The sequence below is a fragment of the Legionella santicrucis genome (assembly GCF_001468135.1).
Lineage (GTDB): Bacteria > Pseudomonadota > Gammaproteobacteria > Legionellales > Legionellaceae > Legionella > Legionella santicrucis.
The window spans coordinates 1-57,671 of the sequence record NZ_LNYU01000024.1; the positions used below are offsets into that span (position 1 = coordinate 1).

Genomic DNA, 57,671 nt, shown 5'->3' on the forward strand with positions numbered 1-57,671 from the left:
CTGGAAAGGATGGTTCCGTTTACAAGAGCGAGTTGAAGGACTTAGGATAGCTACCAAATTGATGGAGATGTGATCAAGAGACAGCCCACTTACGGGGGCCGCTTTAATCATCCGCAGAGCACATTGACACGTATATGGACTCATCCGTTTTTGCAAGTATACAGTTTGTGAAAAATGAAGTATTCGCGTATGTATATCCGGCCATGGATGAGCAACTTCGTTTTATTTACTCGGACCCTGATGATATTCGCACTCTGTTTCCTCTATCGCACTCTCGAGCAATTCCTTCAAGCCTTGCCTGGACATTTAAATTACTCCCTAGAATCTGAGAGTCGAAAGACAATCGTTGAATACCGGATAAATACTATTATTAATGCGGTGAAATAAATGAATATTGCATGGCTAACTGATGTTCCTCTTAACTTTTTAAAGGCTGAAGCAAAAGATGGTTGTGAAATTCTTCAGGAATTTAGTACAGACACAAATAAGCCTATTTATTTTGTATGAGGCAATCATGACTATTATTTTGGTAGCGTTAATAAATATTCGTGAAAAAGTGCGCGCTTTGTGTGCTCAGATGCCTTAGTTCTCCGTTGTCTACAGTTTATGCACACGTCCCGTAGAGCACAGGCTGGTCCGAAGGACTCGTCCACATATCTATAGACAACAATTGTTTTTTATCTTCTACAATTGCGTTTTGTTTCATATAACGTATGCGTTAAGATCAATAAATTTCCCATTAATAACTTTTTGCATCAATATTTTTATTTAAATATTCTCCATATTCATTTTGAATCTTTTCTTGACTCATATATTTTTGTTTAACAGCACCATTTTCATAAGTGATCTGAACTACGTATTGAGGTGGTAAAGATTCAAGCTCGCGAGACCAATCTACAGTGACAGATGAAATGTCATTTTTCTTTGCTTTTACATTGTCACTTTCATTTTTAAAAAACATACTACACTCCTTTGGCTAATATTCATTGAAAATAATTTCATTTTTGTATGCTATGTACTATTAAATAAATCGATTATTTTTCTTATTTTACAATAAGATAGATACAGGGTAAATTGATTAACAAAGATAGTAGCAACTCTCGCTTAAATCATATCTCTTGTTTTTATGCAGAGATATGATTTAAGTAGGAATTGCTGATTCAGTAGGGGTTTATTTACTACGTAACCTACTCCAAACTTGGGGTGATTGAAATGGATTTCAAAATTGAAGGTGATGCAATAGTTCAACGCAGACAAAGAGTATGGATTGGCTTTCAGCAAACGGTTCAGGCGGATAAAGTATACACTGTCAAAGATATAAAAATTAAAAATAAGTGGGTAAAAGGCATTGAGGCCACCAATGATAAATGGAGGCAGTGGCTCAATTCTATCCCTACGAAACGAAATTAATGTTTTATCAAATATGAGCAGTCTATTACAGGCTTAGAAAAGTAGATTAGGTCGCGGCCCAACATTTGCTCCCAACACCTAAACACATTTCTCCAAAGTTTCTTAATTAAAATATTTATCACATTGTAAAAATCACAAAAGAAAGGTATAACATTCCTCAAAATGGAATGTAAACCAAGTTCAATATAATGCGCTATCGAAGAGTAATAATTCCTGGTGCTACCTATTTTTTTACAGTTAATTTATTAAATAGAAAGAGCAACTTGTTAATTGATCAAATTGATAAATTATGTATTTCTTTTCACAAGGTCCGCACTTTATACACTTTGAAATAGATGAAATAGTGATCCTTCCCGATCATTTCCATATGCTGATGACTTTACCGAAGGAAGATGGAGATTATTCTTTGCGATTGCGATTAATCAAAGGATATTTCTCACAACAAATAGCACCCAAAGAATATGTTAATCCTGTTAGGAAGAAAAAAAGTGAAAGAGGTATATGGCAGCGCAGATTTTGGGAGCATCTTATCCGTGATGCAAAAGATTACGAGCATCATTTCAATTATATTCCTCATAATCTTGTAAAACATAGCTATGTGAAGAAAGCCTCAGATTGGCTCTACTCAAGCATTCATCGTTCGATAAGAACAGGAATTTTGCCTGAAAATCGGGCTTATGGGGATGATTTTAATGAGGAGTCTTTGGAGAGTAAGTTATTGTTGGGTCTCGACCCAATCTACTTGTTGCCAGAGTTTTTTATATTGATGGTGAAATGCCAGCAAAAAGGTTAGGCAATATTAAAAAAAGAATACCTAATACAGATGATTATATTGAACCTTGTATTATTACACCGGATTTCCTGGATGTTTTTCGTCAAATCTAAGTACTCATCAAGGCCAGCATTCTATTGTACCTCTTGTAGAACAAGCTGATTTAAGCATTGTTGACAATATTTCTACGATTTTGATTTTCACTTCTTTTTAAAAATTTTTGTCTCGAAATTTATCAGACTTATCAAAACACATCGAACCTAATCATTTCTAAGAATATAGGTGTTATTGGGTTAAATAAGAACTTAATAATTAATTAATAAACATAGCGTATCATTATAACTCTAATTACATAGCAATTACCTATTGCCTTCACCAAGTGGTGCTCTATGCTTTATCACGAAAATTTAATTGCACTTAATAGCTTGTTTATGAATCCTAAAAAGGGAAAAAGTAAAGGAGTCTGTTATGGTCTTTCATCTAAATATTTAGATGCATTATTTTGTAACGATAGAGATACCCTCTACAAGCGTCTGGAATTAATTGAGCGATATCAAGAAAATCCAGAGGAGTTATTACATAATATTCAAATGGTGTATGATAAAATTAAACAATCAACCCAAAAAAATCCTGTTCTAACTCATGAAGAGCTTGCATGTCTTGAAGTTCGTCCTTTTTTTGAATGCATTACATTACAGCTTCATCCTGATTTTTATCCTGAGATCTATAATCAACATGTAATGCAAAACTACAGTGCAAATCATAAAATTTCAGCGCCCAAACAATTAGAAAGTGCCGGCCCCCAGCTTGTGCATCGCTCTTATCATGCAAAAAATAAACAAGAACTTATTACTTATTTTGAACAACTAAAATTGTTACTCCAATCATGTGAACAAGTGGTTGGCTTTATCATAGAATCTGATGAGCATGCGATTGCTTTAAACTACAATCAACAAAAGGACGTTTGGGAATTATTAAATGCAGATAATTTAATTAAGTCTGACATCACTGGATTTTATCATCAGGAACTAAATAGTATTGAGTTGGCGGAGGTATTGTATCAAGCGCTTAATCCACAGGTTGAACTTGATGAAGAAGAGGAAAGTGAATATGAGCCCTCTGAATTCACGGTTTTTAGTATGAGCTGTTTTGGTTTAAAGTCCGATCCAACCTTAGCATATAAATTCAATGCAATTTGCCCTCTTCCTATTGATAAAAATATATTACGCAGAACAAATGAAGATAATGTATCGATTTTTTTCCTTGCTGCCCAGTCGGGTGATATTGACGCAATGAAAGCAATGCTTCCGAAACTACACGACATTGATGCGGCGCGATATGATGGTGAAACCCCCTTATCAATTGCTGTACAGGAAGGGCACATTGAAGCTGTAAAATTTTTAATTCAAAACGGCGCAGATAAAAGTCATTGTAATGAGAAAGGCGAGTCTATGTTGCATTGCGCAGCAGCGATGGGTCATTCTGACATTATAGAATATTTAATCTCATTAGATTTAGATATTGACGAGGAAGACTCAAATTTTAATACCCCATTAATGAGCGCAATTTACAACAATAAAGAAGAATCTGTTTTAAGTTTATTAAAAAATGGAGCTGATGCTAATGTTCTCGATGGGGATCAATTCTCACCCCTGCTCATTGCTGCACATATTGGCAACCCTGAGATAATAGTCGCATTAATTAATGCTGGTGCAAACGTAAACTATCAAATGGAGGATGGTAGCACCGCACTAGATATAGCATTATCTATGGATAACCTAGAGTCTGCAAAAATTATACGCTTATTTTTATCTATTAAAGAGCAAAACTATACGCTGAATTCTATCGCACAAAAAGCTTATAAGGAGAGGTTGTTAGAAGTTGTCGCAGCTAATTCTTATTTAGTTGATGGACAAGATAAGCCAATAGCTTTTTTTGAAAAAATGTCTCAAAAACAATTATCTGATATTCGTCATCAATCTGATACTGCTCAGAATGAATATGACAAAAGGTATGGTTTAATTAAATTATTTTAACTTGAGCGAGACGCTTCTCATTAAAGATATTTAGGAGAAGTATGCCTCGAGATACGGTGGTGTTTTTTGATTTCGTAAACTTGCTGAGGAAGGGGTGACTGAGCTGTTATAATCCCAGATTCCGCTTCACCTATGTTGTAATGGTTTATTATTGCCTTATGTGTTCAAGTAATCTACTATTTATATAGGCATCCATGCAAGGGGCTTTATAATGAAATGGATTATTTTATTAGGAAATATTATTTTGATGGCAGGATGTTGTTCAATTAAATACACACCGCCCTATACACCGGCAGTTGCATATACGTCGACAGTTACCTACAAACCAGTGGTTACCTATAAACCTGTAGTTACATACAAAGCAGTCGCCGTGACACCTGTTGTTACGTCTGTCGTGACACCTATTGTTACACCTGTTGTTCAACCCGTAGTGGTTTATCCTTACCCTATAACCGCGCCTACTGGAACTGCCATTAACTTTTAATTGATTAAAAATTGTAGCTGGGTGAAGGCAAAGGCCGACACCCAAGCGGATGGCTTGATGATACTTAAGAACTCATGCGTTCGCTGTTATGACTGTCTCTGTAAATTTCCTCAGAAATTTCCCTAGGGGGATTCTAATTTGTTATGTTATTGAAAAATATTAATAAGAGTTAGAGTATTAACTTGCTATTGAAAGCCTATTTCATCACTGTAAGGATACGTCATGTATTTAAAAAGAATTAATACGACCTAATATTTGGTACTACTTACCAATAATGTAGCTATCCATGTTTCAATGGCTTTAATATTAGGCCAATTATTATTGCTTGCTTCGCTTCCTAGAACAGGAGTAAGCAAAATTTAATCCAATCCGATTGATTTTGGTGGGCAGAGATATGCATTTCCTAAGTTTGTGACGTTCGTTTGTTCAGAGCTACCACTCATAAAACCACCCTGACTATTAAAAGAACCACTCATGGATCCAGTAACTCCAGCACGATTGGTGACTAAATGAATGTAGTTTGCGCCTAGTTTTGCTGCTTTATTTTTAAGATCATTCATGGCGCCTTCTTCTAGGTTACGGTTAGAAGTAAAGCTTCCAGTAAAGAAATTGCCTTGATTTCCAACAACTTGTCCTAAGTATTTACATCCTTTGGGCACAGGACTAGGTGAAGCAATAATACGAGCTGTTTGTGGATCAGCGGAAATAGAAGCACAGCTGCTGATCAAAATGGATAGGGCAGTAAGCGACAAAATTTTTTTCATTTTACAACCTTTGTTTTTGTTATGATCAAATTGCGCGCATTCATCTTAGTTTATCTAGGATATAAATTCAATAAGTGTGGGTATGGCAGCGGGATTTTCTTTTATGTTATATAAATAGGCAAAAGACAAGACCTGAGCCCGCAATTTTGGGATTAAATTAACGAAACGAGGCAAAGGCGAATAATAGATTATTTGTTAATCTAAATGCGCTGGAAGTGACTTAATATTTCAATTTTAAACAAATTAATTCTATGGATTATTAGCATATTTTCAGTCAAGAAAATTGGAAATTATCTAGTGATTGATTTTTTCCTGATTTTGCGTTTAATTCGCTTTTGCCTCGTTTCGATAATTTAACCTTACTTTCTCAGAAATAAAGAAGAAGGGATACTACTCTCATCATAACCTTTAATTTTATGTTTTGAGTTTGTCCATGTCTGATCAGATGCACCTTTAAATGGGATATTAATTAAACTCATGTGCTCATTCCACCATTCTTTTCGCACTCGATTAATAAGGAAACCATCATAAATACTTTTTAAAGAGAGATCCGGGTTATCATTTTGTATATTTTTTATATATTTCATCATGCCCTCTTGCAAAGCGGTTGGGCCTGCTGAATCCAAAGTATAGTCCCATCGTTTACTAAAAAACATATTATTGGGACCAAAATATGGGGGATGAAAAGGATATCGTTTTAAATCCATTTTCGTATTATCATTTCGAACAGGAAATTTAAGCATTTTTAATATAAAATCTAGGTCTTGTTTTTCGCTATCTAGTTTTTTATACGATTGTATGGAATGATGGATGGCATCTTCTATAACTGGATGATGAGGAACCGCAGCAATAACATCATTATTCCAAGAAGATATTTCCAGATTATTTTTTATGAAGCCATGGATTTTAATTCCATAAGGTAATAGCTCAGGGCTTAAGACTAAATTTTTAAAACTTAAAAACACGGTATCTACATCTCAGGAAGTATTCCTCCGATCCAAATGAAATGAATAATGGAGGGGGGAGTTACGTTTTTGATATTTATACAATGTTCTGTGTTTTTAGGCTCTTCGGCCATAATTTTTATCCTATTACTCTCTTGGTATACTTGAATATAAAAAATAAATTTATTATTTCAAATAATAACATATTGTTTGTTTATTGATAAAAAGAGGGAGTGGCTAAAAACGGATCATTAAAACAACAATTTTTCGAAAATTTCTATAAGAAAGAGACCATTACTTGATAAAAAGAATACCCCTCCCAATAAATAGGAGGGATCATAGCTATAAAGGGAATATGATATGTGTCATCAAATCCATATTTATGCTTAAATATTTTAACGATGTGATGTTGCATGCTCATGTTCTATGGGTGTTAAAAGTTTATTTATCATCGAATTAGAAATTGGCTAATAAAAGGAAGAAGCAGTATATTGAATAAACCTGACAAAATCATAACCAGGCTAGCGATTGCGCCTTCAATATTTCCTATTTTATGAGCCTGTGCCGTTCCTGCAGAATGGGCTCCCGCTCCAAAAAGAGTACCTCTTGCTAAGGATGAATGACATGATAAGTGCTTTAGTAAAATATCACCAATAATCGCTCCCAATATACCGGTAATAATGACGAATAATGCAGTCAGCTCAGGGGTGCCGCCAATACTGCGTGACGCTTCTAGGGCAAATGGCGTGCTGATAGATCGCGGCAGTAAACTTAATCGTATTTGTCCATCAAGGCCTAAAAGGCTTGCTAATAACCAACTTGATAACAGTGCAGTGACACTTCCAACAATTACACCAATTAGAAGTATTGGCCAATGCTGGCGAATGAGTACATGCTGCTCATAAATAGGGATTGCAAAGGCAACTGTAGCAGGGCCAATGAGTTGCACTAACCATCTTGTCCCACTTAAATAATCTTGATAATTCACATGAAGTAAAAAAACAAGACTTGCGAGAATTAACGGTGCGAAAGTAAGTGGCATGAGCCACCAAAATGGCCATTTATTATATAACTTTTTGGAAATAAAATAGATACTGACCGTTATAATTGACCAGAAAAGTGCTTGTATTGCTGGTTCAGAGAGAATATGACTTGGCATGGTTATTTCTCCAATGATAGCAATAATCAACAACTAAGGCAGTGGTCGACATCACGATTATGGTACTGAGTATAATTACAAATAAAATTTTAAGCCCTAAGATCCCAAGAAACTCTTGATGCTCTAGTATTGCAAGGACCGCTGGAATAAAAAAAAGAAGCATATCCGCAAGGAGTAATTGGGCCCCAATTCTTATACTGTCTAGCTTTAGACGTTTTGTCACTAAGAGCAGTAAAACAATACCCAAACCGAATATTCCTCCAGACACAGGGAGCTTGATAAGTTTCACCACCAGTTCACTAGCAAACCAAAAAATAAAAACCAAGAGTACTTGAAATAAGGAGTTTTGCCGAATCGTTGTTGTCATATGCAAGATCACTTTGATTTTTTATTTTTCAATAAAGTTTACACTTTTGTAGAGTATGAATAAAATGAATTTATTGACTAATAATCATTCTAATTTGGAATAGTTATGGAATTTAAATTGCTTCGTATATTTATAGAGGTTGTGCGTCAAGGTAATTTTTCCAAAGCAGCAGAAATTCTTTTTGCCACTCAGTCCACAGTAAGTAAAGCAGTAAAACAACTTGAGGATGAACTGGGAGTTCCACTTATTGAGCGTTTTAAACGGCATAATGTACCCACTGCAGCAGGTGAAATCGTTTATCGTCGAGGAATTAAACTTCTTGCGGATCGAGATGATCTTCTTAAAGAGCTTGATGAAGTGCGTGGTTTGAAGCAAGGAAAACTTAGGTTAGGTATTTCTCCTGTGGGTAGTTCTACTCTATTTGCCCCACTTTTTGCACGCTACAGCCAGCGTTATCCAGGCATCGAAGTAGAACTTATAGAACATGGCAGTGATAAGCTTGCAGAATGTTTGCGTGCAGGTACTATAGACTTTGCGGGAACTTTACTGCCTATTTCTGAAGAGTTTGATTGTCAGCCAGTACGAAGTGAACCCATTGTTGCGCTCTTGGCGTGTAACCATCCTTTTGCAGCCCGAGATTCCATTTCATTAAAAGAGCTTAAAGATACCCCTTTCATTTTATTTGGTAGTGGTTTTGCGTTACATCGCTTAATTCTGGATGCTTGTAATCGTGCTGGCTTCCAACCAAAAATAGTTGCACAAAGCAGTCAAATTGATTTTATGTTGGAACTGGTGTCCTCGGGACTTGGTGTTGCTTTTCTACCACGAATGATTAGTACTGAGCGACCAAATCCACAGATTCATTCTCTTTTACTCGATGACGATATGCTTCAATGGAATATGGCCATGACATGGCGTCGTAATGCCTATCTTTCAAGTGCGGCGAAGGCTTGGTTGGAGTTGATCCGTGAAGTGGTACTATAACTAATTAATTTAAAAATTCATTCAGCTTAAAATCTGATTGAACCCCATAAAAATAGATTTACAATCTAGCTGTATGTGTTATATCTACTAACTATGTATTGTTATGAAACAACCAATTGGGAGGGGCAGTATATGCAAGCAAAAAAAGAAAAAAATAAGCGAGTTGTATCCAATCCTCCCGTAGAAAAAATAGTAGATTTTACTCATGAGTTCGAGCAATTCATGCAGACCGATCTGGCGCAACAAAATCTCAATAAATCGGCTTCAGCAGTCTATGATCGGATCAAACAGGAGATAACTGATGCAGAAGAAGAATTAAATAAAATAAAAACAAAAAAAGGCAACGTTAAAAAGAAAGCTACTTTAAATGAAACGATCATTAAAAAGAAAAAATGGTTAAGCGATGTAGATGGAGAGGAACGTAAAAACTTCTTGCCCTTCTGGTCTGCTATGTTTCATGGTTATCTGATTGATTTAGTCGTTAATCAAAAAGAACATATTAGAAAACAGGGCATAGTTGTTAAAGCCGCCAGCGAAGAATTTGTAAAACTATTGTCAACAGTCCTCTCCCAAGACATTAAAATAGAAGGAAGAACAGATACGGCTGCCGAGTTAAAAGAATATAAAAGCATTTTTAGTCGGTTTTCTGAGTCAATCAAAACAATCGTTATCGAAGATAAAAAGGAAATTACCTTAAAAAGAATTAGGAAGCTCGTTTTTGGTAATGATTTAACAATTGAGCATGACTGCAATGGTCATGCAATCTATACCCAAATATATAAAGACAAAAAGCAATTGGTTATTACACATTGCAATCGCGGGAATGGTCAAAGATCAACTTATAATTTAGTTTATCGCATTAATATCGCTGGCTTAGATTTAAATAAGTTAAGAACAGCTATTGAAACAATTACTGGATTGGGTGTAGTAAACGGGAATGAAGAGGATTATAAAAAATTTTATGATCAATATGATAAGACACTAAAAGATCTAGGTTTCAGCTTTAGCTGGGGCAAACATGTAAAATCCCAAAAAATAGGTAATTGTGTTTTAGCCAATTTAAAAGGGCTGTTGAAAGAACGATTACCTGACGATGTTTATAAATGGTGCACAACGCAAATGAGGGACCTAAGTACTCTCCAACATTTGATAAATCCTATGCTGGAATCAGGCAAAAATCTAACAAAGAAACAGTTCAATATAGATACTGATGATGAGTTTTTTCACCTTAGACAATTAATCAATTATATTTTTGATAAATCAGTAGAGGGAATAGTCAACGGTTATTTTGGTAATACTAGGAAATCTGAAGCTCTAAAGAAAGCATTCAAGGCGCTCGGAAATTATGAGAATGTTATTAATGAAAATAAAGCGTTGAGTAGGGCGTGTAGGGTTGATATTAAAAATTATATTCATTCAAAAATAGATACATACAAAAAAATATCAACAAATCCTCAAATGCGAAAACCAGAAGTATTTTATCAAATACTATGGAATGAGGCAGAGAACATTGCTTCCGATGATTCAAGTAATAAAAAATTTTTCAAACATTTAATAAAAAAAGCTGCGAGCAATCCTCATTTTTTTAGCGATGTTTATGATTCTTTTAACCGAGAAAAAAAAGAAAACAGCAATATCCAACTTAAATTAGTATTTACTCACGCTATAGAAATCATAACCAATGATACTCTTTTAAATGATCTAGAAAGCATTGCTGTCTACCAAGATTCGTTAAGAAGAATACTTTTAAAAGAATGTGAAAAGGTTCCCTGTGATCAAGAACTCATTGCCTTAGTAACAAAGACTCCTTTGACCAATATAGATCCAACTTTATATATTACTGCTTCTGGAGCTATGAAAGATCGTAAAAACGATAAAAATAAGTATGAAACACTCAAATTATTGTTCGATTCTACTTTAAAAAACAGTGAGTTTTTAGATTTATTTGTTCGAAAAAAGAAGCCTCCAGTTTCCACTTTTTTCAAACAGCAGATCCAATCTCAAGGCAGTTTCGATCTTCCCGCTTTTTTTAAAGTGGCAGCGGAATTTATTATTGATAATACTGCATTACCTTTGACACAAGAAAAATTGCAGCTCCATATAGGTAAAATTTTTCATAATACAATTGAGCGTACCGCTGACACAAATAAAGTAAAAAGATTTTTAGAACTTTTTTGTTATAAACAATTAATTGATTCTAAAAAAATCAATGCAAATAATATAACTTATTGGAAAAATCTACATGTACTTGCTAATCAATGCAAACAAATTAACTATTGCTTTCCTGATGCACTTACAATAGCAGACAGTGTACTTGATAGTTATCATGAATTAAAAACGTTAACTCCTAAACGAGAACCTAAAAAGGAGGAAACATCCCTGATGGAGTTCCTATTTGGTTGGTAAGTCTGAAATCATGGCACTGAGTAATGGCTACTGTGCCCGAATTAGTCATGATTTAGAGGCGGTATTTTAGTATAAACCATCCGCATAATTAATGAGATTTTTTTGAGTAGTCAATTTACTTGAAACTGCTTTCAGTAAAAAGGTATTTTTTTAATGAGTAATGCTGCACCAAAATCATAATAGTGATCCTCTAGGTCACGAGATGCTGATTTGCGATATATGAAAAACTGGCTAAAAACGCATCGAAATCGATATCTAGATGTTTTTGATTTGATAAAAAACGTAATTCTAAGAAAAACATGTCAAAGTAAGGATTTTGCATTGATGGAACTTCTTGCAAAGCCATTGCTTCGATACCATTTATTATCAAGGGCCCTTTTGTATTGAAAGAGGATGCCTGATATAATAAATATTGTCCATATTGTTTTTTATATCACCAGTGCGTGCAATTATGAAAGAAAAAATACCCCAAGATATTATTTTAAAAGAAGAAAATACTGTTGGATCAGATATTATTATTGGTGATGTCCATGGAAATGCGAATTGTTTCAAACAAGATTTAGAATCTCTTTCAAAGACAGATCGCTTGTTTATCGTTGGCGATTTAACAGATAGAGGTCATAACAGTCGAGAAGTGATGAGACAAATATTGAAGCACAAAGAGCAAGTCTTTTCTATTCGTGGTAATCACGAGGATTTATGCTTGGCAACGATAAATTCCTTAGAACGATTAACTCAAGAAAAGAGTAGCTTCATTTTCAATGATACTCATCCATTAAGAGATTATATAAAATCCGGTGAAAAATCTGTGCGTAAACTGGTTCTATTATTGAAAAGTTTGGATGATTCATATGCCTATGAACATGAATATAAAGCTTTGGGAACTACCCTTATTAATGGTGGGAGATGGATGATTCAATTATTTCTAAGCGAATTGGAGAATAAGAGCATTCAATGTCAAGGGGGAACAATTCAATATCAAGAGTCTAGTGAAATAAAATCCATTAAAACATTTATGGAACATTTACCTTACATCATTCATGTTAAAGGAAAAAAGCCATTTAATATTGTCCATGCAGATATGCCCTTTGAGGATGTAGAACTGTATAAACGAATTGCTAATAATAACATGACATTAACAAATAGAGAAAAATCTTACACTACCTGGGCGCGTCAAGATGATCCCAAATTGGAATTGAAGATTAGAACTAAAAAAAGACATAAAGAATCTATCCCATCCTATGTTGGTCATACTCCAATAGTTAAAGAGGAAGAATACGTACCTATAGTGCGTTATGATTCAAATACGGTTAATCTAGATGTAGGCACCTATGCATCTAATGTGAGTCTTGCGGTGAACCATACCAAGGGGTGCTCAGAATATATTGGAAAAAAAGGCAAGTTAAATGAATCTATGTTAGAAAAACAAGAAGAATTAAACCAACATTTACAAAAAAATCCTTATAATCCTTCGTTATATAAACTTGATTCTGTAAAATTATCCGAACACAAAGAGAATAAGCATCCTTCAGTAAAATCCAAACATGAAAAGCAAGTTCCATTTAACTTTGATTCATTTTGGAAACCTCATTATGAGCGAATAAATGAGGATGACAAACAGGATAATTATCTTAATCGGGATGAAGATAATGATTTAAAGCCTAAATAGTAACGTATTGCATGAGTATTCTCGGGTTACCTTGTGACAAAAGGGGTTCATCAGCTGTTAACTAAGTTGTTTGACACTACGATTCTGACTTTTACCTGATTATTTCCTTTGGTTTACCTTCTCAGGTCATCTTTAATGATGTATTTTTATGATCCTCATTTAAGAGCAATTGATAAAACGCTTCATGGAGTGAAACAATGATTCAAAACAAAAAGGCAGTTCAACAATATTCTCAGGAAATCGGCGACCCCGTCAGTTTGGTTTTAAAATGGATTTTATTATTCACTGCTCTTGTATGTTTTTTGGTGCTGATATGGGGTACTTATAAAACGTACCAACTTTCTCCACCTTTACCACAACAATTTGAAACCCAATCAGGTCAAGTGATTATGACAGAAAAGGACATTGTTGCGGGCAAGGCTGGATTTCAGCGTGCTGATTTGATGGATTATGGAAGTCTCTATGGGATGGGATCTTATTTTGGGGAAGATTATACTGCTAAATATTTATTGCGTTTAGGTCGTCTTATTGAAGAAAAAATGGCACAACTCAATTATGGTTTGTCCTTTGTCAGCTTATCCGAAGAGAAGCGCTATTTGGTTCGAAAAAACATGCAGCAAGAGCTTCACAATATTCAACTAAATAGACCCACCTGTATTTTGTCTCAGCCAGTTGCTGATTCAATTTTGCAATTGCAACAGGAAATTGCCTATACTCTATTAAATCATGATGTTCAGTCGGGTTGGACAAAAGCCTATGGTTTAGATAAGCAAAGTGCTTTGCAAACAGCAGATTTCCTTCTTTATTCTTCATTGACTACTATTGCTCATCGGCCTGGTCAAAACAGTTCTTACACCAATAATTGGCCTTATGAACCAAGTATGGGAAATAATCCAACACCAGCTACTTTTTACTGGACCTGGGTTTCTTTTTGCTTTGTTTTCTTAGGTTTTGGCGCTGTTTTATACATTTACCATCGTTATCTTAGCGTGCCTGATGATTCTCCAAAGACACAACTATTTATGGTTTTTAAACCACTTACTTCGAGCCAGCGTAAAGTGGGACAGTATTTTGTGATTGTTGCACTCGTGTTGCTCCTTCAGATTGGTGTAGGGGCCATTATGGCGCATTATTATTCGGAACGTACGAATTTTTATGGTATAGCAATTAATGACTATTTACCCTTTAATTTTCTTCGCGATGTGCACATACAAACCCCTATTGTCTGGATTGCTCTTTCCTGGATTAGTGCGGCAGTGTTTATAGCGCCAATTATTAGTAGGCAAGAACCGAAAGGACAAGGTTTTTTAGTTAGTCTTTTATTTTGGGTCACGCTTTTTATTGTTGGTGGAGCCATTATTGGCGATTACTTAGGGATTATGGGGTATATCAATCAATACTGGTTTTGGATTGGTAATCAGGGACTTTCTTATCTGCAGCTTGGTCGCTTATGGCAAATTGGGTTTTGTCTGGGATTATTTCTTTGGAGTGTGATCGTTTTTCGAGGCATGTGGCCAGATTTAAGCGCTATTAAGAAAGCAACGGTACAATTCTGGACTGGGCATATTCGGCTGGAGCATCTTTTTTGGGCAAGTACGGCGAATGTTGCTGTATTGTATTGTTTTGGGATGATCCCATTAACAGGTATTGAAAAATCATTCACCATTACTGACTTTTGGCGTTGGTGGGTAGTCCATCTTTGGGTCGAACAATCGTTTGAGTTTTTCGCAGCTTGTGCGACTGCTTATCTTTTAATGGGTACAGGTTTGATATCTCGTGTTCTTGCCGAACGAACCATTTACTTTGAAACTATTCTGATTTTTTTAGGTGGGGTTATTGGCACAGGACATCATTGGTATTGGACAGGTACACCTGATATCTGGGTGCCACTCGGTTCGATGTTCTCCTTCATTGAAGTCTTACCTTTAGTGCTTTTGATTATTGATGCGATTGAACATCGGCAATTAATTAAACGTCAAGGTACTTTTACTTATAATTTGGCTTACCTCTACATTTTAGGTGCTTCTTTTTGGAATTTTGTTGGGGCTGGGGTATTTGGCGGTGGGACGTTGAATGCTCCCTTGGTAAATTATTATGAACATGGTACTTTTTTAACACTAAACCATGCTCATACCGCATTGTTCGGCGCTTTTGGTCTGCTTGGCCTGGGTTTAATTTATTTTTGTTTGCGTTATGCTGCAGGTGATCGTTTATCGTGGGGTGATCGGTTGGGCACATGGGCATTTTGGCTTTATAACCTGGGACTTTTATTGTGGATTGTACTCAATTTCTTTCCCATAGGATGGTCACAGCTAATGGATGTCTATGAGCATGGCTTTGCTCATTCAAGAAGCCTTGAGTTTTATAATACAACCATATTGTGGCAATGGTTACGATTTCCTGGGGATGTAGTCTTTGCTCTGGGTGCACTTTTTATGGCTTATGATTTTCTCAGCAAATTGGGACCTTTTTTTCCAAAATTAGAGAGGCTTCATCAATGGCAAAAAAGAAATGCCCAGCTAAATGATGGTTGAGATTAGATACTGGCCCTAAAGTTTTTAATTAATGAACCCAATTCCAGCTTGGTCGATCGGCGCAAGCTGGAAATTAGGTTTCCAACAAAAGACTCCATTTTTTGCGTCTTGATGTAAAGGGGGAAAGAGTGTCTGCTCAGAAACTCGTCTATACTTGAATAAAATTTCATTTTCATAGAGCTAATAACATGGCAAAAACAAAGGAAGATTATTTAGCCAAAAATCGTAATTATGATGAAATTCGTCATGCGGGTGCGATAGGTGATCTTAATGAAGGAATTGAAATAATACTGCATAATATCCCCACAAGATTGATTGCATGGCCTGGCAATGGCTTCCAAACAGAAAGCATCCATGTATCAACACTTTCTCCTGGCATGGAATCGCCAATGTATAATTATCCGATTTCAGAGGAAGCATTCTTATGTGTTCAAGGTCAAGGTGAACTATATCTCCGGGGAAAGTGGGTAAGCATTGAACCTGGTGATATGGCATATTTTCCGGAAAATGTCACCCATGCTCTGCGTAATCCTACTCGCAATAAGGAAGATTTTATATTGGTTAACTCGATTACTCCTCCTTTAGTAAGCTTATATGAAGATTCAGGTTTTTATATTCGCGTCGTGGGTTCTATTGATTTTGATGCCGCAGAGGAAGCAAAAAAAACAATAAGCCGTGGAACAATTTCCCCTGTTAATTATCTTCGTTACAGGGAAACTCACCCAGAGATACGCGCTTGGAATTTAAAGTCACCGGATATTCGTCGTCATGGCGCCCTATTCAATGTATTCAGAGGGGCTGAGTTTGATGCTAATGGAAGCCCCATGCGATTTATCTTGTGGCCAGGCCATGGAACTCGTCAATGCGGCTTCCATTTAACCCGCTGTGCTCCTGGCGATTGCTTTGCTGCTCATACGCATCCCATTTCGGATGAGTGTGTTCCTGTCTGGGCTGGTTCTGCCCGCGGACATCTGGATGGTCACTGGTTTGAAATGGGGATTCACGAATGTTTGTTGGCACCGTGTGGTGTTCATCATGGCGGACCTTTAAATATAAAAACTAAAGTTGATGGTAATTTTGTACAGGACAGAGATACCCTTTGGGGCGGATTTGCATCGCCACCTCAAGGCGATTTGTATTTGAAGGGCGGATATATTAACAACCAGCTGATTGCAGATCCTCCTTCCGTACGATTTACCAATATTGAACCATTAGATTGATAAAAAAGTGCTTATGCTCTTAGGGCAGATAGAATAATCAGACGTGGGATTACAAAATGTTACTTATTATATGTTCAACCAACTTTTAAATTATGAATATGCTACATTGTTTAAAAAGCTTTCTCGCCGTTGTTGATTATAAAAATTTTTCAGCTGCGGCAAGAAACCTCCACATATCTCCATCTAAGATAAGCAAACAAATTACATGGTTAGAAGACGAGCTAAAAATAAAGTTATTGGTTCGCTCAACTACAAGTTTAGTTTTAACAGAGAAAGGTTATTATCTCTATAAACAAGCATTGATTCTTTTTGAGCAGTTAGGAAAAATCAAAGCGATAGGAAATACTGAAAAATTAGAACTAAAAGGTTCTCTGAGAATATACTTTACTGTTACCCCCATTATCCCTTACTTAACTTCGTTAAGTATTCAGTTTATGAAAACTCATCCCAAGTTAGAAATAAATATCGATATTGGCTATCAAGCTATAGACGTTTACTCATCCGAATTCGATCTCGCTCTGTCCTTCGATAGAATTAATAATCAGAGACTGATATGTGTCAAGCTGTTTTCCGTTCAGCGTAAAATTTTTGCTTCTCCCAACTATTTAAAAGAGCATGGTATTCCTGAAACATTACAAGATATAGAACATCATCGTTGTTTGATTAATACACTATATGGGTTACAAAATAAGTGGATTTTCAAAAAGAACATTATTTCTGTTTCGGGGAATTTTAAAAGTAACAGTGCCGACTTATTAAAACAAGCGGCAGTAAATGGAATGGGACTTATCTGGGTACCTTGTTTTTCTGTAAGTACAGAAGTAGATGCAGGACTGTTAGTACCTGTGTTACCTGAAGAAACCTCACCCAAGATAACTCTTTATGCTATTTATCCCAAACATCTGGCTTATGAAGAGAAAATACGCCAATTATTGAATTATTTTTATGAGCAAGCATTGTCTGATGGAGTTGCTCATAATTAATAACCAGCCTCAACTGCTAACTGACATACTAGGATGGAAATTCTTAACTTATTCATTTTAAAATATTATTTTAAATCTCATGGGGATTGAGATAAACCTCTTGATATAACTGAATCTTTTTTCCATTTTAGAAATTATTACTTTCCTAATTACTGTATTCTCCAGTTTTGGAAACAGAATTAAAATTAATCAAGTTGGCTAAATAGTCATCAAAAAACATCATTACTACTTACTCATTGGCTAATGAAAATTTTGTAATACGATTTCGGAGATTAATTTTATGAAGGCAAAACAAGAGCGAAATGTACCAGGCGTTGCTAAGAAAATTACTATTTTAGATTTTGACCAAACAATTAGTATTCAACATACGTTCAGTGAACATTGTTTAGATAATCACCAAAATCAATCAGCGACCGACATTTATCAGCTTGGGAAAAATCATGCGATCCAGAATGTAAAAACGGGTATTGAAGCTGTGTTAAAGCATAATGACGATGATGAGTTAACTGCGATTGCCACCTATCATAATAATCCTACCTACATTGCGGGATATGTTTCTCGTATTCTAGGTAAGGAGCTGGTTTTTCAGGAAACATTATATTCAACTCAGCCAACTACTGCTATTAACGTGTATAAGGTAGCTGGCATAGAAAGACCCTTCTTAATTTCTTATCTTCCCGACTTAGGATCTGCATTCCAAACAAAGATGAGCCAATTGGCAGGTAAAAATAACCAAATTAATTTTTTAACCCAAGTACTGAATAACAAAGGTCAAATTGATACAAATAATTTTATTATTAACTTTTATGATGACACTCAAAAAAACCACCTGAATGCGAAAGAATTGTCAAAAGTGAATTCTTTTTTGGTTCAAGGGAATAACAGTAACTTTTCTCTTCAAGAGCAACATCTTTGTGCAGAACAGGCTTTTGTAAACCTTGTCCAGAACAACAAAGTATCTCAAGTATCTACTGGTCCTTCGATGCAATCTATTAACATAGTTAATCCGAATCCGATGAATATGCAGACCAGAAATCCAGCAGTTTACCACCCGCCGATATTATCTCTGAATCCTGCTTATGGATACACGACTGGGCGTGATGACTCTCACCACTATATAAATGTAGCTCCAAATAACAACCCCCAGCCTGCTGTTATTTCGCCTTTTGCTAATCCATCAATGCTATCTTATGGATACGTTACTGGGTGTAATGACTCTCATCATTACATGAATGTCGCTCCAAATAACAACCACCAACCTGCTGTTATTTCACCGAATTTCGTTAATCCTTCGATGCAATCTGTTGCTATGGTTAATTCGAATCTGACAAATATACCGACCAGAAATCCAGCAGTTTGCCCCCCACAACCGATGCTATCTCTGAATAATCATCCTACTTATGGATACATGAACGGGCGCGATGTACAACCTCAATACTCTGTGAATGTAGCCTCAAGCAACAATGTAAAGCCTGCTGTTATTGCACCTGTTCCCCCAACAAATCTAACTGTAACACAGGGCGTTGATTTAAGTAGTGTTCGCGTGAGTGAAAGAAGATGGACTAGCGATAATATCTCTTGCACGGAAATCTCTTGTCCAAAAGGCAACCAAGCACATTTTATTATGATGGAATTGAAAGAGAAAGGTATCAATGTTCTCCAATTCTATACGTATAATAATTTTTGTCGAATTAAAATTGCGAGTAATTTAAATGCCACCGCATTTATTCATAATCTTATTCAGAATCATAGCATAACATCGAATAATAACAGGGTAGTTAGTGGGGGTGATTTTTTCAATGCAACCCATCACAACAACACCCCATCGTTAGAAGGAGTTGTGAATCCATTAAGATTATATAGAAATTAATCTATCCTGTGCTTTCTTGCTTTGAGCAGGAAAGTACACCACTTAGTATATTTTGATTCAATTACATGCGCTATTTTGTTCGCTCTCGATCCAACCTTGCTTCATTATGTAGATTAAGCAATTCCTATCTATAATTTAATTTAAACCGGTTTTTTCCGTAGTGTGATAGGGAAATATTTTTCACATCAGCTGAACTGGAGGTAATCAATAATGTTACCCACACAATTACTGCCATATTCAGTCATTCTAATTTTGCTAATTGCAATGATTTTCTTTATATGGAACAAGTGGTCATATGCTATTACCGCAATAATCGCATTATCTGCTGCTGTTATTCTTGGTGCAGTTCCAGCTGATAAAACCTTCTCTGGACTAAATAACCCAGCTGTAATAACAGTGGCTAGCATTATGATTGCTACACATATTATTGCTAAGTCAAATGTTCTTAAAATCGTAATCAATAAATTTGAAATGCGCACTCAATCATTAGAGGTACTTTATTTCAGCATTTTTATTGCATTTATTTCTGCATTTCTGAACGATACAGGTGCATTAGGACTTATATTACCGGTTAGTATATATACTTCTCTTAAGTACAACCGTTCCCCCTCTTATATTTTAATGCCTATCGCAATGGCTTCATTAATGGGCGGCATGGTAACATTAATAGGTACTGCCTCCAATTTGATTATTTCTAATTTTCGCGCACAGTCTGTTGGTAAACCCTTTAGTATGTTTGATTTTACCTATGTTGGTTTTTTTACCGCTTTAATTGGGGTTTTATTTATAAGTTTTCTTGGTTGGCGCTTGTTACCTAAACAGAAAATACAAAAAACTTCATTTAAACCAATTTATACCATTGAAATTCGTATACCTCCAAAATCAAAATGGATAGGTAGGACGTTTGATTGTTTTAAAGACGAAAGCAAATTATTAGCTGAGATTATGGGGCTTATAAGAAGAAAACGAAAAATAAATTTACAAGAAAGTACTGAAATCAAATCAGGTGATCGCTTCATTATCCAAGCAACCCTAAATAGCTTAGAAGAACTTTCCAATTCTATAGATATAGTTATTTCTAACTTTATAAGAAAAGGAAGTAAAAACAAGTCAAATGATATTTTATTGGAAGCCATTGTGCCAACTAAATCAAATATTATAGGCAAAAAAATTAAAGACACTAATTTACGAGCTGTTTATAAAATTTCTTTTATAGCTATATCAAAGGCGACTAGTTCTAAAATGGGAAGAATCAGAAATATAATTATTGATCCTGGTGATATGGTGCTATTACATTGTAAAGATCCAAATGTGATAGATACACTTCCTTCTTATGGTTTGATTCCCATAGAGACATCAACATTGCAATTAAATATGGGATTTAAAAATTTTATTCCGTTGATAATCTTCACGATTGCAATTTTATTGTCTGGATTATTGATTATGCCCATTCAAATTGTTTTTTCTGCCGCCGCTTTGCTTATGCTTTTGACTGATAATACAGCCCTAACATATGTATATAAACAGTTTGATTGGTCGGTCATTATTTTTCTAGTTGCGATCATTCCCCTAGGAGACGCGTTAACTCAAACTGGCGGGGCCGATCTCTTGGCACAATTGATATTAAAATTTTCACAGCACCTCTCTATTTTTTGGATCATTGCACTTTTAATGGGAATCTCCATGTGCATTGCTAATTTTATTCATAATGTAGCAACAGTCATTGTTATGGCTCCGATCGCTATGAGTCTTACAAATTCTTTAAAAATACCCGTAGATCCATTTCTTATGGCTGTAGCCATCGGTTCTTCCTGTGCCGTGTTAACACCAATTGGACATCAAAACAATCTATTAGTCATGGGGCCTGGAAGATATAAGTTCATGGATTATATGCGACTGGGATTGCCACTTGAAATAATAGTGTTGGTTGTGGCAACTCCTCTGATATATTGGATATGGTATTTGTAATAAGTAGTTTATGGTTGTATCTTGCAAAAAAATGGATGAGTCTACTTGCCTACCGCATAAGTCTGCTTAAATTGGGTATTACAATGCTATAATTTTTAAATATAAAAGGTATTTGTATGATTCTTATAGCCGGAGTGGACGAAGCGGGGCGTGGGCCTTTAGCTGGTCCTTTGATTACAGCAGCTGTTATCTTGCGCCAACCTATTTTGGGTTTGACCGATTCAAAAAAATTAACGTCCAAACAGCGTGAGCAATTTACTCTTCAAATTAAACAAGAAGCGCTCTATTATGCTTATGGTCGTGTTGAGGTTGAAGAAATTGATGTGTTAAATATTCATCATGCAACATTACTTGCCATGCAACGGGCCATTGATGCCTTGCCAGTTATACCACAGAAAGTGCTTATTGATGGTCTTCATACCCCCAAAATTGCCATAAACTGTGAAGCAATCGTTCATGGGGATTTATTAATAAATGTTATCAGTGCTGCCTCTATTCTCGCAAAGGTTGCTCGAGATGCTGAAATGGTAAGTTTGGATGCGCTTTATCCTGGTTATGGGTTTGCTACCCATAAAGGGTATGCAACTAAAGGACATAGAGAGTCTTTAAACAGGCTTGGCCCTTGTGCAATCCATAGGAAATCATTCAACCAGGTAAGCATGATTAAAAATGATAAGTAGAAAGTAGGGCGTGTTGACGATTCAACACGCTTATAATGTTGGAAATAAGAAAAACAAAATCTCTGTTTTCTTGACATACAGAATTCAAATTGATTAAATTCACATTAAGAAAATCGTTAGGGGTCGGTACTCTTCAAGTCATCCTGACCAACCCTGTCTCTAGAGGATTTTTGGTGATGGCTTTTATTGTTAATACAATAGGAGCCATTATCATGCGTCAATACGAATACTCCCCGTATATTCTAAGTCTAAAAGAAGGGGATAACTTATTTAAAAGCATAATAAATTATGCCTCTTATGCTAATTTAAAATCTGCAAGTATCAGTGGTATTGGTGCTTTATCTAATGTCACGATGGGTTTTTATCATCGTGATACCAAACAACATACCAGGAAATTGTTTCAGGAAACCTATGAAATTGCCTCTTTAACCGGCAATGTAACTTTAGCTGATGAGGGTTGGTTTGTACATATTCATGCAGCTTTAGGTGGTGATAATTTTCAGCTTTTTGGTGGTCATCTCATTAACGCGGAAGCGAGCGCATCAACAGAAATTGTAATTTTTCCTTTAAATTACACGGTCATTCGAGAAAAGCATCCTGACTTAGAGATAAAAGTCATACCTCCGTTTATAACGCTTTAGAGTAGAGGTGAAAAATGAAAATTATCGCTAATTCAAATGCGTTAAAAGCGTATAATATTGATGAACTACAATCTGATTTAAACCAGGCGATCAGCAGTTATAACCAAAACGGCATAATTGTTCTTAAAGATTATATTAATCAGACGGAACTAACTCATTTATTAAGTGAAATTGAACTCATAGAACATGATGCAGAAGTCGATATTGCTCAAAATTGGAATAATGAAATCGTTTGTTTTTATTCTAAAAACCCTTTGAAACAAGAATCAGAATCTAAAGAATATGTTACTGATCCTTATTTTCAAGCCTCTAGTCAAAAGGGGCATGTATTTTATGAAATGATAGATAATGTCAGAGTAGTTAATAGGATTGGACATGGTATGCATCTCATAGAAAAATATTCAATGATGCAACAGGTCATTTATCGGAATCCTATGCTGATGATGATTTTGAAAGGCATAGGCTATAGAAGGCCAATTTGTCATCTGAGCGTTTATATTCCTAAGTATGCTTATGGTTTCGGTAGTGAGGTGCGGCCGCATCAGGAATCAACATTTGCTTACACTGAGCCTGCATCAGTAATTGTTTTATGGTTAGCCTTGGAAGATGCGTGCATAGAAAATGCATGCATGTATGGAGTTATTGGTAGTAATCATTGGCCTTTAAAATGGGTTTCGCATGTAAATCATCAACATAAAATCAGGCAATTTAAGCAACTTAATGATGTTTCTATTCCTGATTTTATTACAGAAAATTATTGTTATATGCCCTTAGAAGTCAAGGCTGGAGATGCATTATTGTTTCATGGTAATTTTGTTCATTGCAGTCCAGTCAATTATTCAAACTGTTCCCGCAAAGCCTTATCTTTTCAATTCATTGAAACTTTGGGAGTGAATTATTCCAAGAGCAATTGGTTACAGTCTCCAAATCATGTTTATTTATATTAACTCTGACGGATAAGGAAAAAATAAAAATGTCTATGTATGATAGCTGTGAGTTATTTAAAACCTATTTTGCTAATGCTAGTGAAAAATCCATACTTATTGACTTAATGCGTACTCGATTTTCTCCATTCTCGCATCAGCTAAATATTTTGGATTTAGGTTGCCATGATGGTAACTTAATAAAAAAAATAATTGATGCTTATGCCAGTAGAATGCCCTCAAAAGTCACTATAACTGGTGTAGATCCTAGTATAAATGCTTTATTAGAATATTCAAAAAATAAGTTTACCATTCCCGTTCATACAAATACCTTTGCTGGTACAGCTGAAAGCTATTTTCTAAGGCATTTAGGTGATGAGCATTTTGATTGGGTTATCGCTTCCCAATGCCTTTATTGGTCTTTGGATTTGCCTTATGTAGTGAGGAACATAGCAGAGTGTGGGGCGTCAGGCCTAATTGTATTAAGAGGTCATCGTGGAATTTATGAAATTCAATCATGCTTCAAGGCATATATAGGAAATAAAAACGAGCAATTTTATACTGCAGCTGACGTAGAATCTGCCTTGCTTCATTTGAATATACCTTTTGAGAAAGAGATTAAAACAACATTTATTCAATTACCTCAGCAAGGGAGTATGGAGATGAAATGGTTAATCGCCTTTTTTTTACAACAAAACGAAAAAGATATAAATAATGATATTTGGCAGGAAGTGGAATCTTGGATTTTAGCGAAAACCTCAGAAAAAATGGCACATGATGTTAGTTTTTTTTGGTTAGGAAAAGCAATGCTCAAGAAATAAGTAAACATCATAACCGATATTCAAATCACAAAGATCTAAATAAGGGGCTCTAAGACGCCCCTTTTAGTGAATAATTTTTATTAAGAATAGCTCATCTGCAATGCTTGTTGTTCTGAAGATGAAGAAACAGTGTTTGGTGATGCGAATAAGCTATCGCGGGAGTTTCCAACTGAAATTTGAGAGGGAATAAATGAAGGTAGAATCGCTTTGACAGCACTATCATTAAAGATTCCAGAAGCGACTTTATTGCCTTTATAATCGTTTACTTCTTTAATAGCCTCATTGTTTACAGCTCTTACCAGCTCAGAAGTTGTAAATACATAATATCCAGGACGCTCGCTATAACGACCAACAGTGTGTTTAAACATGGTCATCAGTTCGCCATAGGATTTGATGTCATTTAATTTAGCTAATGCTTGGGCAATAGTTTCAGTTCCAAAAACCACAGTTGGTTTAATTAATAGAAGATTTTCGTCAGATTGGCTTAATTTTGCAATCAAGTTGGCTCGTGCTGCAGATTGAGATTCCCAGTAAACTGAAAATGTATCATCCTTTGGCGCGTTTCTTGTATGTGGAAATAAAAAGTTACCGATTTGATTCCAGAATGCAGCTGTAGGATTCATTTGCATTTGTGCTGCTTCCAGTTCCTCTATAGTGACTGTTTTACAAACAGCAGTGAACGTCACATAAGCATATTTTCCAGGTTTATAAGAGAGATAACTTTTATCATCTTGAAGCGTAAGTGCATGTTGTTTTCCATTCACACTGAGCTGATATCCAGTTTCTTTAGAGTGGGTTACCTTTAACACGCCAAAGGTTTCTTCTTCAATTTCTTCTGCAAGCTGTGCTAAGAATAGATCATTTTTATTTTCAACAGTCCCACCATTAACTGTTAACACTGAACCGCCACGAGGGCCAGCAAAAACATAATTTTCTCCATTAATTTTGAAGACAATTTGTAAACCTGTCCCATCTGGAACAATGCCTAACTCAGCAGCATTTTGATCATAATACGCTTGAGGCGTTTCCAAAGGACTCAGGTTAATTATTTTTTCGGTCATTAGATTACTCACTTTTTCGTTAAAACCTGTAACCTCAAAGCTAATTGACGTTACTACATCGAGAAAATTCTGCGAAAAATTATATCATAGGTAAATTGAAAAAATAGTGCACTTTGATACTATATAGAGCTTATTCATTTGGTTGACAGTCATGCAAGAACGTATTGATAAGTTACAAAAAAATACCCATGGAGACTTAGTGAGCTTATTGCAAACGGGTAAAGCAATACTTATTCTGGATAATGATGGGACTATTTTCAACTCCCAACCTTCCGAGGCATGGAGAATAAGAACAATTTTATCTAGTCTGGGGGAAACTCAACTTCCCACAATGGAAGAGCTACTTGAAATTGGTTATGGCAAAAAAACATGGGCCAATGGATTGATTCAATCATTAAAAGAGCAATTTCCATTTCTTTCTGCAGACAATCTGGAAAAACTGAAGCGTCAATTAGAAAGCGGCGCTGTTGATGAACTTATTGTGCAGATGGGACATAATATGCTTCCTATCTCTGGGGCTGAGCGTTTTTTACTAGATATGAATGAAAAGGGGCATAAGCTTGCAATTTGCAGTGATAATTATTCGGATACCGTAGCCGAGGCGATTAATTATCATATTCGCGGTGTGCATTGTCAGTTGCCCGATAATCGGGAACCTCACGAGCATGCAGTGAAAAAAGCAATACAATTTGGAGATTATATCATTACTTTAAATGATACTATGGGTGTTAATCTCAAGGGCAAACATAAACCAGATCCCACTAAATTATTAATCCAGCAATTTAAAGCATTAATGGACTTAAATGTAGTTGAAGCACCACAACTCGAGAAATTCATTGCTAATCCTGAATTTAGACGAGAATTAAAATCACACGTAAATTATCGAAAAACGGTATATATTGGTGATGATGTTAATGATTACTTAGCAGCCGCGAATGCAAATTTTGATTATTTTATTGCATCAACGAAAAGTGGCAAATGTAATGAGGAGCAATTTTCCTTTAAAATTGATACGAATCAGTTCGATATTGAAGTGATAATGATTGATAATCTACAAATGCTTAATGAGTGGATTAATACTGTATCTAGTGATGTACCCATTGAAATTACTCCCAGTAAAAAAGTAACTGATTTCAAAGTGGGGACGAGTTCGCATGTGTTTTTTGATGCAAATTCTAATGCAAATACCCAAACAACTGTTCAAACTTGTGCGCCTAAGTATAGTTTTTAATTGCATGCACAAGACAGCTATTTGTCCTTAATGATTTTTATTTTTGCAGGGAAGTGAAATCCAGCTTTTGTTGATTTTATTGCGACTTCACTGGAAAAAATCCGTAGCCCTCTGATTATCATCACTTTTGTGTAGTATTGCAGCTAAAGCATCACACGCAGTAAAATATGTAGGTGAGTTTCATAAAATTAATGATATTCAGGTTATAAAAGAATTTGCTTTATTTCGGAATACATTTTTTTTAAAGAGATTACGGTAAACTGCCGCAATTGTGTGTAAAATAAGATCAGTTGCAGTGCAAGTTGAAAAACAAAAATAAACGATCCGGGGCACCACTTGTTCTGTTTTTTTGAGGTATGTAGACCACCAATTGTCAACAGACCTTAATATAAATTTAAACAATTAGGAGCTAAATTATGGATTTTTCATCATCAATTGAAGAAATTGCAGAATATATTGGTGAAAAAGTATATTTGCGAGGTTTTCCGATTGTAGCGCAGGATGTGGGTGGGACTCAGCTTTTAGACCGAAGTCGAATTATGCCCAATAGCCCTGATAGGGTCACACATGGTTTTGATAATGCTAACCGTTCCGCAGCTTTACTTCCTTATATTATTGATCTATTAAACCGAAACCAGACCGAACTTCCTGATCATTTGCAAAAACAGCTCGCTGAATTAACTCCTGAACATATTAAAGCGTTACAAATAGTAGCGTTAATGCGGGCGAGTGGACGCCACTATCATCCTAATATTACCCCCCATTACTGGAATAATCCTGATTATGGTAGTGGTTCTCTGTATGCAAAATATGGCGAACAGGAATGTTTGGCTATGTTACAGGAATTACAAGTTCCTTCTTCTTTAGATCACCAAAAATTAGCTTTTGCGGTATTAGGTAATGAATTTGTTACGAGTTTGTATGCAGATTCAAAAGATGAGGCTGCAAAAAATATTCACCATAGAGGTAAAGATGATTTATATAGTCTGTTAATTAATGTGTTGAATGTTTTAGAAACGACAAGAGATCGTAAAGATAAGGTAGTCCAATTAGAATGGATGCCTTTGTTTAATCAGTTAGGTAAAAATGGGCAGAATGAATTCATTGATTTGGCAAAGACACATATTGAATCTATTAGAGATTTTCAAGAATTTTTATGGACCACTACCAAAGTAGAAAGTCAAATCATTGCAGCCCCGGATATGGTTAAAGGTAAAAGTTATAATGGAAAAAAATGTACCGCCCAAAAAATGTTTGATCTAATGGCTGAAACCCATGGAAATAGGGCAAAAATAGAAAAAAATACAGACAGCCCATTAGAAAGTGCACGAGCTGCCGTCCAACATTGGAAAGACAATTTGAACGAGGAGAGTAAAAATAATGAGGATGATTTATCGCCGCGGAATTCAATTAGATAATCAATCATGTAAGGAGATTTCAATGAAAAAGAAACTATTTCTTATTTTAATCTCTGTGCCTCTTATAACTAGAATGAATTGTCTACGAATCCTCGAGCCTCACTTATTGGCAGTCTGCTGTAAATGTTCATGGGAGTAAATTTTGGCTGGAACTATCTCAAGATCGATTAACCGAAAATAGTCAAACTATAGCCCTATCTTACGGTCTAAAAATTTTTTCGGTGTCTGGTAAAATCTCAAAAAAAACGCCCATATTTTTTCTCTCTTTCTCAAGAAAATCCATAAATCCATTGTATATTTTTTGATCACCAAATTGAGGGTCGGTAACTATAAACTGTCCATTGTATTTCTTTCCTAACAAGGTATGAAGTACTCCCGTATTTATCACAATCAGCATTGTTATTCCTTCAGGAAAATCAGCTTCGCTTAATTCTGTAAGTGTTACTTTTTTTCTTATAGGTACATTTTTTTTGAACAGTGAATAGAGAGAGGTGATCATCGTATCTCTTGAGTACTTATTGCGTACAGACTTAGATAACTCTTTAATTTCAATACCAATTACATTGAGATGGTGTTTTTGGAAGTAGGATACAATCTTTTCTGGCGATGCGGCTTTGCCAGGCTCCAGCCAGATTTCTTTATATATTTCTAGTTCTTTGCTTGGAGTATAATTGCTTTGATCAATATATCCTCTTTCAAGAAGTATCCTTATAATTGCTCTTGCAGTACAAGAATTTTTAAATTTTTGCTTGTCTATCGAAGGCTCAATATCGTCGAGTTTTGCTTTTAATTTGGAATTATTGAGTACGAAATCTGCAGCCTCGTCAGAAGTAACTATTAATTTGAGGAAACTTTTATGATCAAGCATATTAACAAATTCTTCTGATGTAAGAAGCAATTTTATGGTATCTGAGGAAAGATGTTTCATTGTTCCTAATGTAATAATTCCTTCAATAGGCTTATCATGAGTACTATGGATTTTTTTAAATGTACTTACAAATTTTTCTAAAGTAGCTTTATTAATTGCAATATCTGCATCTTTACCAAAATTAAAATCAATGCTTTTATAGATATTTCGGCTGTATTCAATATCACTAAGCGTCGCATCTGGAAATTGTGCTGTTGTAATATTTAAAATCATAAGCGTTAACCCTAGTATTAATGAATTTACTCATTGTGAGTGATGATAAAGATAGAGCCACCTACCTGGATGCGTTCAGGCTGGGAAATGCGTCAGCATTATGTCGAGGCCTTAACAGGAACTTAGAGAAAGCGTAAGTGCCTTCTGAGCCTGAACGAGCAGGGAAATAATGTATCTCTTATTCCGAACTCACCTTATTTATGTATTATAGAACATTTAATAATGTCTTCTGGACGCTAACTGTTTTGAATATCCATCCTAATTTTTCTTCTGGTAATTTGCATCTGTTATTGGAATTGATAAATTAAAACATTGACCTCATCCTGAGATTTATATGAGTATTGCATTAGTTTGGTTTCGACAAGATTTAAGGTTGAATGATAATCCTGCATTTATTGAAGCTTGTTCCCGTTATCAGTTTGTGATTCCACTGTATATTTATGAAGAAAAAAATAGTGTTTTAGGAAGAGCGCAAGCATGGTGGCTGCACCATAGTCTTACTTCCTTAGGCCATTCTTTAAAACAACTTGGATTAAATCTCATTCTTCGTAAAGGAGATCCATTAGCGATTATTTTAGACATAGTCAAGTCAGTTTCTGCAAACTCCGTGTTTTGGAATCGCTGTTATGAGCCAACAGCGATTTCACGTGATAAAAAGATTAAAGCAACTTTGTTGGAATATGGTGTTGTAGTTCACAGTTCAAATGGAAGTTTGCTGCACGAACCTTGGACAATTAGAAATAAAAACGGCGATTATTTTAAAATGTTTACCCCTTATTGGAAACACTGTAAACAAATCCTTAATATCCGACCACCTATGCAATTGATGCAGCAACCAACTGGAGTCGAAATTCAAAGCGAGGAGCTTTGGGAGTGGAAATTATTACCTAACCTCAATTGGGCGTCACGATTTGCCGATTATTGGACTCCAGGAGAGGGGGGAGCACAACAAAAACTCCATGAGTTTATTGAGCATCATCTTAATGGTTATAAAAAAAATCGAGATTTTCCTATAAAAAATGCGACATCACGTTTATCACCGCACTTGCATTTTGGAGAAATCAGTCCGTTGATCATTGTACGAGTAATTGAATTAGCAAAACTTGATCTTAACTGTGATTTAACCTCAGCGGAGCATTTTCTATCCGAGCTGGGATGGAGAGAGTTTTCAATTTATCTACTCTATCACTTCCCTAGTCTACCCTATCATCACTTTAGGGAGGAGTTTGATGTATTTCCTTGGCATCACGATGAGCAATTATTAGCTCGCTGGCAAAGAGGTTTGACGGGTTATCCCATAATCGATGCGGGCATGAGAGAGTTATGGGCAACAGGTTATATGCACAATCGTGTACGCATGGTTACTGCGTCATTCCTTACCAAAGGATTGCTGATTGATTGGCGTTTGGGGGCGGATTGGTTTTTAGATACTCTTGTGGATGCTGATTTAGCAAATAATAGTGCAAGTTGGCAATGGGTGGCAGGATGCGGAGCTGATGCAGCACCTTATTTTCGTATTTTCAATCCAGTATTACAAAGCCAAAAATTTGATCCGGACGGCAGTTATATTCGTCATTGGGTTCCTGAACTTGCTCAATTGGAGGGGCAAGTGATACATGCTCCATGGGAGTCTTCTAATTGTGACACTATTTATTTGAATACAAACTATCCAAAACCCGTTATTAACCATCATGAAGCAAGGACGAAGGCATTAAGTTATTACAATGAGTTAAAAAAGAGGGATAAATCAAGACCTTTCCTATAATCATAAAGAAATTCATTAATACTTGCTTAAGGTAAATTGTATTATTATTGACAAGATGTGATGACAGCAGGAGTTGCTATTGGTTTAGCGGCCACAGCAGGTATTGGTGTTGGGATTGCAAGTAAAGCGGGCATGTTTGCACATAGAGCTGCAAAAGGTTCTATAGCCAATGCAATGGAAGAAGTGAGTAGCAGTATAGAAAAAACCAAAAGCATGAATTAAGTTTAAACGATTAAGCAAATGATGAAGAGTGCTTTTGATCTTGCCTATATAGTGCAAAATATTGGGTATAGGTCAAGGAAGTCCCTATCTATAATGAGGTTTATACGGTATTAAACTCAATATCAGTAAGTAACTTCTCTAACATGTCGGGTTTGATAGGCTTTGTAATGTGAAAATCAAAGCCAGCTTCTTTGGCTCTGCGTCTATCATGTTCCAGACCCCGCCCGGTAAGTGCGGCTAATATAATATTTTTTCCCCACGGTTGTTTTCGGATTTCCTTAGCCACATCATAGCCATTAAGTTGTGGCATGCCGATATCCATTAGAATTAAATCTGGACGAAATGAGCTAGCAGTATCTATTGCATCTAAACCGTTAGACGCAATTTTTATTGTGTAGCCCATAAGTTCTAGCAATAAAGTCAAGCTCGTTGTTATATCAACATTGTCATCCACTACAAGGATACGACGGCAATGTGTTGGATTTATTGGCTCATTTTTGTAATCAAGAGATGAAGCGATTGGTATCCGGACAATAAACTCGCTGCCAAAGTTTTCTCCTTTACTCTTGGCTTCGACAGTTCCACCATGTAACTCAACCAACTGTTTTGCAAGCCATAATCCGATTCCCAATCCTTCTTTTGAACGTTCCAGTTGTTTATCAACTTGGGTAAATTTATCAAAAATATGGAGCAACATGTGGGCCGGTATACCGATGCCATTATCAAGTACTGATACAACCACGTGATCGTGATGTAGTTGAGCTGATAGCCAAATCATTCCTCCTTTTTCTGTGTATTTGGATGCATTATTAAGAAGATTTGAAAATACTTGGGTAAGCCTGGTTATATCGGCTTGGATATAAATAGGATAGGAAGGCAGATCAACGTGTAATTTGTGTTCTGCTGCTTTGATTATGGGATAGCTGCTTTCAAGGGTTTGCTGAATGACTTTTGACAGTTCTATACGTTCCATGTGCAGCTGAATTTTGCCATGACTGATTCGATTAAGATCCAGTAAGTCCTCAATGAGACGAGCCATTTGCACAACTTGTCGTTCTATTATGTCCTGAGCTTGTTCAATGATGGGTGCATTCTTCTTTGCAAGCCGCATAATTTCTAATGCATTAAAAATAGGAACAAGGGGGGTACGTAATTCATGAGCTACGGTGGCTAAAAATTCATCCTTATGTCGAGACGTATTGAGTAATGCTTGCTCAGCCTCCTTGCGGATACTCACATCACTTGCAATACCGAACCATTCAATAATTTCTTCCTTCTTGTTGAGAATAGGGATAGCACGAGAGTGCGTCCAACCAAGCGAGCCATCCAAACGAAATCCACGATGTTCCAGATCGAAAAGACCTCTAGCTTGAATGGCCTCTTGCATCGTTTGTTTTACATGCACTTGATCCTCTTGGTGAATGTACTTATCTATCCACTTTTTACATGGTTCGAGCAGATCGGTAATAAATTCACGTCCTTGCAGATATCTTATTTCGCTCCAGTCAGCATTCATACGATAAACAACATCGGAGGTGGCGCTGATCAGCGTTCTGAAGTGCTCTTCGCTTTCATGCATTCCCTCACACGCTTGGGCCTTGGTGATACTGATTGCTACTTGTCCTGCGACGAGATCGAAAAAACCTCGGTAAGCATCGTCCAAGGAGCGACGAGCGCTTACACCCACCACCAAAAAACCCATAAATTGGTTCTGTCCTGGTTTTGCTAATGGGAGAACAATTGCTTGCGGTGATGGTTCTGGCCAGGGACCTCCTGGCAATGGGCCAAATTGTCCTGGCGGGTGTGAAATAATAATACTACAACCTGATTTGATGACTGAGGTAAATGGCCACGGTTCTTCAGAATCTGAAAGTTCAAGAGAAACTGGGCTTAATGGCTCACCAGCCATAATGCCACTGGATGCTGCTAGCGAAATCAATTTCTGAGCGCCGTCAAGTAAGTATAAAAGTGCAAAAGGTACATCTTTTGGATTTTTTTCCAGGATACGTATACTCGTTTTGCAAGCATCTTCGACTGATTTGACTTCTTTATTATGGTGAGCAGCAAGCTCGCGAAGAGTATACAACCGTCGCGCACTAATGTTGCGTTCAGTCTCTTCAATGACTACGCACAAAATACCATTAATATGGCCTTGATCGTCAAATACAGGACTATATGAAAAGGTATGATAGGTCTCTTCCAGAAAACCGTTTCGCTTTAAAAAGAAAAGTAGTCTTTCATCCCGGGTTGCCTGACCAGAATACAGCACTGATTCAGCGCGAGAGCCAACTTCAGGCCAAACTTCACAAAGCGAGCGACCTAATGCCCATGGATGTTTTGGGCCAAGAGTCATCTTGGCATAAGCATCATTATAAAAAAGGGTGAGATTTTGTCCCCAAGCCAGCCACATGGGATAGCGGTTAGCAAGTATTGTTTTAATCATTGTAGCTAAGCTTTGCGGCCACTTGTTCATTGGTCCCACTGGAGTCTTTGACCATTCAAAAGTACGAGTCAATTCTTCCATTTCACTTGCTCCAACAAAGGCACCAAGCAAATCGTTGGGATTAGATTTTTCCATAGTGGCGCAATTATTTCCAAATAATAATTTACTCATTCCCTAATCCCAAAATATTGATAAATGATTTAATCATTAATATTTTTACATTGCTTTTGAAATCATATTTAAATTAAGAAAATGGTGCAAGTTTCAATTTTTCAGTCCAGGCCAAACAGACTAATCAGCCGATTTGCTCAATTAAAAAATAAACTGTTGTTTTTTAGGAGGCGGCAGCAAGGAAAACCGTAATAGAAGTTCAATAAGTATTAGCTATATTAATAAAGAATGATCATTAAAAAAGGACTTTAATATGAACTTAATTTTATTAATTGTTTTAATTGTGCTGATATTAGCCTTACTTCCTACATGGCCTTATAGTGCAGGCTGGGGATATTATCCTAGTGGTGGTATTGGTTTAATTCTTCTTATTTTGATTATTGTATTGCTTGCACGAGGAGGACCTTAAATAAATGCCAAAACCATTACGCTACACGAAAGATAACATCATCAAAAATGATTGAGAAGTTTTTAAGAAGGCATCAACCATTAATATTAAAACCTATGAATTTTCAACGATAAGGAGTGTTACTATGGAAAATAGAGGGATTGTAAAATCTGGGGAAATCACTGGGACAACGGTAATGAATCCAGCAAATGAGAAATTAGGTGAAATTGCAGAAGTAGTTATTGATAAACAAACAGGGAAAGTAAATTATTTAGTATTAGATTTTGGTGGTTTTTTAGGATTTGGTAATAAATATTTTGCAGTACCTTGGCAGTTGTTTTTATATAACAATAAGGACGATTGTTTTATTCTTAATATAGATAAACAGCATTTAAAAGATGCTCCTGGTTTTGATAAAGATCATTGGCCAAATTTTTCTGCACCAGAGTTCACTACCTCAATTACTGGCTTTTATACTATAAGGAAATAATGAGTTTCTAGTTCTTTACTCACTACAGCAGGGGGGTAATTGAATTTTTATCCGTAAATCGAATTGGCAACAAAGCATTTTTAAGATAGAGCTTCTTAGCTCTATTAAGCGGCTCTATCTTAAAAGTACAAGAAGTACGACAATAAAATCAATATATGTTCTTTAGCTCAGAAGAATCTATTTGATTGATATGAATCAAATTAATTTTAATCAGATCCGCCAGAGTTTTTGCCTGCATTTTTTTCATGACTTTGGCACGATGAGCTTCAACTGTGGATATAGAGATATTAAGCTCATAAGCAATCTGTTTATTGAGCTTACCCTCAACAACTAAATCCATGATTTGTTTTTCACGTTTGGTTAAACTATTTATGCGTCCATTAAAATCAGATTGCGAGCGAGGAATGTTAAAGTGATTTTTTTTCAAGCACTTCTGCGTCACTTCTAATAGATTCTGATGATTCACTGGTTTAAGAATGAAATCATAAGCACCAGCTTTCATAGCCCGTACAGCCATAGGAATATCACCATAGCCTGTAATGACGATTACAGCCAACTGATTATTTTTCGTATTAAGATGCTCTAGTACTTCAATGCCACTCATTATCGGCATTCTTACATCGATAATTAAACAGCCATTTTGGGATTCATTATAATTATCAAGAAAATTTTTGGCATTTTCATAGGTTTCTACGTTAAGATTTACTGACTCAAATAACCAACGAAATGATTTACATATTTGCGGATCATCATCCACAATATAAACAGTTGAATTATTAAAGGGCATATCGACTATCCTTGTGAAATATTGAGAGTGAGATACTGATTCCATGAGATAAACATTGAGTATCAACAGTGACATAATCTTCGGAAAAAAGAGAGCGGCAATAAGTAAGCTTTTTTTCTAAGTCATCTTTTTCTATTAGAAAATTGCTTTTTATTGTTATGTTGAAGGCATATTTTTTAAGGATTTTAGCTTGAATTGAGTTGTATTCATACAAAAATCAGAAAGGTTATTTTCCAGTAATTCTAACTTTAATTCAATCTCATAGAGGTTTATTTCAAAAGTAAATAATGAAGTAATTTCCGTAATAAGATCAGGAATATAACTGTCTTTTTGTGAAATTATTTCGCGCATTTCATACACTTTATTAGCAAAAAGGTCTGTATGCTCCATAATTTTTTGTAAAGTACTTACCATTTGCTCTGAACTTAGATTATTATTTTTTAACCTAAGTTCACATCCGCCTAGATACGCTTTAATTACAGTTAAAGGCTGATTTAACTCGTGGATCAGCTGCAAAAGCAATTGTTCTGCTGAGCTTTTTTGTATGAGTCCATTCATCTAGCTGTTTTATCCTAAACGTATTTAAGCTCTCTGGATCCTAACACGAACACGTCAATGTACTCGACTAAGATTTACGTAAATATTATTTCATTAAGTTTATTTATTTTATTCTGGTTATCCCTAATAGTCACAAGGTAATAGTTAATAGTCATCTTAAAAGAAGTTTTAATAATATAAAAAAATCAAATACAAAGATAAATAATATTCGATTTGTTCAGGAGATTTGTTTTTATGAAACGAAAAATAGCAGTGGTTACTGGGGGGACGGGTGGAATAGGAACGGCAATTTGTAGGCGTTTAGCGGCTGATTATCAGGTGATAGCGTGTTATTTTAAAAATGGAAAACACGATGAAGTGATTCAATGGCAAACTACGCAAAAAAATGCAGGCTATAATATTGATGTTTTATTTGCAAACTTAGTCAATTTTGCTGATTGTAAAAATATAACTTCGTTAATCATGGAGCGATTTGGGAGTATTGATATTTTAGTAAACAACGCAGGCATTACAAACGATATTAGTTTAAAGAAGATGGATCCACAACACTGGCAACAAGTCATTGATTCTAATTTAACCAGTACTTTCAATATTACACGCAATGTTTTGCCTTATATGCTTGATAAAAACTATGGCCGTATTATTTGTATTTCTTCAATTAATGGCAGAAAGGGACAATTTGGCCAATGTAATTATGCGGCAACAAAATCTGCTTTATTCGGATTTACAAAGAGCTTAGCACTTGAAGTAGCCAATAAAGGAATTACGGCGAATACTATTTCTCCTGGGTATATTGAAACCCCCATGCTTAATACTATGAAAAAGGAGGTGATTGATTCGATTACTAAAAGCATTCCGATTGGGCGTCTTGGAAGACCCGAGGAAGTTGCCCATGCCGTATCATTTTTAGTTGGAGATGAGGCTGGGTTTATCACAGGTGCTAATTTAGACATCAATGGCGGCCAATATATGTAATTTAAATTGATTTAAATATAAAAATTTTATTTTTTCATACTGGAAGGTTCATGGAAGATATTAATATTAATGAAGAGATTAAAAGAGAAATGCAAATTTTGGTTTCTTTAATAAAGAACCAGGATGAAAGCGAATATATTAAATTTAATTGGGATGAGGAATTTGACGTGATACGTTCAAATAATTAAAGTGTTTCTTCTATTGTTGGTTAAACAATGCTATCGAATATAGCAAGCCTGCTAATTATAGCGAATCATTTTGAATATATTTCGCGGTAATTTAATATAACTACACATGTCTTAACCTAACTTTTTAAGTAATGCAATGTTATTAGAAAAAAATGAGAAATTTATTTTATTAATTGAAGATAATAATTCAGTGAGAGAAGCATTAGTTTGGACTTTGGAATATGCAGGATATTTAGTGGCAACAGTTCGAAATGGAGAAGAAGCATTAAGTTTTCTTGAAAACAACCCACTTCCTTTTGTTATCTTTTTAGACTTAATGATGCCTGTGCTTGATGGGTTTGAATTTAGAGAAAAAAAACGAACAAATCAGCAGATAAAAAATATTCCAACGATAATTGCTTCAGCTAAAACTAATTTGGAAAAAGTAGAAAGGATGCAATATGAATCATTCTTGCCGAAGCCTTTTGAACTTAATAACTTATTGGAACTCATAAGAAAATATCATGAGTTAAATTAGAATGCTGATCGTGAGGAATTTGTTGACAAAATTTAGATACTAAAGATCTTGTTGCTATTTAGAATCGCTTAGCCAAAAGCTTTTCCTCGAAATTTTTATGTAAGGCTTCGAGTTACTATTATTATGATGAACATGAGTTTTGAATTGGAACAATTTATCTAAATAGCTCTGTGCATGTGAATAATCAAAAAATTGGAATTCATCCTCAGATGTAATTTTTGAATAGCTATCTAATAATAAGGACACATTGCTTCATGTATGGGAATATAGAACGCTAAAAAATGATAACAAGGCAAAGAGAAAAAACAAAGAAAGGAATATATCTGGTAATCCAACGGTAGTTAGTTTATTTGATGCATTTGATAAAATAACCTTTGAAAATGACCTAAAGATTCCGAAGGTAGTGAAAGATAATATTGTTTCAAGAACAGAAATACGAGATAACTCAACTCACTCTGTTACTGCAGCAAACCAAAGATTAATACTTTCAACTAATGTAGGGTGAGCAAACATAATGTCACGTAATTTTTGATAAGGTATATCCAATTCCATAGCCAATTGGATGACACCAAGGATTTCACCAGCCTCGGCACAAAAAATGGAAACACCTAAAATACGATCTGTTTTTGCATCAATAACCGCCTTCAGAACACCAATTGTTTCACCTTGTGTTTTTGCTCTAGGAACAACAATAGCAGGAATTTTTGCTATTTTTAGGGAGTAACCTTCGGCAAGAGCTTGTGATTCTGTCATTCCAATTCGGGCAAGTTCTGGGTCAAGGAATACCGTATAGGGAATAAGTCGCCCATGTACTGAATGTTTGTTCTGTGGATTTTGTAAATTATGTTTGACTAAACGATAATCATCTAAAGATAAATGCGTAAACTGTGCCCCACCCTTTACATCTCCCAGAGCCCAAATACCTTTGGATGTAGTTTCGAGATATTCATTTACTTTAATAAAACCGCGCGCATCAAGCCCAACTCTTGTTTTATCTAAATTTAATCTCGCTGTATTTGCAACACGTCCCACAGCAATAAGAATATCGCTTCCACGAATAAACTTAGATTTTCCATCTTGATTTGCATTGATAATTATTTCGCCTTGTTCTTCTTGAATACTATTGATTTTAGTATTAAGAGTGAAATGAATTCCCTCTTTAGTTAACGTATCAAATACCTGCTCAGCAATATCTCTATCTTCACGGCTAATAAACTTACTGTCTGCTTCTATCACCGTGATGTCCGCCCCCAAACGACGAAATAACTGAGCAAACTCTAAACCAATATAGCCGCCACCAACCACAAGCAAATGCCTAGGAACTCTATCAATATTCATTAAACTGTCATTAGTATAATATTTTACTTTGTCGAGCCCCGGAATAGGGGGGATAAAAGGTAAGGCACCGGTATTAATAAAAATTTTATCTGCTGTAATTTCTAATACTTTTTGACCATCTCTTGGTGAGGATAAATTCACTTCAATCGTCTTAGGTCCTACAAAATGACCATGACCCAGTAAAAGATCCATGCCTGAATCTAAAAATTGTTTTAAGTTTGCTTCACGCATCGAATTGACTATTGAATTCTTACGGGTACGAACCGCCTTAAAATCAACAGGAGCAAGATTAGCCTCTAAACCGTACGCTGTTGCTGAACGACAATAATGGGCTATCTTAGCTGATTGCACGAGCGCTTTTGTTGGTATGCATGCCACATTAATGCAAGTACCGCCAATTTGATTGTCTTCAACCATAACAACTCGCTGCCCCGTTTTTGCTAAATCGACAGCCAGAGTTTTACCGCCTTTCCCGCCACCTAAAACGATCACATCGTATTTTAATGTCATGATTTTTCCTAGATTGCATTAATCAAAGCCGTATACTTATAAACTATAGAAGCAAAATATCTTATTTTGAAATATCCTTCTGAGATTTAATGGGTTATTGAAGAGGTACTTTTTGTAGTGGTATTGCTGTTTCTATGGGAAGATACTCCAATCCTGCATCCTTACAAAAACAGCAGTTTGATAAAGCAAGAAAAACGTATAGGCATGTTGACAACAGGGAAAAATTACAGTTTCCAAGTTGATAAATAAGTTGCTGTAACAAGTACATTACTCCCAAAGAATAAGTTTGGAAATAATGGATAAACCGGATTTCATCTTTACAGATGACTTGTTAGTGTTGCTTTTTCTGCACCCAAGGAGTAAATAAAACAATTTATAAACGCTTTATTTTAAACACCAAGTATTATGAAGGAAATCATGAAATGGATTTAACAATCAATGGAGAATCATCGTTCCAGACTATACTCGAAATAAAACAATTACAAGAACAACTGTTACTGCAGCAAAAAAAATTACATGAAAAGGAACAAAAAATTGATGCTCTTTATGAAGAAATAAAGAGTTTACACGATCAATTTACTGAGTTTTACGATTTTAATCCTTCCGCTTTTTTGACTATTGATAAAAATTATCAAATACAAGCGGTTAATTTTCAATGTGCTTTTCTATTGAAGCACGATCGTAGTCAATTGATTAATAGAAATTTTTTGACACTAATAAATGCTTCCCACAATGACATTCTAAAAAAATGCATCCAAGCGGTATTGAAAAAACAGGTAAAAGAAACTTGTGAGCTGGAGTTATTATCAAAAGATGAAGAGCAAAAATGGGTATATTTGGAGTGTTTGTCTGCAAAAAATGAATTATTACAGTTGGTTCTCAGAGATATAACCTACATACGACAATTAGAATCACAACAAATTCAATTAAAGCAATCCTTGGATACCTTCCAAGATTTATTGCACAATGTTCCTAACGCTATAGCTACTTTAGATAAAGAATTTTATTTTAAAATAATAAATGCATCTTTTATTAAAATTTTTGCAAAAACTTTTTCAATAGAAATTTGTTCAGGAATGAATTTTTTGACGCTTATTGCTGATATTTCAAAGTACAAACAAGAATTAATTAATGCTTGTTATCAAGCTCTATTAGGAAATGAAACGAACATCGTCATAGAAAATACTAATGAGCAATATAATACAATTTTTTATTTTGAAATAAATTTTCATCCTGTTTATAACCCTAATTCTCAAAATACGGAAATTATTTTGCTGATAAAGGATTTAACCAAATTTTATTTAAGAAAAAAATTAAGAATGAAAGAACAGTCGAAACTTGCTCAGGCCATTCGCTTGAATACTATGGAGGGTATGGCATCCGCATTGGCACACGAAATCAACCAACCATTAACCGCGATTTTTCTTTACGCTCAAACTTGTCTTTTACAGATACAGAAAAATGATCAAATTAATAAATTGGATAACCAGTTATTAAGTTTTTTGGAAAAAATCATCGCTCAAGCGAAGCAGGCTAGTGAAATAATGAGTCGAATGAAAAGTTTCATAAGTCAAGATGAAAATCTTTCCGAAGAAACTGATATTAATGTATTAATTCAAGATGCGATGATTTTTTTGAATTATGAATTAACTCATTCAAAATTACAGATCAATTTAAATCTTGCAGAAGGGCTGCCTAATTTAAGCATCAATAGAATTCAAGTGATGCAAGTTATTTTAGATTTGGCAAGAAATAGCATAGAAGCAATGCGAGAAGAGACAAATGTCTCTTCTGAGCTGACGATACAAACAAAAGATACAGTTGGGTATATTGAAATTCATGTTCGAGACAATGGACCAGGCATTATTCCAGAACACAGAGACCGAGTTTTGCATTCCTATTTTACTACCAAACCACAGGGTACTGGTTTAGGGCTTACTATGTGCCGAAACCTTGTCGAATCATGCGGAGGTAAATTGTATGTAAAAAACAGCGAGGTGGGCGCTTGGTTTATTTTTACTTTACCAAAGTAATAGGGGCTTGTTGACCATTCATTTGAACAGGTTCTTGCAAAAGCTAGATTACCGCTTATCAAGCCCAGTAGGCAGAAAATGGGAACCAATGGTCAATAAAACTTTACAAAAAACTCCGCTAAGAACTTAGTAACATGGATTACGCTTGAATTATTATTTATTTGAATATAAAATGATCATTTTGATAAAATAGATATCTTTTGTAAGTTATGAAAATTTATTTAGTAGGCGGTGCAGTCCGTGACAAATTACTTGGTTTCCATCCCAAAGATAATGACTGGGTTGTTGTGGGAGCAACTCGAGAGGAAATGTTAGAATTGGGCTATAAGCCAGTGCATAAGAATCAAGGAGTAAGTGATTTTCCTGTATTTTTGCATCCTGAGACCAAAGAAGAATACGCCCTTGCTCGCCGTGAAAAGCGAAACGGTTATGGGCATGGTGGTTTTGAATTCGATACTTCTTCTTCGATTACTTTAGTAGATGATTTAAAGCGGCGAGACTTGACAATTAATGCTATGGCTTTCCTACTCGAAGAAGAAAAAATGGGTGAGTTAATTGATCCTTACAACGGAAAGGTTGATTTGGAAAAGCATATACTACGGCATATATCATCTGCATTTGTTGAAGATCCTCTTCGACTAATACGTACTGCGCGTTTTGCTGCTTGTTTGGGTTTTGAAGTAGCTTCAGAAACAATGGAACTCATGACGCAAATGGTTATTGAAGGTAAAGTCAGTGAACTAAGCAAGGAGCGAATTTGGAAGGAAATGGAGCGTGCATTTATGGGGCCTCATCCAGAAAAATTTTTCGATGTGTTAAAAAAATGCAATGCAGATCGTATTTTATTTCCTTATATAAAAATACCTGGTTCTGGTATCAAGGCCATGCAACGAGCCACAGATCATAAAAATTCAGCTCATGTCCGCTTCGCTGCTTTGATGCTTGATCTCACTCCAGAAGAAATAATTAAATTTTGTAAACAATTTAACGTACCAAACCAATACCGTGACTTGGCATTATTAACTACTAAAAATTTGCCACAGTTCCAACGCATCGCTGAACTTGATGCACCAGAATTATTAAATTTATTGACAGATATGGGCGCTTTTCAAAACAAGGAACGCTTCAACGAATGCTTACATGTTTTTGAACGTTATACTGGATCGACTTACATTGAAAAAATACGTCATGCTTTTCAGGCAATTCAATCCATTAACACTAAAGAACTTTCTTCGAAATATATAGGCCATGAGATTACGAGAAGAATTAAAATATTGCGTATTGAAGCAATTCAACACTGCATGGATTCTAAGTTTGAAGAACACAAGTTTGATATTTGCAGTTTGAATTAAATAAAAAGCTACTTATAATTTACGATTTACTCTTTTTATGATTTATACACCCAGATAAAAACAATTCGCTTGAATGAGCCTATTGGGTGTTAAAATGAGTTAGGAGTAAATTCGGACAGTTCATAAATATTCAGTTCCTTTTCTATATCTGCAACTTGGGAAACAATACCCTCAAAACCGCTTTTTCCAAAAAGTTTATGTTCTTCAGCCTCAAATTGTTCTCCCATTTCTTTATATTCATTCTCTGAAACAAGATGCCTAAGCGCTGGGAATAGAACTGTATCTTCTCTTGCTGCATGTGGTTCATACATATTAATGAATTGAAATAGAATATGAATCAATTTCTTATTATGCGATTTAAATTGTTTTGGTTTAGATAGTTCCAAAACAGAATCCGTTAATTTTCGTCCCACCTGATGTTGTATTTTGAGAGTGCTAACCAGAGTAATTAATTGGCCTTGTTTTTCAAAACGAGGAAATATAAAATTTTCCTCGAGTTTTTCATGATAATTTTCAATAAAACCTCGAATTATAGTAGCTGATTTATTAATGATGGCAGGGTTTAATTCCTGCTGTTCATTGATCCGATGAATCACTTCTCGATAGATTAGAATAATGCGTCGTAAAACACCATGCTCTCTCATTAAATCTTCATCTGGAGAAACCTCTTCCTCTTTTTCTTTCATGGCAGCAATTTTTTCTCCAGCAGCAAATATTGGTTTTGTGAGCACAGGACTGCTTATTAAAACCCCACCAAGAATTAAACTTGCTTTTTTAAGAAAATCTCGTCGACTTAAGAATTCTGATGACATAATGTTTCCTCCCTGAAAGAAATTAAAATACCTTATTTTTGTAGGTATAAGATATTAAGTAAAACAATTATTTTAAAAATAAATTGTTTTTGATGATTTTCAAAATTGAGTTGGCGATAATTAAATTAAAAAATTTTAGGATGAGTGGATGCCAATAGCGGTTCTTATTCTTTTCATGGTTTTAGTTGCTATTGCTTTGCGACATCTCATTAAAATGGTTGTCCCCATATGGGGTCTCATGGCGATAGGTGCTCTAGCATCTATTTTATTTCAACAAATATCTCCATTACATGCACTTACCGCTATTGAACCTGATGTGATGTTTTATTTGTTTGGAATGTTTTTGATTTGCCAAGCAGCAGAAGAAAGTGGCTATTTGGAACTTATAACGGATCGCATCTTTTTTTATGCGGTCACAGGAAAACACGCTTTATTAATTATTGTTTTTGTTCTTGGTTTCAGCGCTGCTTTATTGATGAATGATACTATTGCCATTGTGGGTACACCTATTATTTTACAATTATGCAAATCGCAAAAAAATTTAGCGAAACCCTTACTCTTTGCTTTAGCATTTGCAATTACTATTGGTAGTGTTATAAGTCCGATAGGCAATCCACAAAACTTACTTATTGCTGTAAAAGGGGGATTGTCATCTCCATTTCTGGATTTTATTAAGCCATTGATTATTCCGACTGTAATTAATCTCATTATGACTTATTTCTTTATTTATTTTATTTTTAAGCATACGTTAAACAAACCCATCGAAAAGCCAATCCCTGGGCCGATTAATCATTATCCAATGGTAATGCTTGTGAAAATCAGTTTAGTGCTTATGTTGTTTTTAGTGCTCACTAAAATAATCACCGATGTCATGCAAACATCTTTGCGCATCAATTTTAGTTATATTGCTCTAATCGCTGCGTTACCGATTCTATTAAGCAAACAACGATGGATTTTGTTAAAACAGTTGGATTGGGGAACACTACTTTTTTTTGCAAGTACATTCATATTAATACAAAGTGTGTGGGATAGTGGTTTTTTTCAAGCAACTATAAATCATTTTCACTTAACTGTGACACAAATTCCAGTAATTTTAGTTATCAGTATTGTTCTCAGTCAATTTATCTCTAATGTGCCTTTAGTTGCCTTATATTTGCCCTTATTAATAAGTCATCATGCAGCTGATTCTCAGTATCTGGCGTTAGCAGCAGGAAGTACCATTGCAGGCAATTTATCGATACTAGGCGCTGCAAGTAACGTCATCATTATCCAAAACATCGAGAAACGAGGAATGAAGGGGTTTGGATTTCTTGAGTTTATAAAAATTGGTATCCCACTCACTGCAATGAATCTGTTAATTTATACTTATTTTCTTTGAAGAGATATAAAAAGGCTCTAGGTTTCATGAGTTTTTTCTCAGATATTTTTAAACGAGAGCTAGTGATGCTGGCGGTACGACGAGGGATACAGTATTATTTTCCTGGAAGAAATGAGCCCAACATTATAAGATGTAGCAATAACGAGTGGCTTAATTCTTTGGACAAAAATGATTTCAATGTTTGCAATACCTAATTGTGATACTGTAAAAAAAGCACGACTTTTCCTAGAGGAAAATAAAATTGATTATGAGTTTATCGATTTCAAAAAATGCCCACCCACAAAAGAACAAATAAAAACATGGAGTGATTATTCTGGTGAGCTTCCTATCAATAAAAAAGGAATGACTTACCGAAAATATAAAGATCATTATGAAGCATTAAGTCTTCCTGAAAAAATAGACTTTATTATCGCAAATTCCTCACTTATAAAACGACCTGTTTTGATGCAAAATGACAAAACAGTGGCAGTAGGTTTTAATGAAGAACACTATAAAGAGCTCTTAATGAAGTTCTGAACATGCATTGAATGTTTGATGCATGTGGAATATTGGCCACGAATTGTGCTAGTGGCCTTCTCTATTAGCTGGCTACTCTATGAAGCAGCAAAATAATATGTTTTGTTTATAATTTATGTTGTTGCAACCAATATTCAAGTAAACCAACTTGCCACAATTTAGATATACCTGAAGGAGTAAAGTTTTTTGTGGACCGAGTAAATAGGTTTTGAATTGCTTGTGAATTAAAAATGCCTCTTTGCTTTATCTTGTCAGGAGAGAGTACATCACGCATGAGCTCCAAAGTGCTTCCTTCTAAATATTTCAGCGCTGGAACAGGAAAATATCCTTTAGGGCGATCTACAATTTGTTTGGGAAGCATTTTCTTTCCGAGCTGTTTCAAAATGTATTTGCCTCCTTGAGGCAATTTAAATTGAATGGGCATAGAAACTGCGAGCCCCAGCATTTTTTCATCCAAAAAAGGGACTCTTGCCTCAAGGCTTGCTGCCATGGTCATATTATCAACTCGACTTAAGGGCCCATTTGCTAATGCAAAGGTACTTTCATATTTAAGTAAATTATCAATTGGGTTTTTAGAGTTATTTTTTTCACAAAGCTTAATTAAAAAATCAGATGCATGAAATGTCGTTTGAAAGTCAAGAGTTACAAGTTGTTGATATTCTTTAAAAGAGCGATCAGCTACTTTGTTAAAAATAATTTGTGCTGATTGCGAGGGTAATGTCGGTTTTAAATGTATATTTTGAAACCAATGATATCCTGCAAAAATTTCGTCAGCTCCTTGGCCCGAAAGGACTACTTTGACATGTTTGGCAACCTCATGAGAAAGAAGATAAAAACCAATATTGTCATGACTTAGCATAGGCTCTGACATTGCAGCAATACAACTTCCTAAGGAATATGCTAACTGCTTGTTTGAGATAAACATTTGCTGATGTTGGGTATTAAACTTTGAAGCAACGAGGTTTGAATATAAAAATTCGTCTCCTTGTTCTTCTTTTGAGCTATCAAACCCAATAGAAAATGTTTGAATTTTTTTATGCCCAAGTTTGGCAGCCATGGCAACGAGCAATGAAGAGTCCAATCCTCCTGAAAGTAAAATTCCAACTGGGACATCTGCCGCTAATTGGCGGTGAGTTGCTGATTTTAACGCTTCATAAGTTTCTTTTACCCAGTAGCTTTCATTATGATAATGATCGGCTTTTGTATTATCAAAGGTTAACTCCCAGTAACGCTTTTCTTCAATTTGACCATCAGCATGGATAGTCATTATAGAGCCAGGAGGAAGTTTTTTTACACCGGATAAAATGGTCAATGGTTCTGGAACGGCATGAAACATGAGGTAATAATGAAGCGCAATTTCATCGATCGAGGTATCGATATCACCAAATTCAATTAAGGCCGGTAAAGTAGAGGCGAATTTGAATCCATGATTTACATCTGAGCTGTAATAAAGAGGTTTAATACCTAGTCGATCCCGTGCAAGTATCAATTTCCCTGTATCTTGTTCCCAGATTGCAAAAGCAAACATCCCACAAAGGCGATGAACGCATTCTTTTCCCCAAGCATGATAGGCCTTAAGAAGTACTTCCGTATCACTATTTGAATCAAATGAGTATCCTTTAGATTTTAGGACTTCGCGTAGTGCTACAAAATTATAGATTGCTCCATTAAATACGAGCGCCAAGCCTAAGTCAGAATTGACCATGGGTTGCATGCCCCGATTAGAGAGATCAAATATTTTCAGTCTTCTATGCCCAAGGGCCATATTTTTCGTAAGGTATATTTGACCATCATCAGGTCCTCGGTTAAGCTGCTTCAGCAACGCCTTTTCTAGATTAAAAAGAGGAATGTTTTTTTTATTGAATTGGAATTCCCCAGCAATACCACACATAGTCCCTCCCTTTTTATAATTTTGCAGTTAATGTGTTCGATTTATCTACCAAGGTAACATCAGTTTTTAATGGTTTAAAAAATAATAGGCGGGGTTGACCACCAAACTTAGTAAATTCTTCTGGCTCCATCTGTTTTAGTGTCTTTTGTAAAATTCTTTTTGATCCTTCATTTGCAGGGTGAGTTGTAGCAGCAATTTCTTTAATGTTTTTTTCTAAAGTATCATTGGCACTCTCAGAGATAATGTGTTTAATAAACTTTTTTCCTAAAATTGCAATTTCAGTCCCATAACCTTTTCCCCAAAATGCTTGATCAATGATATAAGCAATTTCAGCGACATTTTGATGACCTATACCTATGTTGGCAAAATCGTTTAATGAGTGTTTTATATGGAGATAGCCGATAAATTCTTGGGTACTGGAAGTGTAAATTGAAAACACAGAGAATTTATTACCTGAATTCCAACATTGAGTTTTATCTTGTATAAATTCTTTTACAGTAGAAGATTGCCAAATTTGTCCCTCACCAAACAGATTTATATTTTCAGGTTTTTTTAAAAGTTGAGTATATTTATCGATTAAAAAACACTCTTCATCTTGATTAAGGGAGCGAGCTTCTAATCTGTCTGAGGCAATTGTATATTGATTTAATTTGTTTTTAATGAGTACACTCCCCAACTTTTTTGAGGTATAGGTTATTTGTTTCATCGATGTTTTCCTCGACTTATTATTGAATAGTGAGCATCTCACTAGGGACTTGTAATAATAGATTCGCGTTTGTAGAGAGGTTTTTGCAGTAAGAATTCGCTGATGTTGTGCCTCACAATGTCCTTAATACAATGATTATGGGAAAATACATTGCGTTGGCGTTCGGAACTCGTACCAGAATTCATAATTACATTAAGATTAGAGAAATAAGTTTGATAACCTAATTTTTTGATGTGTGGATTTAACTTTTCAATCCATTCATTGAGATCCTCGCGCATTAACTTAGTTTTGCCTTCCGTATTCATTAATAATTCAGCATCTAAACCATACCGAATGGCTCTCCATTTGTTTTCACGAGAAAGCCAATAAGGGGGATAGGCTACCGATTCAAGCCAACTTCCATTATCAGCAAACCAATGGGCAAGAGTATGAACCAAGGCAACTAAAGCAAGTGTTTCTGCTAGGGTTGCTGTGCCATCACAAACACGAATTTCTAGTGTTCCAAAACCTGGGCTTGGTCTTAAATCCCACCATAAATCTTTGAGGGAGTTAATTGAACCACATAACTTTAATGTTTTATAAAGATTTTCAAAGTCTTGCCAAGTTTTGACTTGATAGGGTTGTCCTGCTGTTGGTAGTGCTTCATAAGTGGTCGGTCTATAAGAGGAAAGCCCTGTATCTATTCCTTGCCAAAAGGGGGAGCTTGAAGAAAGCGCTAATAAATGGGGTAAAAAATACATGAAAAAATTGTTAAAACGAATACAGTCTTCACCGCTAGACATACCTAGATGAATATGTAATCCATAGACACTCATACGTCGTGTAAGCCATTGATTACGATCAATGAGTTCTTGATAACGAGCTGTTGGAGAAACAATCCAATCAGAATATTTAGAAAATGGATGAGAGCCTGTTGTTGCAAATAAAATTCCTAAGTCTTTTGTTGCATGTTGTAATGAAGCAAGTGTTTTATGAAGATCCTCTTCTACTTCCTGAACAGTAATGCACTTATCTGTGTTCACTTCTATGGTACTCAAATAAAACTCAGGTTTAATTTTTTCGAGGTGTGCGGTCGCATTCAGCACCTCTGTGGCTCTTGAGCAGAGATTGTAATCTTCAGAATTGATGAGTTGGAGCTCAATTTCTACTCCTAATGTTAAAACGCCATTACTTTTAAAATAAATTTCTCCTATCTCAGAGGAGCAATCCAATTGCGCAGCATTCTTAGTTAAATTTAAAAGGGTGTTACGTTGATTATCCATTTGATAATCCTCCTTTGTTAATCATTTCGGAGAGTGCTAGTAATTGGTGTATTGAAATTTATTTCCAATACTGTTTTGAGGATATTGCAATAGCTATATTGGCTAGTTAGATACTATAAATAACACTCTATATAATTTCCATTCAAATTATTTGTATAGAAATTATTTTTCATGGTAACGGTTAAATTGCTTCTTTTCAACCGTTACTTTCGCGAAAATAGCAATTATGAGGTAAGAATAGGAACGATTTTAGCCAAAGAAAGCAGTAGGAAAGCGGCAATATTAGGTACAGCAAAACAATTAAAATTTGTTAGAGTGTTTGTCTATCAATATTAGGGTAATGCCGCCAATTCTTGTTCTTTTAGATTATTGACTACCCAATTATTTAAAAATAAGAATGCTTCTCGTGGACTTTCTAAACCAAAAGAATTGCTCATTTTTATGCCTTCTCCTAAGCTTGCATTGTGAATAGAGAATATGCTTTGGTTTAAATAATTTTCAGCTTTGATACAAGCATTCACCGATGCGCTAATTGCTGATTTTGCACGACTTAAATTGCCAGTTTGGTGGGCCCATACCGCATAATGAAAAAAAGCTTCTGCGAGCATCATGTAAGCATAACTGCCATATTGGGGTAAGTTGGTCTTACAAAGATAGATTACCTCGATTAAAATTTTCTCAGTTTTTTCTTGAGAAATCCTTTCTAATTTTTGATATAAAAATTGAATATAACGTTGGTGTGCATGAATTGACGCAAATTTCATTGCTTGGTTTAACCAATAAAGTTCCAGGCTAGAAAATGCTTTTTCTTTTGTTGCTAATGCCTGTTGAGAAAGATGAAAATAATAGGTACCACGCAATAGCGTGAAATGATTGACTACTTCCTCATCATGAGCAAAAAAAGCGTTAGCGCAAGGTTTATCTTTAGTAATGATTAATCCCAATGCGGAATAAAGTTGTTTCCAAAGTGCACTGTACTCATTTTTCTCACAAAGAGTGACAAAATGAACAGAAAATTTGGCGATTTTGACAATAAAAGAAAGTGATGTAAGTGTAATTTGAGAGAAAAATTCTTGTTCATCGAAATTTTTACTGCCCAGAGAAGAAATAAATACTTGTTCAGCAAGATTAGGCTGAGGTTGTAGATCAGGTAGCATTATCTCAACGGAACATCGCACTGTGTAAGCTCTCAAAGAGTTAGTTAAATGTACACCTTGATTTGTCAATATATTACATTGTACTTAATATTTAAAGAGGGAAAATTGAGATAAAAAGAGTATTTGTATTATTTAATAGGGAGAAAAAGATTAGTTTTGATGAACATAATCGATTTAGGTGGCACAAGCTGACTCAAAAAAAGCGGCGTAAAAGCCGCTTTTTAATACTTTATTCACATAAGGAAGTTTATATGAAATGTGAGAAAGACTTAACAATAGGAAAATGATTTATCATTGCGATGATCTTCTAGGAAGGGGTTCATGATAATGTCAGTTATCCTGAGCATGTCCTTACCCATAATATCTCTTGCATTATGATTGATTACATATTTTGCTATTCTTTCTGACTCTATATCATCAAGAAATGGTTTTTTATTTTGAACAATTAACGAAATAAGCGGAGCAAATGAAGCAGAGGTTTGATAAAACTCGACATCCGGTAACCCTTTCTTCAGTTGGTCTTGATAATAACCTATAATAACCTGTAGATGCTCTTTTAATCTTACGACATCTCCAAACAAAGATTTATAAGGTTTATCATTACTCACAGCAGCAGTTAATCGGGCTAAAATATCATTCAAATCATTGATATACGCTTGATTATCAATAAGACTTTGACGACACTTGACCATAGTGGTGAGATTTCAAAGTACTGTTATCCTTATCTACCAATTGATTAAAATTGTAAACTATGGACGAAATATCATTAAGAGCTGTTGTTTCTCTTAATATGTTATACGCTTCTAGGCTTGGTAATGGTAATTTTTTAGATTTTTCATCTGAGTTAAAAAACGAATCTTTAGGCGAATTGGAATAATGTTTCATTATTTCCCCTTGTGTGTTAATAAACTATCAAAAAGGGCAAAATTATACCATCTCAATATTAAGAGAAGCTTAATAAAGCATAAGTTTTATGCAAAAAATTGCTAAATTAGATTAGAGTTAGAAACAACGTGCAGTGCTACTCCGGTAAACGCCTTACTGAAATTTTCAAAACTGTCATAATACTCTTCGAATGAAGGATACATTTTGACTTCACCATTTTCAGGATCAATGACTTGAAACTGCTCTTGCCATACTCTTGCAAATAAAACATGAAGTCCCTGGCTACTCGAAGAGCGAGAGATAAGAAAGGTAAATCCTCCTTTAAAAAACTCGTTGTTTATTGAATAAGGATCTTCTATTTTTAGTACACTATATTGATTTATCTTGTTTTTATTCTGATGAAATAACGTATATTGATTTATAATATGCTGCGATAGTTCAGGGCGGCTGTTTTTAATTCTATTGCTTAAATCCAATAAATCATCAGTTTTTTCTACGAAATCGAGGCCGATCATTTTTATTTTATATTGGCTCAGATAGAGAATTACTTTTTCAATATCGGCTTGTTCGCCAGGTTCTAGCCAAATTTGCTTATAAATTTGGAGTTCTTGGGTGCGCGTGGGTTCATTAATTAGTTTAAGTTCTTTCAGAACCATTAAAATACTACAGGCAAAACATGAACTTGGAAATGTTTGTATCAGGGGGATAAACTCAACATTGGAGAGACTAAATAATGATTTTTCAATACTATTTAATAGATTCGATAATTCACTATCTTCTAAAACATAATCAGCTAACTCATTCGATGAAACAATCAACTCTTCAAAACCAGAGACTAAGTGTCTACACAGAACTTTGTTTTCAACCAAAATATATTTTTTAATTTCTTGAGCAATATTTTTTGTCTTATAAAAACAGAGATTGATAGCCATTTTTTTCTGTTCTAGCTCAAGACATAGTTCGTTAAGACAACTTATAATTTCTCGTTGAAGAGAGGGAGGAATATTTTTATCAAAAGTGATAACAATATTTTGTTCCCAATCATCCTTATCTAATGGATGAAGAGGCGATTTCACTTTTTTCAGAAAAGCCTGTAAAGAAAATAAAGTCGCTCGGCAGTTTGATTGATTAAGATAAATTTTCATTGTTTTGATCTATTCAGGCATCGAAATAAAAAACAGTAAAAAATACTTAAAAGTATTTTTTGGTTGATTATAGAACAAAAACAACTTTAAATAATAGATGTTTTAAACATCAAACAATCAGTGAGATCATGAAATCAAATCATCAATTAAAAATTGTTCTAGCTAGCGCCTCTCCAAGACGTTTACAAATATTACAAGAATATGGATTGACTGCAGTGGTTATGCCTGCTGATATTGAAGAAATTCGACAAGAAAACGAAGAGGGTAAAAACTATGTAACCCGCCTTGCTCAGGAAAAAGCACGGACGGTTTTGTCTCGAATTGCAATAGAGAATACGGATCTCATTGTGGCTGCGGATACTACGGTGGTTTATCAGGAGCATATTTTAGAAAAACCTCGCGATCATAAAGATGCATCAAGAATGTTGCATATGTTAAGTGGCAATTCTCATGAAGTTTATACGGGTTATGCTCTAATTTTTCTACCCGAACAACAATGGTGTATTAATTATGTGACAACCAACATCACTTTTCATACCTTAACAGAACAGCAAATACAAAATTACATCGATTCAGGAGATCCTTTTGATAAGGCTGGGGGATATGGTATTCAACAAGTGCATAATACCTTTGTTAAAGAAATAAAAGGATCCTATTACAACGTAATGGGATTACCTATCGAGGAGATTTTGGAAAAAATATCTCTTAGCGATTTCGAGTCATTTTAAATCGAAGACAAAATGGAGCATGATTTGCTTTTTAAATAATTGTGCAAAGAACTACATGCCTTGACTTGTTTGATGCTAAGCATGTGCTTTAGTCTATAATTATTTATTTTTTAATTGCCATATAGTTAATTGTGCTATGGAGTGCTGGAACTTACGCTCAGTTTCACGGATTACGAAGGGAATGTCCTCTGTTGCAAGCAAATTAAATCGAGGTTTTAGTAAAGATTTTAGACCCTCTATGGTCTTTTGAAATTCGCCATTAACTCTAATCCCACCAAGCCAGTTGGATTTATCAGTATATTCTTTTAGCCAGGTATAGGAAGACGTTAAAGCCAGAAGTCCTTTAGGTTTAAGACGATCACTGATTGATGTTAAGAAAAGGGCTGGATCGCCAAGTTTATCTATTAAATTACCGCAAAATACGAAATGATACCCTTTAAAAATTGGCTTTAAGTTACAAGGATCTCCTTGAATAAAATGAACCTTATCCATTAAATCGTGATAATCCAGATCAGACAATTTCAATTCTTTATAATCCACTAAATCACCTTCAGAAGTTATTGCATATCGAATAATTCCTGCTTCTTTTAAATGTACTCCTTGTTGGATAAAGCGAGTTGAAAAATCAATTGCATCAACATGCTCAAAATACTTAGCCAATTCAAAGCTAAAACGACCCACCGAACAACCAAGATCCAATGCTTTTAAATGAGCCCCTTTAATAAAAAACTCTTTACATCGATTAATACATGCGACTGGGAAATTAGGAACCCCGAAATATTCATTTCCATAATGAAACTCTAATGACTGAGAAATTGACGGATCAGCTTCATAGCCATTCATTTTTTCTGTTGGTAATAAAGGAGTTTCACTTTGTACGTAACGAAAACCTGCATGTTGAAAGAAATGGCGTCTAAACGCGTAACGTGATTTTTTTGTAGCCAGATTTCCTGTTGAAATCCAGGAGCCTCCCTTAATTAAATTGTGTTGTCCATCAAAAGTTGGTGTGGAAAAATCATCATACAGTTTATGCACTGTAAAGCCTGGAAATGCATCTATTGGCGTTTCAGTCCATTGCCATACATTGCCTATAACATCATAGAAAGGTCCATTTTTAAATTTATTTATTGGGCAGGATGACGCATAGTATTCAAGATGGATATTTCCTGGGGCTTTTTGCCAATCAGTGACATCATCCTCAATTTTATTACGTAGAACCATCCACTCCTCTTCTGTTGGGAGACGAATATATTTTTTTTCAGTAAATGATTTCCAATTACAAAAAGCTTTGGCCTCATGATAATTTACTTCAACAGGCCAGTTAAGTGGCAAAGATATTTCTTCAAGTAAATTTCTTTGCCAAAATTGTCCATTTTCAAAGCGCCAAAAACGGGGCATTTTTGCTTTGGTATACATTAACCATTGTTTTCCTTCATGGGTCCACCAGCCAAAGTTTTCATAGCCTCCAGCTTCAATAAAGAGTAAAAACTCTTGGTTAGAGACTAAAAATTTTGAGGCATGAAAATCATTAACCCCAACTTCATGGTGACCATATTCGTTATCCCATCCAAATAGAGTATGTTCATGCCCACGACCTAATAAGAGATGCTCACCAGTTACAGCAATTAATTCATTTACTGGGGCATTTCCCACTTCCTTGCAAGATGGCCAGTTTTGGGATTTATGTAAATAGATTAATGGGACCATTCTTAAAATGACAGAGGATGTTTCAAGATGTATTCGTTCGTGTTCAATACCCATTAAAATGAGCCAAACTATAGAATCTTGGTTTATTGGCGTTCCGATAGGTATTGCATCAATCAATTGTTCAATTAACATGTTTACTTGCTTACGATAATCAGTAACTTCTTTAACTGTCGGCCAATCGTAATGGGCGGTATTCAAATCATCCCAGGACATTTCATCAACGCCAACAGCAAACATTGATTCAAATTGTTCATTAATTCTTTTGTCAATGTATTGTCCAAGAATAAGTTTGTTGATAAAAAAAGTCGCCGTATGGCCATAATAGAATATCAACGGATGTCTTAACGGCTCAGCACGCAGGTAATAGGCTTTCTCGTTGGCAATACAAGCAAATAGGCTTTCATAAATTTCAAAGGTTTTTTTAAAGTACTTTTTCAACTCATCTCGTTTTTGCGCGGTCAATATACTATCAAGCAAGAGAGTTTTTAATGTATTGATTGTATCTGCTTCCATTCTCTAATACCTATTTTTTAATCAATAATAATCTTAATTTGCATGCATATTTCGCGCCAAAATGGATAGGGGTAGATTAGATTAATATTTGTGTGCACATGATAATTTTTATCAATTGTTCTATTATAGATATTTGATAAATAAATTAAATTAATCTATTCTTATAAACTCTTGTCCTAATAAAATAGGCATCAATATGGATGCTCATGAACTATCTATTGGGTTGGAATTAGAAGCCAATGTGATTGATATAAATACAGGAAAGGCGAGTCTAGAGTTTAACAACAGAGCATTTCAAAAAATTTCAGCCTATTTTCTTTCCCAGGGCTATCCTGCGATTCAGACGGAGTTTGATGCGGCTACAATTGAACTGGCTACCTTGCCTTATCAGAATGTGGATTTGGCGTTTCAGAGCCTTTCTACAAGTTTGAATGCGGCCAATCAATTTTTATCGCAACAAGGATATTTATTACTTTTGTTAGGTTTGCATCCGGGAAGAGGTCGTGATGAGCTAGTCATGACTGATAGTCCATATTGTTTGGCTTCGTTACCTCTCATGGCTGAACAAGGCGGCCCATTATTTTATTGCAGTTACCAAATAAATCTCGGAGTTGGTTTTAACGACATCGATTATTTGATTCCATTGTGTCATTGGCTGCAAGTGTATATGTGGCCTTGTTCTGTAATTACACAATCATCACCTGTTTTTGCCAATAGAAACACTAATTATAAATCATTTAGAGTTCGTCTTAATGATTCGCTAAGTGGGAGTCGTACTGGTCCATTGCCTTTGGACATTTGTAATTTAAGTGAATTGAAGCACTATTGTAATCATTTACCCGATAAAGCAGATACATTACGTCAATATAATGTCTGGTATGATATTCTGCCAAAGCCAATTGACTCAACAAATCCATCAGCAGGTTATCGCATTGAGATCAGAGTTGCTGATACTACAGCACTTTCAAAGCTCTATGTATTTACGCAGGCAATGCTCCTCACCTTTATGAGTATTTTACATAAGCTAAGAACAAAAGAGTTATTACTGCTACCAGAAAATAGGTGGTTCATTCTTAATCGTGATAGTGTATTAAAAAAAGGCAATGAGGCGAGAATAACGCATAATGGAGAAGAGTTCTTTTCTATAAAGGATTACCTTAATACCATTTGGCGTCCAATAGTTACAGACTATGCTGGATATTTAAATATCGATATGGATAACCTTATTGCTGAACTAATTCAAGAATCTCGCGCCGAGAGCATCTTGAAACAATTTCAAGCAATACCCCCCGATCAAATTGCCCTTAATTATGCTTATTATGATTTCAATCCAAGTTAGAGAGAAGCTACTGATCACGCCACAAAAGTGCTGTTATCTCCCCTTGATCCTGAAATACCTCTAACAAGTTATCCAATGAGTTAATTGGGACATTATTAACAACTAAGTTGAATACCAACTTATGATTATTTTTACTATGGATATACCCGCCTAAGGCTTGCCCTTTAAGGATCATTCCAGATTCTGTGCCCAGTACATAAGATCCTGGTTTTGCATAAACATGACCCGCAGCGCCCGAGAGTGTTGGGTTCGTCTTGAAATTCTTAACAAAATCTAATGAACCATCGACTGCAAGAATGGGTAATGCATTAAAAAAGGCATCGAAAGACGTTTTTTCTTGTGACATTATTTCTAGCCATTGGGTAATGACTTTATTTGTTGCTGTCGTATTACCTCCCCCACTGCCATC

Annotated in this window: 52 protein-coding genes (1 of these 52 running past the window's edge); 32 read left to right on the plus strand and 20 right to left on the minus strand. The window is 35.3% G+C overall.

All coding sequences use genetic code 11. From position 1 onward, the window contains the following. Positions 1–739: 739 nt before the first annotated feature. On the minus strand, positions 740–961 hold the full coding sequence (locus Lsan_RS04830; RefSeq protein WP_058513385.1) for a hypothetical protein: 222 nt from the start codon (positions 959–961) through the stop codon (positions 740–742). A gap of 251 nt (positions 962–1,212) precedes the next feature. On the opposite strand from Lsan_RS04830, the gene Lsan_RS04835 reads away from it, so the two are divergent. From Lsan_RS04835 to Lsan_RS04850, 4 genes are all read left to right on the plus strand, one after another. Next, positions 1,213–1,410: a hypothetical protein gene (locus tag Lsan_RS04835; RefSeq protein ID WP_058513386.1), complete on the plus strand. Its 198-nt coding sequence runs from the start codon at positions 1,213–1,215 to the stop codon at positions 1,408–1,410. 289 nt (positions 1,411–1,699) lie between these two features. After that, positions 1,700–2,203, plus strand: coding sequence for an REP-associated tyrosine transposase (locus Lsan_RS04840; RefSeq protein ID WP_065236276.1), 504 nt, complete (start codon positions 1,700–1,702; stop codon positions 2,201–2,203). A 368-nt stretch (positions 2,204–2,571) separates the two neighbouring features. Continuing rightward, positions 2,572–4,218, plus strand: a complete 1,647-nt coding sequence (locus Lsan_RS04845) for an ankyrin repeat domain-containing protein (RefSeq protein ID WP_058513387.1) — start codon at positions 2,572–2,574, stop codon at positions 4,216–4,218. A gap of 247 nt (positions 4,219–4,465) precedes the next feature. Next, positions 4,466–4,702 carry a hypothetical protein gene (locus Lsan_RS04850; protein ID WP_237762036.1) on the plus strand — a complete coding sequence of 79 codons (237 nt, stop codon included), beginning with the start codon at positions 4,466–4,468 and terminating at the stop codon, positions 4,700–4,702. Positions 4,703–5,061: 359 nt separating this feature from the next. On the opposite strand, the gene Lsan_RS04855 is transcribed toward Lsan_RS04850, so the two are convergent. From Lsan_RS04855 to Lsan_RS04870, 4 genes are all read right to left on the minus strand, one after another. Further along, the gene (locus Lsan_RS04855; protein ID WP_058513389.1) at positions 5,062–5,466 is read right to left on the minus strand and encodes a DUF4156 domain-containing protein; all 405 of its coding nucleotides are present in this window, start codon (positions 5,464–5,466) and stop codon (positions 5,062–5,064) included. 359 nt (positions 5,467–5,825) lie between these two features. After that, positions 5,826–6,431 carry a hypothetical protein gene (locus Lsan_RS04860; RefSeq protein WP_058513390.1) on the minus strand — a complete coding sequence of 202 codons (606 nt, stop codon included), beginning with the start codon at positions 6,429–6,431 and terminating at the stop codon, positions 5,826–5,828. Positions 6,432–6,858: 427 nt separating this feature from the next. After that, entirely contained in the window at positions 6,859–7,569 is a 711-nt protein-coding gene (locus Lsan_RS04865; protein WP_058513391.1) for an LrgB family protein, read from the minus strand. Next, positions 7,547–7,936, minus strand: coding sequence for a CidA/LrgA family protein (locus tag Lsan_RS04870; protein ID WP_058513392.1), 390 nt, complete (start codon positions 7,934–7,936; stop codon positions 7,547–7,549). The genes Lsan_RS04865 and Lsan_RS04870 overlap by 23 nt, the downstream gene beginning before the upstream one ends. 105 nt (positions 7,937–8,041) lie before the next feature. On the opposite strand from Lsan_RS04870, the gene Lsan_RS04875 reads away from it, so the two are divergent. The 12 genes from Lsan_RS04875 to Lsan_RS04930 all read left to right on the plus strand — a co-directional run bounded on the left by Lsan_RS04875 (position 8,042) and on the right by Lsan_RS04930 (position 24,635). Further along, entirely contained in the window at positions 8,042–8,920 is an 879-nt protein-coding gene (locus Lsan_RS04875; protein ID WP_058513393.1) for a LysR family transcriptional regulator, read from the plus strand. A gap of 132 nt (positions 8,921–9,052) precedes the next feature. Next, the gene (locus Lsan_RS04880; RefSeq protein ID WP_058513394.1) at positions 9,053–11,326 is read left to right on the plus strand and encodes a hypothetical protein; all 2,274 of its coding nucleotides are present in this window, start codon (positions 9,053–9,055) and stop codon (positions 11,324–11,326) included. A 451-nt stretch (positions 11,327–11,777) separates the two neighbouring features. Further along, positions 11,778–12,995, plus strand: coding sequence for a metallophosphoesterase (locus Lsan_RS04885; RefSeq protein WP_058513395.1), 1,218 nt, complete (start codon positions 11,778–11,780; stop codon positions 12,993–12,995). A 197-nt stretch (positions 12,996–13,192) separates the two neighbouring features. Then, positions 13,193–15,529, plus strand: a complete 2,337-nt coding sequence (locus Lsan_RS04890; protein WP_058513396.1) for a nitric-oxide reductase large subunit — start codon at positions 13,193–13,195, stop codon at positions 15,527–15,529. 188 nt (positions 15,530–15,717) lie between these two features. Continuing rightward, positions 15,718–16,749: a cupin domain-containing protein gene (locus tag Lsan_RS04895; RefSeq protein ID WP_058513397.1), complete on the plus strand. Its 1,032-nt coding sequence runs from the start codon at positions 15,718–15,720 to the stop codon at positions 16,747–16,749. Positions 16,750–16,841: 92 nt separating this feature from the next. Then, positions 16,842–17,732, plus strand: coding sequence for a LysR family transcriptional regulator (locus Lsan_RS04900; protein WP_058513398.1), 891 nt, complete (start codon positions 16,842–16,844; stop codon positions 17,730–17,732). A gap of 280 nt (positions 17,733–18,012) precedes the next feature. Beyond that, the gene (locus Lsan_RS04905; protein ID WP_058513399.1) at positions 18,013–19,602 is read left to right on the plus strand and encodes a hypothetical protein; all 1,590 of its coding nucleotides are present in this window, start codon (positions 18,013–18,015) and stop codon (positions 19,600–19,602) included. A 210-nt stretch (positions 19,603–19,812) separates the two neighbouring features. Continuing rightward, entirely contained in the window at positions 19,813–21,570 is a 1,758-nt protein-coding gene (locus Lsan_RS04910; protein WP_058513400.1) for an SLC13 family permease, read from the plus strand. Between the two features lie 116 nt (positions 21,571–21,686). Then, complete coding sequence (rnhB, locus tag Lsan_RS04915; RefSeq protein WP_058513401.1) at positions 21,687–22,250, plus strand: ribonuclease HII; 564 nt, start codon at positions 21,687–21,689, stop codon at positions 22,248–22,250. A gap of 176 nt (positions 22,251–22,426) precedes the next feature. Then, the gene (locus tag Lsan_RS04920; protein WP_237762037.1) at positions 22,427–22,891 is read left to right on the plus strand and encodes a PPC domain-containing DNA-binding protein; all 465 of its coding nucleotides are present in this window, start codon (positions 22,427–22,429) and stop codon (positions 22,889–22,891) included. Positions 22,892–22,905: 14 nt separating this feature from the next. Next, positions 22,906–23,838: a phytanoyl-CoA dioxygenase family protein gene (locus Lsan_RS04925; protein WP_058513402.1), complete on the plus strand. Its 933-nt coding sequence runs from the start codon at positions 22,906–22,908 to the stop codon at positions 23,836–23,838. Between the two features lie 26 nt (positions 23,839–23,864). Beyond that, positions 23,865–24,635 carry a class I SAM-dependent methyltransferase gene (locus tag Lsan_RS04930; RefSeq protein ID WP_058513403.1) on the plus strand — a complete coding sequence of 257 codons (771 nt, stop codon included), beginning with the start codon at positions 23,865–23,867 and terminating at the stop codon, positions 24,633–24,635. Between the two features lie 80 nt (positions 24,636–24,715). On the opposite strand, the gene Lsan_RS04935 is transcribed toward Lsan_RS04930, so the two are convergent. Then, complete coding sequence (locus tag Lsan_RS04935; protein ID WP_058513404.1) at positions 24,716–25,696, minus strand: hypothetical protein; 981 nt, start codon at positions 25,694–25,696, stop codon at positions 24,716–24,718. Between the two features lie 151 nt (positions 25,697–25,847). Between Lsan_RS04935 and Lsan_RS04940 the strand changes: the two genes are divergently transcribed. Together Lsan_RS04940 and Lsan_RS04945 are read left to right on the plus strand one after the other, a co-directional pair. Continuing rightward, positions 25,848–26,927: an HAD family hydrolase gene (locus Lsan_RS04940; protein ID WP_058513405.1), complete on the plus strand. Its 1,080-nt coding sequence runs from the start codon at positions 25,848–25,850 to the stop codon at positions 26,925–26,927. A gap of 416 nt (positions 26,928–27,343) precedes the next feature. Further along, positions 27,344–28,345 carry a SidE phosphodiesterase domain-containing protein gene (locus Lsan_RS04945; RefSeq protein ID WP_058513406.1) on the plus strand — a complete coding sequence of 334 codons (1,002 nt, stop codon included), beginning with the start codon at positions 27,344–27,346 and terminating at the stop codon, positions 28,343–28,345. Between the two features lie 199 nt (positions 28,346–28,544). On the opposite strand, the gene Lsan_RS04950 is transcribed toward Lsan_RS04945, so the two are convergent. Further along, entirely contained in the window at positions 28,545–29,486 is a 942-nt protein-coding gene (locus Lsan_RS04950; RefSeq protein WP_058513407.1) for a hypothetical protein, read from the minus strand. A 334-nt stretch (positions 29,487–29,820) separates the two neighbouring features. Here Lsan_RS04950 and Lsan_RS04955 point away from each other — a divergent pair, with 334 nt between their 5' ends. Together Lsan_RS04955 and Lsan_RS22455 are read left to right on the plus strand one after the other, a co-directional pair. Next, a complete protein-coding gene (locus Lsan_RS04955) occupies positions 29,821–31,251 on the plus strand; it encodes a cryptochrome/photolyase family protein (RefSeq protein WP_058513408.1) in 1,431 nt (476 codons plus the stop codon). 60 nt (positions 31,252–31,311) lie between these two features. Continuing rightward, on the plus strand, positions 31,312–31,473 hold the full coding sequence (locus tag Lsan_RS22455; protein ID WP_237762038.1) for a hypothetical protein: 162 nt from the start codon (positions 31,312–31,314) through the stop codon (positions 31,471–31,473). A gap of 100 nt (positions 31,474–31,573) precedes the next feature. On the opposite strand, the gene Lsan_RS04960 is transcribed toward Lsan_RS22455, so the two are convergent. Continuing rightward, positions 31,574–34,087, minus strand: coding sequence for an ATP-binding protein (locus Lsan_RS04960; RefSeq protein WP_058513409.1), 2,514 nt, complete (start codon positions 34,085–34,087; stop codon positions 31,574–31,576). Positions 34,088–34,340: 253 nt separating this feature from the next. Between Lsan_RS04960 and Lsan_RS21425 the strand changes: the two genes are divergently transcribed. Continuing rightward, positions 34,341–34,496: a DUF3309 family protein gene (locus tag Lsan_RS21425; protein WP_083505080.1), complete on the plus strand. Its 156-nt coding sequence runs from the start codon at positions 34,341–34,343 to the stop codon at positions 34,494–34,496. A 124-nt stretch (positions 34,497–34,620) separates the two neighbouring features. Continuing rightward, on the plus strand, positions 34,621–34,965 hold the full coding sequence (locus Lsan_RS04965) for a PRC-barrel domain-containing protein (RefSeq protein WP_058513410.1): 345 nt from the start codon (positions 34,621–34,623) through the stop codon (positions 34,963–34,965). Between the two features lie 148 nt (positions 34,966–35,113). Here Lsan_RS04965 and Lsan_RS04970 read toward each other — a convergent pair whose 3' ends face one another. Both Lsan_RS04970 and Lsan_RS04975 read right to left on the minus strand, forming a co-directional pair. Continuing rightward, positions 35,114–35,752, minus strand: coding sequence for a response regulator transcription factor (locus Lsan_RS04970; protein ID WP_058513411.1), 639 nt, complete (start codon positions 35,750–35,752; stop codon positions 35,114–35,116). A gap of 156 nt (positions 35,753–35,908) precedes the next feature. After that, a complete protein-coding gene (locus Lsan_RS04975; RefSeq protein WP_058513412.1) occupies positions 35,909–36,310 on the minus strand; it encodes a hypothetical protein in 402 nt (133 codons plus the stop codon). 234 nt (positions 36,311–36,544) lie between these two features. On the opposite strand from Lsan_RS04975, the gene phbB reads away from it, so the two are divergent. The 4 genes from phbB to Lsan_RS23490 all read left to right on the plus strand — a co-directional run bounded on the left by phbB (position 36,545) and on the right by Lsan_RS23490 (position 38,495). Next, positions 36,545–37,285, plus strand: coding sequence for an acetoacetyl-CoA reductase (phbB, locus tag Lsan_RS04980; RefSeq protein WP_058513413.1), 741 nt, complete (start codon positions 36,545–36,547; stop codon positions 37,283–37,285). A 50-nt stretch (positions 37,286–37,335) separates the two neighbouring features. Further along, positions 37,336–37,473, plus strand: coding sequence for a hypothetical protein (locus Lsan_RS21945; RefSeq protein ID WP_157068284.1), 138 nt, complete (start codon positions 37,336–37,338; stop codon positions 37,471–37,473). A gap of 136 nt (positions 37,474–37,609) precedes the next feature. Then, a complete protein-coding gene (locus Lsan_RS04985; RefSeq protein ID WP_058513414.1) occupies positions 37,610–37,990 on the plus strand; it encodes a response regulator in 381 nt (126 codons plus the stop codon). A gap of 247 nt (positions 37,991–38,237) precedes the next feature. Next, positions 38,238–38,495, plus strand: a complete 258-nt coding sequence (locus tag Lsan_RS23490; RefSeq protein ID WP_420324283.1) for a DUF3644 domain-containing protein — start codon at positions 38,238–38,240, stop codon at positions 38,493–38,495. On the opposite strand, the gene Lsan_RS04990 is transcribed toward Lsan_RS23490, so the two are convergent. Next, positions 38,441–39,838: a mercuric reductase gene (locus Lsan_RS04990; protein ID WP_058513415.1), complete on the minus strand. Its 1,398-nt coding sequence runs from the start codon at positions 39,836–39,838 to the stop codon at positions 38,441–38,443. The two genes, Lsan_RS23490 and Lsan_RS04990, sit on opposite strands and share 55 nt — an antisense overlap. Before the next feature lie 422 nt (positions 39,839–40,260). Here Lsan_RS04990 and Lsan_RS04995 point away from each other — a divergent pair, with 422 nt between their 5' ends. Continuing rightward, positions 40,261–41,871, plus strand: coding sequence for a sensor histidine kinase (locus Lsan_RS04995; RefSeq protein WP_058513416.1), 1,611 nt, complete (start codon positions 40,261–40,263; stop codon positions 41,869–41,871). A gap of 209 nt (positions 41,872–42,080) precedes the next feature. Beyond that, a complete protein-coding gene (locus tag Lsan_RS05000) occupies positions 42,081–43,223 on the plus strand; it encodes a tRNA nucleotidyltransferase/poly(A) polymerase-related protein (protein ID WP_058513417.1) in 1,143 nt (380 codons plus the stop codon). A gap of 89 nt (positions 43,224–43,312) precedes the next feature. Here Lsan_RS05000 and Lsan_RS05005 read toward each other — a convergent pair whose 3' ends face one another. Then, positions 43,313–44,035: a hemerythrin domain-containing protein gene (locus Lsan_RS05005; RefSeq protein WP_058513418.1), complete on the minus strand. Its 723-nt coding sequence runs from the start codon at positions 44,033–44,035 to the stop codon at positions 43,313–43,315. A gap of 148 nt (positions 44,036–44,183) precedes the next feature. On the opposite strand from Lsan_RS05005, the gene Lsan_RS05010 reads away from it, so the two are divergent. Continuing rightward, a complete protein-coding gene (locus Lsan_RS05010) occupies positions 44,184–45,413 on the plus strand; it encodes an anion transporter (RefSeq protein WP_058513419.1) in 1,230 nt (409 codons plus the stop codon). 168 nt (positions 45,414–45,581) lie between these two features. After that, positions 45,582–45,929 (plus strand): arsenate reductase family protein, encoded by a 348-nt coding sequence (locus Lsan_RS05015; RefSeq protein ID WP_058513420.1) that lies wholly within the window; start codon positions 45,582–45,584, stop codon positions 45,927–45,929. A 106-nt stretch (positions 45,930–46,035) separates the two neighbouring features. On the opposite strand, the gene Lsan_RS05020 is transcribed toward Lsan_RS05015, so the two are convergent. The 6 genes from Lsan_RS05020 to Lsan_RS05045 all read right to left on the minus strand — a co-directional run bounded on the left by Lsan_RS05020 (position 46,036) and on the right by Lsan_RS05045 (position 52,975). Next, positions 46,036–47,820 (minus strand): N-acetylglutaminylglutamine amidotransferase, encoded by a 1,785-nt coding sequence (locus Lsan_RS05020; protein ID WP_058513421.1) that lies wholly within the window; start codon positions 47,818–47,820, stop codon positions 46,036–46,038. Positions 47,821–47,833: 13 nt separating this feature from the next. Continuing rightward, positions 47,834–48,526, minus strand: coding sequence for a GNAT family N-acetyltransferase (locus tag Lsan_RS05025; RefSeq protein ID WP_058513422.1), 693 nt, complete (start codon positions 48,524–48,526; stop codon positions 47,834–47,836). A gap of 41 nt (positions 48,527–48,567) precedes the next feature. After that, on the minus strand, positions 48,568–49,788 hold the full coding sequence (locus Lsan_RS05030) for a carboxylate-amine ligase (RefSeq protein WP_058513423.1): 1,221 nt from the start codon (positions 49,786–49,788) through the stop codon (positions 48,568–48,570). 332 nt (positions 49,789–50,120) lie between these two features. Beyond that, positions 50,121–50,966 (minus strand): DUF5630 domain-containing protein, encoded by an 846-nt coding sequence (locus Lsan_RS05035; protein WP_058513424.1) that lies wholly within the window; start codon positions 50,964–50,966, stop codon positions 50,121–50,123. Between the two features lie 248 nt (positions 50,967–51,214). Beyond that, positions 51,215–51,637, minus strand: coding sequence for a hypothetical protein (locus Lsan_RS05040; protein WP_237762039.1), 423 nt, complete (start codon positions 51,635–51,637; stop codon positions 51,215–51,217). A 294-nt stretch (positions 51,638–51,931) separates the two neighbouring features. Further along, positions 51,932–52,975 (minus strand): hypothetical protein, encoded by a 1,044-nt coding sequence (locus Lsan_RS05045; RefSeq protein ID WP_058513425.1) that lies wholly within the window; start codon positions 52,973–52,975, stop codon positions 51,932–51,934. A gap of 128 nt (positions 52,976–53,103) precedes the next feature. Between Lsan_RS05045 and Lsan_RS05050 the strand changes: the two genes are divergently transcribed. Then, the gene (locus Lsan_RS05050) at positions 53,104–53,703 is read left to right on the plus strand and encodes a nucleoside triphosphate pyrophosphatase (RefSeq protein WP_058513426.1); all 600 of its coding nucleotides are present in this window, start codon (positions 53,104–53,106) and stop codon (positions 53,701–53,703) included. Between the two features lie 99 nt (positions 53,704–53,802). Here the strand turns inward: Lsan_RS05050 and ovoA are convergent, their stop codons facing one another. After that, complete coding sequence (gene ovoA, locus Lsan_RS05055; RefSeq protein ID WP_058513427.1) at positions 53,803–55,923, minus strand: 5-histidylcysteine sulfoxide synthase; 2,121 nt, start codon at positions 55,921–55,923, stop codon at positions 53,803–53,805. Positions 55,924–56,119: 196 nt separating this feature from the next. Here ovoA and Lsan_RS05060 point away from each other — a divergent pair, with 196 nt between their 5' ends. Then, on the plus strand, positions 56,120–57,262 hold the full coding sequence (locus Lsan_RS05060) for a glutamate-cysteine ligase family protein (RefSeq protein WP_058513428.1): 1,143 nt from the start codon (positions 56,120–56,122) through the stop codon (positions 57,260–57,262). Between the two features lie 7 nt (positions 57,263–57,269). Here the strand turns inward: Lsan_RS05060 and Lsan_RS05065 are convergent, their stop codons facing one another. Further along, positions 57,270–57,671: the 3' end of a D-alanyl-D-alanine carboxypeptidase gene (locus Lsan_RS05065; RefSeq protein WP_058513429.1), read on the minus strand. It continues 1,251 nt past the right edge of the window; 402 of the gene's 1,653 nt are visible here — the last part of the coding sequence; its start codon lies off the right edge, out of view; the stop codon is at positions 57,270–57,272.

What these genes read in the sequence shown, in the direction of transcription:
- Lsan_RS04830 (WP_058513385.1), bottom strand. Translation starts at nt 961, where the DNA reads ATGTTTTTTAAAAATGAAAGTGACAATGTAAAAGCAAAGAAAAATGAC.
- Lsan_RS04835 (WP_058513386.1), top strand. Translation starts at nt 1,213, where the DNA reads ATGGATTTCAAAATTGAAGGTGATGCAATAGTTCAACGCAGACAAAGA.
- Lsan_RS04840 (WP_065236276.1), top strand. Translation starts at nt 1,700, where the DNA reads ATGTATTTCTTTTCACAAGGTCCGCACTTTATACACTTTGAAATAGAT.
- Lsan_RS04845 (WP_058513387.1), top strand. Translation starts at nt 2,572, where the DNA reads ATGCTTTATCACGAAAATTTAATTGCACTTAATAGCTTGTTTATGAAT.
- Lsan_RS04850 (WP_237762036.1), top strand. Translation starts at nt 4,466, where the DNA reads ATGGCAGGATGTTGTTCAATTAAATACACACCGCCCTATACACCGGCA.
- Lsan_RS04855 (WP_058513389.1), bottom strand. Translation starts at nt 5,466, where the DNA reads ATGAAAAAAATTTTGTCGCTTACTGCCCTATCCATTTTGATCAGCAGC.
- Lsan_RS04865 (WP_058513391.1), bottom strand. Translation starts at nt 7,569, where the DNA reads ATGCCAAGTCATATTCTCTCTGAACCAGCAATACAAGCACTTTTCTGG.
- Lsan_RS04870 (WP_058513392.1), bottom strand. Translation starts at nt 7,936, where the DNA reads ATGACAACAACGATTCGGCAAAACTCCTTATTTCAAGTACTCTTGGTT.
- Lsan_RS04875 (WP_058513393.1), top strand. Translation starts at nt 8,042, where the DNA reads ATGGAATTTAAATTGCTTCGTATATTTATAGAGGTTGTGCGTCAAGGT.
- Lsan_RS04880 (WP_058513394.1), top strand. Translation starts at nt 9,053, where the DNA reads ATGCAAGCAAAAAAAGAAAAAAATAAGCGAGTTGTATCCAATCCTCCC.
- Lsan_RS04885 (WP_058513395.1), top strand. Translation starts at nt 11,778, where the DNA reads ATGAAAGAAAAAATACCCCAAGATATTATTTTAAAAGAAGAAAATACT.
- Lsan_RS04890 (WP_058513396.1), top strand. Translation starts at nt 13,193, where the DNA reads ATGATTCAAAACAAAAAGGCAGTTCAACAATATTCTCAGGAAATCGGC.
- Lsan_RS04895 (WP_058513397.1), top strand. Translation starts at nt 15,718, where the DNA reads ATGGCAAAAACAAAGGAAGATTATTTAGCCAAAAATCGTAATTATGAT.
- Lsan_RS04900 (WP_058513398.1), top strand. Translation starts at nt 16,842, where the DNA reads ATGAATATGCTACATTGTTTAAAAAGCTTTCTCGCCGTTGTTGATTAT.
- Lsan_RS04905 (WP_058513399.1), top strand. Translation starts at nt 18,013, where the DNA reads ATGAAGGCAAAACAAGAGCGAAATGTACCAGGCGTTGCTAAGAAAATT.
- Lsan_RS04910 (WP_058513400.1), top strand. Translation starts at nt 19,813, where the DNA reads ATGTTACCCACACAATTACTGCCATATTCAGTCATTCTAATTTTGCTA.
- rnhB (WP_058513401.1), top strand. Translation starts at nt 21,687, where the DNA reads ATGATTCTTATAGCCGGAGTGGACGAAGCGGGGCGTGGGCCTTTAGCT.
- Lsan_RS04920 (WP_237762037.1), top strand. Translation starts at nt 22,427, where the DNA reads ATGGCTTTTATTGTTAATACAATAGGAGCCATTATCATGCGTCAATAC.
- Lsan_RS04925 (WP_058513402.1), top strand. Translation starts at nt 22,906, where the DNA reads ATGAAAATTATCGCTAATTCAAATGCGTTAAAAGCGTATAATATTGAT.
- Lsan_RS04930 (WP_058513403.1), top strand. Translation starts at nt 23,865, where the DNA reads ATGTCTATGTATGATAGCTGTGAGTTATTTAAAACCTATTTTGCTAAT.
- Lsan_RS04935 (WP_058513404.1), bottom strand. Translation starts at nt 25,696, where the DNA reads ATGACCGAAAAAATAATTAACCTGAGTCCTTTGGAAACGCCTCAAGCG.
- Lsan_RS04940 (WP_058513405.1), top strand. Translation starts at nt 25,848, where the DNA reads ATGCAAGAACGTATTGATAAGTTACAAAAAAATACCCATGGAGACTTA.
- Lsan_RS04945 (WP_058513406.1), top strand. Translation starts at nt 27,344, where the DNA reads ATGGATTTTTCATCATCAATTGAAGAAATTGCAGAATATATTGGTGAA.
- Lsan_RS04950 (WP_058513407.1), bottom strand. Translation starts at nt 29,486, where the DNA reads ATGATTTTAAATATTACAACAGCACAATTTCCAGATGCGACGCTTAGT.
- Lsan_RS04955 (WP_058513408.1), top strand. Translation starts at nt 29,821, where the DNA reads ATGAGTATTGCATTAGTTTGGTTTCGACAAGATTTAAGGTTGAATGAT.
- Lsan_RS22455 (WP_237762038.1), top strand. Translation starts at nt 31,312, where the DNA reads ATGACAGCAGGAGTTGCTATTGGTTTAGCGGCCACAGCAGGTATTGGT.
- Lsan_RS04960 (WP_058513409.1), bottom strand. Translation starts at nt 34,087, where the DNA reads ATGAGTAAATTATTATTTGGAAATAATTGCGCCACTATGGAAAAATCT.
- Lsan_RS21425 (WP_083505080.1), top strand. Translation starts at nt 34,341, where the DNA reads ATGAACTTAATTTTATTAATTGTTTTAATTGTGCTGATATTAGCCTTA.
- Lsan_RS04965 (WP_058513410.1), top strand. Translation starts at nt 34,621, where the DNA reads ATGGAAAATAGAGGGATTGTAAAATCTGGGGAAATCACTGGGACAACG.
- Lsan_RS04970 (WP_058513411.1), bottom strand. Translation starts at nt 35,752, where the DNA reads ATGCCCTTTAATAATTCAACTGTTTATATTGTGGATGATGATCCGCAA.
- Lsan_RS04975 (WP_058513412.1), bottom strand. Translation starts at nt 36,310, where the DNA reads ATGAATGGACTCATACAAAAAAGCTCAGCAGAACAATTGCTTTTGCAG.
- phbB (WP_058513413.1), top strand. Translation starts at nt 36,545, where the DNA reads ATGAAACGAAAAATAGCAGTGGTTACTGGGGGGACGGGTGGAATAGGA.
- Lsan_RS21945 (WP_157068284.1), top strand. Translation starts at nt 37,336, where the DNA reads ATGGAAGATATTAATATTAATGAAGAGATTAAAAGAGAAATGCAAATT.
- Lsan_RS04985 (WP_058513414.1), top strand. Translation starts at nt 37,610, where the DNA reads ATGTTATTAGAAAAAAATGAGAAATTTATTTTATTAATTGAAGATAAT.
- Lsan_RS04990 (WP_058513415.1), bottom strand. Translation starts at nt 39,838, where the DNA reads ATGACATTAAAATACGATGTGATCGTTTTAGGTGGCGGGAAAGGCGGT.
- Lsan_RS04995 (WP_058513416.1), top strand. Translation starts at nt 40,261, where the DNA reads ATGGATTTAACAATCAATGGAGAATCATCGTTCCAGACTATACTCGAA.
- Lsan_RS05000 (WP_058513417.1), top strand. Translation starts at nt 42,081, where the DNA reads ATGAAAATTTATTTAGTAGGCGGTGCAGTCCGTGACAAATTACTTGGT.
- Lsan_RS05005 (WP_058513418.1), bottom strand. Translation starts at nt 44,035, where the DNA reads ATGTCATCAGAATTCTTAAGTCGACGAGATTTTCTTAAAAAAGCAAGT.
- Lsan_RS05010 (WP_058513419.1), top strand. Translation starts at nt 44,184, where the DNA reads ATGCCAATAGCGGTTCTTATTCTTTTCATGGTTTTAGTTGCTATTGCT.
- Lsan_RS05015 (WP_058513420.1), top strand. Translation starts at nt 45,582, where the DNA reads ATGATTTCAATGTTTGCAATACCTAATTGTGATACTGTAAAAAAAGCA.
- Lsan_RS05020 (WP_058513421.1), bottom strand. Translation starts at nt 47,820, where the DNA reads ATGTGTGGTATTGCTGGGGAATTCCAATTCAATAAAAAAAACATTCCT.
- Lsan_RS05025 (WP_058513422.1), bottom strand. Translation starts at nt 48,526, where the DNA reads ATGAAACAAATAACCTATACCTCAAAAAAGTTGGGGAGTGTACTCATT.
- Lsan_RS05030 (WP_058513423.1), bottom strand. Translation starts at nt 49,788, where the DNA reads ATGGATAATCAACGTAACACCCTTTTAAATTTAACTAAGAATGCTGCG.
- Lsan_RS05040 (WP_237762039.1), bottom strand. Translation starts at nt 51,637, where the DNA reads ATGGTCAAGTGTCGTCAAAGTCTTATTGATAATCAAGCGTATATCAAT.
- Lsan_RS05045 (WP_058513425.1), bottom strand. Translation starts at nt 52,975, where the DNA reads ATGAAAATTTATCTTAATCAATCAAACTGCCGAGCGACTTTATTTTCT.
- Lsan_RS05050 (WP_058513426.1), top strand. Translation starts at nt 53,104, where the DNA reads ATGAAATCAAATCATCAATTAAAAATTGTTCTAGCTAGCGCCTCTCCA.
- ovoA (WP_058513427.1), bottom strand. Translation starts at nt 55,923, where the DNA reads ATGGAAGCAGATACAATCAATACATTAAAAACTCTCTTGCTTGATAGT.
- Lsan_RS05060 (WP_058513428.1), top strand. Translation starts at nt 56,120, where the DNA reads ATGGATGCTCATGAACTATCTATTGGGTTGGAATTAGAAGCCAATGTG.